The sequence below is a fragment of the Bradyrhizobium aeschynomenes genome (genome assembly GCF_013178945.1).
Lineage (GTDB): Bacteria > Pseudomonadota > Alphaproteobacteria > Rhizobiales > Xanthobacteraceae > Bradyrhizobium > Bradyrhizobium aeschynomenes.
The window spans coordinates 57,672-115,342 of record NZ_JABFDM010000008.1; the positions used below are offsets into that span (position 1 = coordinate 57,672).

At 66.8% G+C, this 57,671-nt stretch carries 46 protein-coding genes (2 of these 46 cut by a window edge); 19 read left to right on the forward strand and 27 right to left on the reverse strand.

Going from position 1 to position 57,671, the window contains the following annotated elements:
* The 3 genes from HL666_RS22685 to HL666_RS22695 all read right to left on the reverse strand — a co-directional run.
* Nucleotides 1–2,074, reverse strand: partial view of an efflux RND transporter permease subunit gene (locus HL666_RS22685; RefSeq protein WP_172115237.1) — the 5' portion only. 1,163 nt of this gene lie to the left of the window's left edge; 2,074 of the gene's 3,237 nt are visible here — the first part of the coding sequence; it begins with the start codon at nt 2,072–2,074; the stop codon falls past the left edge of the window.
* On the reverse strand, nt 2,071–3,072 hold the full coding sequence (locus HL666_RS22690; RefSeq protein ID WP_172183737.1) for an efflux RND transporter periplasmic adaptor subunit: 1,002 nt from the start codon (nt 3,070–3,072) through the stop codon (nt 2,071–2,073). The genes HL666_RS22685 and HL666_RS22690 overlap by 4 nt, the downstream gene beginning before the upstream one ends.
* A 127-nt stretch (nt 3,073–3,199) precedes the next feature.
* On the reverse strand, nt 3,200–3,508 hold the full coding sequence (locus HL666_RS22695) for an ArsR/SmtB family transcription factor (RefSeq protein WP_172115238.1): 309 nt from the start codon (nt 3,506–3,508) through the stop codon (nt 3,200–3,202).
* Between the two features lie 120 nt (nt 3,509–3,628).
* Here HL666_RS22695 and HL666_RS22700 point away from each other — a divergent pair, with 120 nt between their 5' ends.
* The 7 genes from HL666_RS22700 (at nt 3,629) to HL666_RS22730 (ending at nt 11,686) form a co-directional block, all read left to right on the forward strand.
* Nucleotides 3,629–4,915 carry an NAD(P)/FAD-dependent oxidoreductase gene (locus HL666_RS22700; RefSeq protein WP_172115240.1) on the forward strand — a complete coding sequence of 429 codons (1,287 nt, stop codon included), beginning with the start codon at nt 3,629–3,631 and terminating at the stop codon, nt 4,913–4,915.
* Entirely contained in the window at nt 4,912–5,352 is a 441-nt protein-coding gene (gene trxC, locus HL666_RS22705; protein WP_172183739.1) for a thioredoxin TrxC, read from the forward strand. The genes HL666_RS22700 and trxC overlap by 4 nt, the downstream gene beginning before the upstream one ends.
* Before the next feature lie 52 nt (nt 5,353–5,404).
* A complete protein-coding gene (locus HL666_RS22710; protein WP_172183741.1) occupies nt 5,405–5,608 on the forward strand; it encodes a YgaP family membrane protein in 204 nt (67 codons plus the stop codon).
* A gap of 47 nt (nt 5,609–5,655) precedes the next feature.
* A complete protein-coding gene (gene ccoG / locus HL666_RS22715; RefSeq protein ID WP_172183743.1) occupies nt 5,656–7,101 on the forward strand; it encodes a cytochrome c oxidase accessory protein CcoG in 1,446 nt (481 codons plus the stop codon).
* A 201-nt stretch (nt 7,102–7,302) separates the two neighbouring features.
* Nucleotides 7,303–7,509: a hypothetical protein gene (locus tag HL666_RS22720; protein ID WP_172115248.1), complete on the forward strand. Its 207-nt coding sequence runs from the start codon at nt 7,303–7,305 to the stop codon at nt 7,507–7,509.
* 1,048 nt (nt 7,510–8,557) lie between these two features.
* Nucleotides 8,558–10,027: a B12-binding domain-containing radical SAM protein gene (locus HL666_RS22725; protein ID WP_172183745.1), complete on the forward strand. Its 1,470-nt coding sequence runs from the start codon at nt 8,558–8,560 to the stop codon at nt 10,025–10,027.
* A 36-nt stretch (nt 10,028–10,063) separates the two neighbouring features.
* Nucleotides 10,064–11,686, forward strand: a complete 1,623-nt coding sequence (locus tag HL666_RS22730; protein WP_172183747.1) for a 5'-methylthioadenosine/S-adenosylhomocysteine nucleosidase family protein — start codon at nt 10,064–10,066, stop codon at nt 11,684–11,686.
* A gap of 7 nt (nt 11,687–11,693) precedes the next feature.
* Here HL666_RS22730 and HL666_RS22735 read toward each other — a convergent pair whose 3' ends face one another.
* The 22 genes from HL666_RS22735 to HL666_RS22840 all read right to left on the reverse strand — a co-directional run bounded on the left by HL666_RS22735 (nt 11,694) and on the right by HL666_RS22840 (nt 42,099).
* Nucleotides 11,694–13,403, reverse strand: a complete 1,710-nt coding sequence (locus HL666_RS22735) for a hypothetical protein (RefSeq protein ID WP_172183749.1) — start codon at nt 13,401–13,403, stop codon at nt 11,694–11,696.
* Nucleotides 13,404–13,482: 79 nt separating this feature from the next.
* Nucleotides 13,483–16,155: an eCIS core domain-containing protein gene (locus HL666_RS22740; protein WP_210262043.1), complete on the reverse strand. Its 2,673-nt coding sequence runs from the start codon at nt 16,153–16,155 to the stop codon at nt 13,483–13,485.
* Nucleotides 16,156–16,232: 77 nt separating this feature from the next.
* A complete protein-coding gene (locus HL666_RS34000) occupies nt 16,233–19,277 on the reverse strand; it encodes an eCIS core domain-containing protein (protein ID WP_210262044.1) in 3,045 nt (1,014 codons plus the stop codon).
* Nucleotides 19,274–20,659, reverse strand: a complete 1,386-nt coding sequence (locus tag HL666_RS22750; RefSeq protein ID WP_246741610.1) for an ATP-binding protein — start codon at nt 20,657–20,659, stop codon at nt 19,274–19,276. The genes HL666_RS34000 and HL666_RS22750 overlap by 4 nt, the downstream gene beginning before the upstream one ends.
* Nucleotides 20,611–22,284, reverse strand: a complete 1,674-nt coding sequence (locus tag HL666_RS22755) for a contractile injection system tape measure protein (protein ID WP_172183753.1) — start codon at nt 22,282–22,284, stop codon at nt 20,611–20,613. The genes HL666_RS22750 and HL666_RS22755 overlap by 49 nt, the downstream gene beginning before the upstream one ends.
* 18 nt (nt 22,285–22,302) lie before the next feature.
* Nucleotides 22,303–24,366, reverse strand: coding sequence for a hypothetical protein (locus tag HL666_RS22760; RefSeq protein ID WP_172113882.1), 2,064 nt, complete (start codon nt 24,364–24,366; stop codon nt 22,303–22,305).
* The gene (locus HL666_RS22765) at nt 24,363–26,432 is read right to left on the reverse strand and encodes a baseplate wedge protein (protein WP_172183755.1); all 2,070 of its coding nucleotides are present in this window, start codon (nt 26,430–26,432) and stop codon (nt 24,363–24,365) included. The genes HL666_RS22760 and HL666_RS22765 overlap by 4 nt, the downstream gene beginning before the upstream one ends.
* 5 nt (nt 26,433–26,437) lie before the next feature.
* Entirely contained in the window at nt 26,438–26,611 is a 174-nt protein-coding gene (locus HL666_RS22770) for a hypothetical protein (protein ID WP_246739323.1), read from the reverse strand.
* A 43-nt stretch (nt 26,612–26,654) separates the two neighbouring features.
* Nucleotides 26,655–28,307, reverse strand: coding sequence for a hypothetical protein (locus tag HL666_RS22775; RefSeq protein ID WP_172183757.1), 1,653 nt, complete (start codon nt 28,305–28,307; stop codon nt 26,655–26,657).
* Nucleotides 28,308–28,340: 33 nt separating this feature from the next.
* The gene (locus tag HL666_RS22780) at nt 28,341–32,708 is read right to left on the reverse strand and encodes a baseplate J/gp47 family protein (protein ID WP_172183759.1); all 4,368 of its coding nucleotides are present in this window, start codon (nt 32,706–32,708) and stop codon (nt 28,341–28,343) included.
* A 3-nt stretch (nt 32,709–32,711) separates the two neighbouring features.
* Nucleotides 32,712–33,146, reverse strand: coding sequence for a contractile injection system spike tip protein (locus HL666_RS22785; RefSeq protein WP_172183761.1), 435 nt, complete (start codon nt 33,144–33,146; stop codon nt 32,712–32,714).
* On the reverse strand, nt 33,143–33,559 hold the full coding sequence (locus tag HL666_RS22790) for a gp25 family contractile injection system sheath assembly initiator (RefSeq protein WP_172113888.1): 417 nt from the start codon (nt 33,557–33,559) through the stop codon (nt 33,143–33,145). Before HL666_RS22790 ends, HL666_RS22785 begins: the two co-directional genes overlap by 4 nt.
* Before the next feature lie 71 nt (nt 33,560–33,630).
* The gene (locus tag HL666_RS22795; RefSeq protein WP_172183763.1) at nt 33,631–35,268 is read right to left on the reverse strand and encodes a phage baseplate assembly protein V; all 1,638 of its coding nucleotides are present in this window, start codon (nt 35,266–35,268) and stop codon (nt 33,631–33,633) included.
* Nucleotides 35,269–35,277: 9 nt separating this feature from the next.
* A complete protein-coding gene (locus HL666_RS22800) occupies nt 35,278–35,985 on the reverse strand; it encodes a CIS tube protein (protein WP_172113890.1) in 708 nt (235 codons plus the stop codon).
* A 2-nt stretch (nt 35,986–35,987) separates the two neighbouring features.
* Complete coding sequence (locus HL666_RS22805; protein ID WP_172183765.1) at nt 35,988–36,152, reverse strand: DUF5908 family protein; 165 nt, start codon at nt 36,150–36,152, stop codon at nt 35,988–35,990.
* Between the two features lie 3 nt (nt 36,153–36,155).
* The gene (locus tag HL666_RS22810; RefSeq protein WP_172183767.1) at nt 36,156–36,608 is read right to left on the reverse strand and encodes a phage tail protein; all 453 of its coding nucleotides are present in this window, start codon (nt 36,606–36,608) and stop codon (nt 36,156–36,158) included.
* A 1-nt stretch (nt 36,609) separates the two neighbouring features.
* On the reverse strand, nt 36,610–37,059 hold the full coding sequence (locus HL666_RS22815) for a phage tail protein (RefSeq protein WP_172183769.1): 450 nt from the start codon (nt 37,057–37,059) through the stop codon (nt 36,610–36,612).
* An 8-nt stretch (nt 37,060–37,067) separates the two neighbouring features.
* On the reverse strand, nt 37,068–37,541 hold the full coding sequence (locus HL666_RS22820) for a phage tail protein (protein WP_172113894.1): 474 nt from the start codon (nt 37,539–37,541) through the stop codon (nt 37,068–37,070).
* A gap of 29 nt (nt 37,542–37,570) precedes the next feature.
* A complete protein-coding gene (locus HL666_RS22825; protein ID WP_172113895.1) occupies nt 37,571–39,256 on the reverse strand; it encodes a phage tail sheath family protein in 1,686 nt (561 codons plus the stop codon).
* Between the two features lie 50 nt (nt 39,257–39,306).
* A complete protein-coding gene (locus HL666_RS22830) occupies nt 39,307–40,368 on the reverse strand; it encodes a hypothetical protein (protein ID WP_172183771.1) in 1,062 nt (353 codons plus the stop codon).
* A complete protein-coding gene (locus HL666_RS22835) occupies nt 40,346–40,930 on the reverse strand; it encodes a contractile injection system cap protein (protein WP_210262045.1) in 585 nt (194 codons plus the stop codon). The genes HL666_RS22830 and HL666_RS22835 overlap by 23 nt, the downstream gene beginning before the upstream one ends.
* A 530-nt stretch (nt 40,931–41,460) precedes the next feature.
* Nucleotides 41,461–42,099 (reverse strand): TetR/AcrR family transcriptional regulator, encoded by a 639-nt coding sequence (locus tag HL666_RS22840; RefSeq protein WP_172183773.1) that lies wholly within the window; start codon nt 42,097–42,099, stop codon nt 41,461–41,463.
* A 270-nt stretch (nt 42,100–42,369) separates the two neighbouring features.
* On the opposite strand from HL666_RS22840, the gene HL666_RS22845 reads away from it, so the two are divergent.
* From HL666_RS22845 to HL666_RS22880, 8 genes are read left to right on the forward strand one after another with little or no spacing between them, the layout of a single operon-like run.
* Complete coding sequence (locus HL666_RS22845; protein WP_172113899.1) at nt 42,370–43,230, forward strand: FAD binding domain-containing protein; 861 nt, start codon at nt 42,370–42,372, stop codon at nt 43,228–43,230.
* Nucleotides 43,227–43,751, forward strand: a complete 525-nt coding sequence (locus HL666_RS22850) for a (2Fe-2S)-binding protein (RefSeq protein ID WP_172183775.1) — start codon at nt 43,227–43,229, stop codon at nt 43,749–43,751. The genes HL666_RS22845 and HL666_RS22850 overlap by 4 nt, the downstream gene beginning before the upstream one ends.
* Complete coding sequence (locus tag HL666_RS22855; RefSeq protein WP_172183777.1) at nt 43,748–46,120, forward strand: xanthine dehydrogenase family protein molybdopterin-binding subunit; 2,373 nt, start codon at nt 43,748–43,750, stop codon at nt 46,118–46,120. The genes HL666_RS22850 and HL666_RS22855 overlap by 4 nt, the downstream gene beginning before the upstream one ends.
* A gap of 24 nt (nt 46,121–46,144) precedes the next feature.
* A complete protein-coding gene (locus HL666_RS22860; protein ID WP_172183779.1) occupies nt 46,145–47,395 on the forward strand; it encodes an ABC transporter substrate-binding protein in 1,251 nt (416 codons plus the stop codon).
* Between the two features lie 10 nt (nt 47,396–47,405).
* A complete protein-coding gene (locus tag HL666_RS22865; protein WP_172132790.1) occupies nt 47,406–48,278 on the forward strand; it encodes a branched-chain amino acid ABC transporter permease in 873 nt (290 codons plus the stop codon).
* Nucleotides 48,278–49,279, forward strand: a complete 1,002-nt coding sequence (locus HL666_RS22870) for a branched-chain amino acid ABC transporter permease (protein WP_172113908.1) — start codon at nt 48,278–48,280, stop codon at nt 49,277–49,279. The genes HL666_RS22865 and HL666_RS22870 overlap by 1 nt, the downstream gene beginning before the upstream one ends.
* Nucleotides 49,276–50,031, forward strand: a complete 756-nt coding sequence (locus tag HL666_RS22875; RefSeq protein WP_172113909.1) for an ABC transporter ATP-binding protein — start codon at nt 49,276–49,278, stop codon at nt 50,029–50,031. Before HL666_RS22870 ends, HL666_RS22875 begins: the two co-directional genes overlap by 4 nt.
* On the forward strand, nt 50,024–50,743 hold the full coding sequence (locus tag HL666_RS22880; protein ID WP_210262046.1) for an ABC transporter ATP-binding protein: 720 nt from the start codon (nt 50,024–50,026) through the stop codon (nt 50,741–50,743). The genes HL666_RS22875 and HL666_RS22880 overlap by 8 nt, the downstream gene beginning before the upstream one ends.
* Nucleotides 50,744–50,757: 14 nt before the next feature.
* On the opposite strand, the gene eutC is transcribed toward HL666_RS22880, so the two are convergent.
* The gene (gene eutC / locus HL666_RS22885; protein WP_210262047.1) at nt 50,758–51,546 is read right to left on the reverse strand and encodes an ethanolamine ammonia-lyase subunit EutC; all 789 of its coding nucleotides are present in this window, start codon (nt 51,544–51,546) and stop codon (nt 50,758–50,760) included.
* A complete protein-coding gene (locus HL666_RS22890) occupies nt 51,543–52,928 on the reverse strand; it encodes an ethanolamine ammonia-lyase subunit EutB (RefSeq protein WP_172183783.1) in 1,386 nt (461 codons plus the stop codon). The genes eutC and HL666_RS22890 overlap by 4 nt, the downstream gene beginning before the upstream one ends.
* A gap of 273 nt (nt 52,929–53,201) precedes the next feature.
* On the opposite strand from HL666_RS22890, the gene HL666_RS22895 reads away from it, so the two are divergent.
* The 4 genes in view from HL666_RS22895 to HL666_RS22910 are tightly spaced (at most 12 nt apart) and all read left to right on the forward strand, a layout consistent with a single transcriptional unit that may run on beyond the window.
* Nucleotides 53,202–54,209: an ABC transporter substrate-binding protein gene (locus tag HL666_RS22895; protein WP_172183785.1), complete on the forward strand. Its 1,008-nt coding sequence runs from the start codon at nt 53,202–53,204 to the stop codon at nt 54,207–54,209.
* A 12-nt stretch (nt 54,210–54,221) separates the two neighbouring features.
* The gene (locus HL666_RS22900) at nt 54,222–55,229 is read left to right on the forward strand and encodes an ABC transporter ATP-binding protein (RefSeq protein ID WP_172113916.1); all 1,008 of its coding nucleotides are present in this window, start codon (nt 54,222–54,224) and stop codon (nt 55,227–55,229) included.
* Entirely contained in the window at nt 55,226–56,914 is a 1,689-nt protein-coding gene (locus HL666_RS22905; protein WP_172183787.1) for an ABC transporter permease subunit, read from the forward strand. Before HL666_RS22900 ends, HL666_RS22905 begins: the two co-directional genes overlap by 4 nt.
* Nucleotides 56,884–57,671: the 5' portion of a DeoR/GlpR family DNA-binding transcription regulator gene (locus HL666_RS22910; protein WP_246741611.1), read on the forward strand. It continues 13 nt past the right edge of the window; 788 of the gene's 801 nt are visible here — the first part of the coding sequence; it begins with the start codon at nt 56,884–56,886; the stop codon falls past the right edge of the window. Before HL666_RS22905 ends, HL666_RS22910 begins: the two co-directional genes overlap by 31 nt.

Consider the following 57,671-nt stretch of genomic DNA (forward strand, 5'->3'; position numbering starts at 1 on the left):
CGACGACCTTGATGCTGGTGCCCGATGGCACCGAGACCGCCTTCAGCCGCTGCCGCAGGTCGAGCGCGATGTCGTGGCTCGCGCGCTTGCGGTCGCCGCGCGCGGCCAGATTGACCTGGAGCTCGCCGAGCTCAGGCCGTTCGCGCAGGTAATAGTGCCGGACGAGACCGTTGAAGTTGAACGGTGCCGCCGTGCCGGCATAGCTCTGCACGCTCGTGATCTCCGGCAATTGATGCGCGATGTCAGCGGCCGCGAACAGCGTCCGCTCGGTATCCTCAAGGCTCGCGCCTTCCGGCAGATCGACCATCACCGCGATCTCCGACTTGTTGTCGAACGGCAGCAGCTTGACGGTCACGGACTTGGTTGCGAACAGCGTCATCGACAGCAAGGTGGCGATGCCGACGCCCAGCAGGAAGATCCAGGCGGAGCGCTTGCTGGCGACGATCGGACGCGCCACGCTGCGATAGATCCGGCCGAGCCGGCCCTCGCCATGCGCATCGTGGTTTGGATCGTGATGCGCGCCGGCCGCGGCGGCGGTCTGCTTCGGTGCGAGGCGTAGCATCAGCCAGGGCGCAACGACCATGGCGACGAAGAACGAGAACAGCATCGCCGCCGAGGCGTTGGCCGGGATCGGCGCCATGTAGGGGCCCATCAGCCCCGAGACGAACAGCATCGGGAGCAGGGCGGCGACCACGGTCAGGGTGGCGACGACCGTCGGGTTGCCGACCTCGGCCACCGCCTCGATGGTCGCTTGCAGGCGCGGACGGCCGTCACGCATGCCCCAATGGCGGGCGATGTTCTCAACCACGACGATGGCGTCGTCGACCAGGATGCCGATCGAGAAGATCAGCGCAAACAAGCTGACGCGATTGATCGTGTAGCCCATCAGGTTGGCGGCGAACATCGTCAACAGGATCGTGGTCGGAATGACCACGAACGTCACGAGCGCCTCGCGCCAGCCGATCGCGATCGCGATCAACACGACGATCGAGATCGTCGCGAGGCCGAGATGGAACAAGAGCTCATTGGCCTTTTCGTTGGCGGTCTCACCATAGTCACGCGTCACCGTGACCGCCACATCGCTCGGAATGAGGCTGGTCTTGAGCCCCTCGAGCCGCTGCGCGATGTCGTGCGACACCACGACCGCGTTGGCGCCGGCGCGCTTTGCGAGCGCAAGGCTCACCGCGGGCACGCGGTGCCAGTCGCCCTTGTCGTTACGCGCGTCGTCCCAGACGCGATGCTCGGCGAGATTGGGGCCGATGACGACGGTCGCGACATCGCGCACATAGACGGGACGACCGTCGCGCGTCGAAATCAGCAGCAAGCCGATATCCGGGATGCCCGTCAACGTCTGGCCGGCAGTCACGTTGCGGACGATGCCGCCGTCGCGGACGTCGCCGGCGAGGAAGGAACGGTTCGCATCCTTCACCTTGGCGACGAGCTGCTGCAAGGTCACGCCGAACAGCGACAGCTTCTCGGGACTGGGCTCGACGCGGATCTGCTGGGCGCCGCCGCCGGAGATGTAGGTCAGGCCGATATTGTCGACCTTGGTCAGCTCGGCCCGCAGCTTGTCGGCGAGCTCGTAGAGGTCCTTGTCGGACCAGCGTTCGGCAGCTTCCGGCTTCGGCGACAAGGTCAGAACGGTCACGGCGACATCGTTGATGCCGCGGCCGACGATCAGCGGCTCGGGGATGCCGACGGGAATGCGGTCGAGATTGGCGCGGAGCTTCTCATGGACGCGCAGGATCGCGTCCTCGAACTTGGTGCCGACCAGGAACCGCGCGGTGACCATGACGCGGTCGTCCTCGGTCTGGCTGTAGACGTGCTCGACGCCGTCGATCGCCTTGACGATCGTCTCCAGCGGCTTGGTGACGAGCTCGACGCCGTCAGGCGCACGCAGTCCGTCGGCGTTGACGCGAATGTCGACCATGGGCACGCTGATCTGCGGCTCCTCCTCGCGCGGAATCACGACCACGGCGATGAGGCCGACGACGAGCGAGGCGAGCAGGAACAGCGGCGTCAGCGGCGAGGCGATCGTCGCCTGGGTCAGCTTGCCTGAGAGTCCAAGTTTCACGGCTGCACCAATTGGTCGCCGGCGCGCAGGCCGGACAGGATTTCAAGTCCGTCGGGGAGCTCGGCGCTCGGCAGCGCGCGGCCGCGTTGCACCGGAACGCTCACCTTCTGCGTTCCCTGCTGCAGCTGGACGTAGTCGATGCCGAAGCGGGTGGTCACGTAGCGGGCGGGGATGACATAGGCCTCGCGCTGGCCCCCGGAGATCCAAACGCGCAGCCGGTCGCCGACGAAGTACTGGCCGAGGCCTGGGACGATCGCATCGGCGACCACGCGGCCTTCCTCGATCTGCGGATAGACGAGGTCGATCACGCCCCATTTGTCGCCGCTCTCGCCGAACTCGGCGCCGTCCATGCGGATCTTGTCGCCGGCCTTCAGAAACAGCGCATGGCGCTCGGGCACGCGCAGCCGCAGCTTGAAGTTCTGTTGCGCCACGGTGACGACGGGGTCGCCGGGCAGAACGACCGAGCCCACCGTCACGAGCTTCTTCAGCACGCGACCATCATCGGGGGCCAGCACCTGGCCCTCGCTCATCTGCTGATTGACCACGGCCCGCTCGGCGGTCTTGGCCCGCAGCCCGTTCTCGGCGACGTTGAGCGCGGTGCGCGTCTCGTCGAGCTTGATCCGGGGCAGGGTGCCGCGTTCGACGAGACCCTCGGTGCGGGTGAAATCGATCTGCGCCTGATTGGCCTGCGCCTGCAGCGCCTCGATCTGGGCGTCGAGCGATTTGACCTGCAGGGCCAGCTTCTCGTCGCCGATCAGGGCGATCGGCTGGCCACGTTTGACCGGATCGCCCTCGCGCACGGAAAGCTGCGCGACCGTGCCGCCGATGCGACCGCGCGCCGGGACGACGCTGACGCTTTCCACCGTCGCGAATACTGCCTTCTCATCCGCGACCTGGCGCGGCGCCACGGTGAGCGTCTGCGCCAGGGCCGGCGCCGCCTGCCAGCTCATCTGGCAGGCCATCGCGGCCGTCAAGCTCAGGAGCGATAATCTGCGCATCGGCCTCATCCTGTCTGTTTTGAGTCAAATCGGCTGGTCAGGCGAAATGTCCGCTGAAGCGGCAGCAGACATCCCACCGGAATGCGGGTTCCCACTTGATGCTGCTCAAGTCGTGGGCGGTGGATGGTCATAGTCTCGGGGCAGGTTTCGGCGGCGGTGTTGCGCAATACACCTGATAGAGCGTCTTCAGGACCTCGCGCGCCGGCTCGCTGGTGATCGAGTAGTAGATCGTCTGCCCGTCGCGTCGGGCGGTCACCAGACCATCCTTGCGCAGCAGCGCGAGGTGCTGCGAGACGGTCGAGTCGCGCAGGCCGAGGAATGCCGCCAGCTCGCCGACCGACCGTTCGTTGTCGACCAGCTGGCAGATGATCAGGAGCCGGTGCCGGTTCGACAGCGCCTTCAGGAGGTCACTGGCCTGGTCGGCCGCCACTTCCATGATGTCAGCATCAAATTTCATAGTTGCGTATATACAGATATTCGAATATATAGTCAAGGCCGGCCCGGGAGGTTGCGGCTCGAGCGAAACAAGAACGAAGCAAGGCGATGGAGGACCCAAATGGCGGACGTTGTCGTGATCGGAGCGGGGCTGAGCGGCTCCCTGATGGCTTATGAATTGCTGCCCCAGATGCGAAAGGAGGATCGTGTGACCGTCATCTCACAGGGGTCCTCGTATCATTTCGTGCCCTCCAACCCATGGGTTGCCGTGGGCTGGCGCAAGCGGGACGACATCGAGATCGACCTCGTCGACGTCATGCAGCGCAAGGGCATCCGCCTGCTGACCCAGGGCGCCAAGCGGGTGCATCCGGACGACAACCAGGTCGAGCTGACGGACGGCACCATGGTGGCCTACGACTATCTCGTCGTCGCCACCGGGCCCGAGCTCGCCTTCGACGAGATTCCAGGTCTCGGCCCGGACGGCCATACCCAGTCGGTGTGCCACGTCGATCACGCCGCGCATGCCAAGGCGGCGTTCGACAAGCTGGCCGAGAAGCCGGGGCCGGTCATCGTCGGCGCGGTGCAGGGCGCCTCGTGCTTCGGACCGGCCTACGAATTTCTCTTCATTCTCGAGACCGAACTGCGGCGGCGCAAGATGCGCGACCAGGTGCCGATGACCTTCGTGACCTCCGAGCCCTACATCGGCCATCTCGGCCTCGACGGCGTCGGCGACACCAAGGGGTTGCTCGAAAGCGAGATGCGCGAGAAGCACGTCAAGTGGATCACCAGCGCGCGCGTCACCAAGGTCGAGGACGGCCGCATGTTCGTGGAGGAGGTGGCGGACGACGGCTCGGTGCGTAAGACGCATGAGCTGCCGTTCGCGTATTCGATGATGCTGCCGGCGTTTCGCGGCGTCGGCGCCGTCAGAGGCATCGACAAGCTGACCAACCCGCGCGGCTTCGTCGTCGTCGACAAGCATCAGCGCAACCCGGCCTATCCCAACGTCTTCGCCATCGGCGTCTGCGTCGCCATTCCGCCGATCGGGCCGACGCCGGTGCCGGTCGGCGTGCCCAAGACCGGCTTCATGATCGAGTCGATGGTCACCGCGACTGCCATGAACATCGGCGCGCTGCTGCGCGGGCAGGAGCCCAAGACGCAGCCGACCTGGAATGCGATCTGCCTTGCGGACTTCGGCGATTCCGGCGTCGCCTTCCTGGCTCAGCCGCAGATTCCGCCGCGCAACGTCAACTGGTCGTCGAAGGGCGAGTGGGTGCATTACGCCAAGGTCGCCTTCGAGAAGTATTTCCTGCGCAAGATGAGGCGCGGCACGCCTGAGCCGTTCTACGAGAAATTCCTGCTCGACCGGCTCAACATCGCAAAGATCAAGGAAGTCAGGACGGGTACATGAGCGAGACCTTTCAGCTGGTGTGCGGCCAGTGCGGGCAGATCAACCGTCTGCCCGCGGGCCGGGCGCCGACCCAGGGCAAATGCGGCAAATGCCACGCGCCGCTGTTCTCGGGTCACCCGATCGAGGTCGACCAGGCTGCGTTCGAACGCCACGTTGCGTATAGCGATCTGCCGCTGCTGGTCGACGTCTGGGCGCCGTGGTGCGGACCCTGCCGCGCAATGGCGCCGATGTTTGCGCGCGCTGCCCAAGAGTTGGAGCCGCGCGTGCAGCTTCTGAAGCTGAACTCCGACGAGGCGCCGGACGTCTCGGCGAAGTTCGGCATCTCCGGAATTCCCACCCTGCTGCTGCTGCAGAAGGGACAGGAGCTGGCGCGGATCTCGGGTGCGATGGACTCGCAACGAATCGTCGCCTGGACACGATCCGGCCTGCGGCACTGACGCCGCGCGACCGGCTTGATTACGCTCAAATGCAACCATGAGGGACTATGCCATGAACGTCGACAAAGCAGTTCTCACCTTCGCAGGATTCGTCGTCCTTCTCAGCCTCGCGCTCGGCTGGTACGTCAGTCCGTATTGGTTCCTGCTTGCCGCCTTTGCGGGCGTGAACATGATCCAGGCCTCGTTCACCGGCTTCTGTCCGGCGGCCATCGTGTTCAAGAAGCTGGGGCTGCGCAGCGGCAACGCGTTCTCCTGAGCCGGTCGGACGAAGGATGGGCGAGATGAAGATGAAGCGAGGATCTCATGGCTGACTCGGACGAAACCTATATCGTCGGTCCGCTCTACAAGGCGCGCGACAAGGTCTATCCGGCAGCCGTGCACGGCCGCTTTCGCCGCATCAAATGGACGATTCTCTGCATCACGCTCGGCATCTACTATTTGCTGCCCTTCGTGCGCTGGGACCGCGGTCCCGGCATGCCGAACCAGGCGGTGCTGGTCGATTTCCCGCACCGTCGGTTCTACTTCTTCTTCATCGAGCTGTGGCCGCAGGAGGTCTACTACTTCACGGGCCTCCTGATCATTGCGGCGGTCGCCCTGTTCCTGATGAACGCGGTGGCCGGCCGGCTGTGGTGCGGCTATCTCTGTCCGCAGACGGTTTGGACCGACCTGTTCTACGCCGTCGAGCGCTGGGTCGAGGGCGACCGGCGCGAGCGCATGCTCAGCGACAAGCGCGGCTGGACCTTCACCCACATTCGCCAGGTCGCGCTCAAGCACTTCCTCTGGATCATGATCGGCTGGTGGACCGGCGGCGCCTGGGTGCTGTATTTCGACGATGCGCCGACCCTGGTGAAGGACCTCGCCACCTTCCAGGCGCCGTTCACGGCCTATCTGTGGATCGGCATCCTGACCGCGACGACCTACGTGTTCGCCGGCCACGCCCGCGAGCAGGTCTGCATCTACATGTGCCCGTGGCCACGGATTCAGGCGGCGCTGACCGACGAATGGGCGCTCAATGTCACCTACAAGGGCGATCGCGGCGAGCCGCGGATGTCGGTCAAGAAGGCCGAGGCGGCGCGGTTGCAGGGGGCACCGGCCGGCGATTGCGTCGATTGCCACCAGTGCGTCAACGTCTGCCCGACCGGCGTCGACATCCGCCACGGTATCCAGCTCGGCTGCATCCAGTGCAGCCTGTGCATCGACGCCTGCGACAGCGTCATGACGCAGATCGGCCGGCCGACCGGCCTGATCGGCTACGACACCGATATCAACGTCCAGCGCCGGAAAGAGGGAAAGCCGGAAATCTACCGGATCATCCGGCCGCGCACGATCATCTATGCGAGCTTCATCGCCATCGTCGGCGGCATCATGCTGTACTCGCTGGCGACTCGGGGCACGATGGGCATCAACGTCCTGCATGAACGCAATCCGCTGTTCGTGCAGCTGTCGGATGGCGGCGTACGCAACGACTACACGGTCCGCCTGCTCAACAAGCGTGGTGCGCGGGACTTCGTCCTCGACGTCGTCGGCCTGCCGAACGCCAAGGTGACGGTGGCCGGCGAGACGCGCGAGCAGGATGGCCGCATGATCATCGACGTCGGCCAGGACCAGACCCGTGAAATTCGCATGTCGATCGAGGCCAAGGGAGCCGATCTCCCCGCGACGCCGGTCGACATCGAGATCAAGATCACCGATCCGGCCACCGGCACGTCGGTGAGCAAGCACGATCATTTCGTACCGCCGACGCGATAGGACGGTCACTGCTCGGGTCACCGCGGCAGGGCCGTTGCGCCGGCGACGTCGGCAGCTGATGCCAAAGAGGGAGGGGCAGCCGCTCCTCCCTCTTTTCATTTGTCGAGTCCGGTTGTTTCAGATCAATGATGCGCGCGCACGGCAGGCAGAGCATCGTCATGTCAAGGGATCGATGTTGTTCCGAATGACGGAGAATGACAGATGTTCAAGGTCGCAGTTCTCATCTGGGTCATGCTGGGCACCGTGCTGGCGGGTAGTGCGGTCACGGCGTTGTTGACGGTGCAGGGGCTGGTGGCGAGCCCCATGAAGGACCTGCCGCTGGCGGCGCTGGCCGGCTTCATCGTCGCGATGCCGTTGTCCTACTTCGTTGCAGCGAAGATCAGCCGCAACGGACGCCGCACCGCCTGACAGGCGCGAGCCGGACAAATAGGCGTTCACGGGGTCAAACAGCGTATTTGCGGAATGCGCGGGAGCGGGACGTCATGAACCGTTCCCGCGGCGCGGATGCGCCCGGGTGGCTCCGGTCCGTTCCGCCCTTTGAAGAGGGCGCGGGGAATGCCGGGCGCTGGCCGCACCCATGGCCCGCCTGCAGAAAAAAAGCAGGCGGCAGTCACCACAGGTTCAGCCGAGTCATCCCGGCATTCCCCACGCGATGGTCTTCACGCTTATCTCGCGCTCTCCTCGGTGTACCGGCTCGTTAGCCACCGTCGCCCGAGGGGATCATCATCACCCCAAAGGCTTGGCGCCAGCATCGGGGCGCCAGGACCACGCGTCTTCACGTCCGCCATCAGCTGTTCGTCCGCGCGCACCAGAGCACGCTGCAGCACGATCGCGGCCACCGCATCCCACCCCGCGTCTCGTGACGATCGCGATACGCCCCTGTTGCCGGAGCGGGATAGGCGCACTGAACCACAAATTCCGAAAAAAAGAAATAGAAAAGTCGCGCATGGCGCGGTGCCGGCCGCGATCCTCCTGTAGCGGCTTGTGAAATGAGCGTTTCGGAAGGGCGGTTCCGGATGCGATTGCAGGCCTGGGTGCCGAGCGGACGTATCGTCGTCGCGAGGTGAGTCGCCCGACGAGCAGCGGGTCGCCGGGCTCAGATCGGCGGTGTGGCCGACGTTGTTCCATCATCCGGGGAGCCGGGCCGCCCTGAGTGGTGCATCTCCTGGTTGTCCGGGCCGCGCAGCCGCGTTAGGTTGCGAGTGATTATTACGGGCGGGGAGCTGCCCGGCCATTCGTATTGATAGTTGAGCCCGGAAGTCCGGGCTTCATTCGTGCAAAGCAAATGAGATCCTGCCCAAGAGATGATGTGGATTTCCCGATTGCTCCGTTTGTCAAGTGCGTCGCCATGCGCCCGGCTCGGTATGGCAAGGGCCGGGTCGCAGCGGTGGAGTCGGGCTGAACGGCGTTGCGCGTTGCCCCGGCACATGTTGCGAGCCTTGGGCGGAGCAACCCCATGAAGGTTGCCTTCGTTCACACGCCGATGCCGCGGGTGATCGTGCCGGAACGGCGGCGCTATTGGCAAGCATTCGATACCCGCTACCACGCAGCGCATCCGAACCTGCGTCCGATGCGCAAGGTGATGTGGGAACTGCCACACTGGATGCATTGGCTCGGAGGCGTGCTGCGTGCACGCGGGTACCTGGATCAGGTCGCGATCGACTTCTACACGGACGGCTGCGAGTTGTCGGGAATCGATGAGGAGGCAACGGCCCGCATGCTGCGCGAGGTGCCCGCCGATATCTTCCTGTTCTCGCCGATGGCGCCCAATCTGCGCTACGCATTGCAGATCGCAGGTCTCGCCAAGCAGCTTCATTCGCGGTGCCGCACGGTCTTCGGCGGCGTCGCAGCCACGCCGCTGGCCGAGCAGGTGGCCGCCGAGCCTGCGGTGGATTTCGTCATTGCCGGCCGCGGCGAGCAGGCGCTGCCGGCGCTGCTCGACAGCCTGAGCGGACGGTTGCCGCTCGACGAGGTCGGGCATCTGGTGCGGCGGCTGGATGACGGACGGATCGTCAGGACGGCGAGGACCTATCCCTGGCTGCCGGTCGGAGCGATCCCGATGCCGGTTGTCGAGCTGTTTCCGGCCGAGGCCGGCGAGTGCCTGCGCTACATCCGGTTGGTGAGGGCGCTGGGCTGCCCCTTCGAATGTCCGTTCTGCACGATCCAGACCATCGGCCGCAGCGCCGACAGTTTCACCATCGACCGCGTGCTCGCCGAGCTCGATGCCTATCGCGATCACTATGGCCGCCACCATCACGTCTATTTCGGCGACGAGACCTTCACCATGCATCCGAAACGGACGTTGGAATTCTGCGCGGCCTTGGAGGCGCGGGGCGACGTCATCTACGACATCCAGACCCGCCCCGACCTGTTGACCGATGCGGCCCTGCTCGACGGCCTGCGGCGCAGCGGGTGCGCCTGGATCGAGATCGGGATCGAGGCGCTGCGCGGCGCGGACCATCGCGTCCTGAAAGGTGGCCGCGGCGGCGCGGAGTTCACCGATACATTGAAGCGGGTCCGGGATGCCGGCCTCAATGCCTGCTCGTTCCTGATCAACGGACTGCCGACGCAGACCCTCGACGACATGCGCAGATCGATCGACGACGTCTGCGAGCTGATCGGGCGCCGGCTGCTGTTTGCGTCCTACATCTTCGGCATGGTGCCGTATCCCGGCAGCCAATACCATGCCGAGCCCCACCGCTTCGGCATCGAGCTGCTGCACCGCGACTACCATCTCTATCACGAGGAGCTGCCGCCGGTGTACAGGACGGCGCATGCCGGGCCGGACGCGATGCACCGCGTGCTTCAGGATGGCGTCATGGCGCTTGGAGAAGCGATGACGCTGAGCGAGGATCAGTGGCCGGACCACATGGCAGGGATGCCCCGGGATGGGTACGGAACGTTCTGGAATCTGCCTCACTCGTAGCGGGGGTGGAAACCACGTGCGATGTCGGAGGCCGTCGTGAGACTGCAGAAGATCGCCACGCTGCTGCAACGGCTCCGGCGGCCGGCTTTCGAGCCGGACAGGGTCGATGCCCACGCGGCCCGCTTCGCAGTAGCGAAAGACAGTCGCGACCTGTTCGATGTCGCTTGCGACGCCGGGCTCGACGCGCTCGATACCACGCCACCCGAAGCCTATCGGAGTTGGCTGCAGCTCGATCCCTACAGCATTCGCGTCTTTGAGGACTTCGCGCAGCACGCGCCGCATCTCCGGCGCATCCAGGGCTATTACACGCTGTTCGTTCTGCGCGCGCACGATTTCGATGCGTTCGTCAAGGGCCGGCTGCGCTACGAGGAGCTCAGCGTCGATCGCGTGGTGCGGCTGCCAACCTTCGCGATCAACCCGGAGCAGCATCCCGGCGATGCTCCTGGGGGTGACGAAGTGGGGCTCGGTGCGCTGGTGTTCGACATGGGCGCGCGCAACAGCAGCCTCGGTCCGGCCTACAGCCGCTGGATCGTCGCTGACATGCTCTGGCGCCTGGATCATCTGCTGGTGCAGAACCCGGACATCGACAAGGTCGGCATCTTCGCCACCAACAAATCCTCGATCGACCTTGCCATCTACTTCGAGATGAAGCCGGTTGCGAGCATTCTCAGCGAGCGCTTCCCGGACTGGAAGATCTATCTCGCCAGCAGGAAGACCTATTTCGATCAGGTCCGGACACGAGACGAGCTCGCGCCGCTCTATCGCAGCAATGTGTGGACCAGATCCTATGAGATTTCACCCCAGGAACGTAAGCTGCTCGGCGAGAAGATGGAGCCGATCTACCGCGCCCGCCTGCGCCGGCGGCAGCGGGATGTCATCCGGAGGACGCCCATGAACGGGCCACTGGAATGCGATGTGCTCATCGTCGTGGCGACCAAGCTCGAGCGCGACACCGTGCTGGGTCATATCAAGAGCCTTCCGGGACCCCGGGGGTATGATCGCCGCTTCGGACAGAGACGGACCTATTACGACTTCGGCGAGCTCGGCGGCGCACGGGTGGCGATGGTCCAGTGCGAGATGGGGGCTGGCGCGCCCGGAGCCTCGCAGGCCACCGCCAGCGATGCGATCGACGAACTGCGGCCGCACAGCGTCGTGCTTGCGGGCATCGCCTTTGGCGTATCGCCCGACAAACATCAGATCGGCAGCATTCTGATCAGCCAACAGCTCAGGCCGTACGAATTGCAGCGGGTCGGCGTCGATGCGCAGGGCCAGCTGCGGCTGATTGCCCGCGGCGACCGCGTGACCGCCTCGACGCGGCTGCTTGGGCGCCTCCGGGCGGCCGAGGCCGACTGGGACGGGGCGGCGGTCAGCGCGGGGCTGCTGCTGTCCGGAGAGAAGCTGGTCGACAATCTCGACTTCCGCAACCAGCTCACATCGTTCGAGCCGGAGGCGATCGGCGGGGAAATGGAAGGCGCCGGGCTCTATGCAGCCTGCGCCGACCGCAACACCGACTGGATCATCGTCAAGGCGGTCTGCGACTGGGCCGACGGCAACAAGCACGAGAACAAGCGCGAGCGGCAGCAACTCGCTGCGCGCGAGGCATTCGGCTTCGTCTTTCACGCCATCGCGCAGGGCGGCTTCGCCCGACACCGGAGCTGAGCCGTCCTCACCCCTCGCGCTTGGCCGGCACCATCTTGTCGTAGACCTTGCTGCCGAGCAGGGCGGCGTGGCTGACGAACAGCAGCGAGGTGAAGGTGCCGTCGATCTGCGGCATCGAGGTCAGCACCGAAGCGTTCTGGGCGGCGGCGAACACGATGCGCACGGCATCGATGTTCGAGACCACGTCGAACAGCACCAGCAGATAGCTGATGCTCAGGATGCCGGTGATGGCGACGTGCTGGACCCGATTGATATCGACCATGTCGCTGCGTCCCTTCACCTCCTGCAGCACCATGTCGGCCAGCGCGGCCCTCTCCGGGCCGGCCTTGTCGGCCAGATATTTCGGTGCCTGCGTCGGCGAGGCGGCGTCCGGCGCGGTCTGGTCTTGCGTGCCGACGATGGTCGAGTTCGAGATCAGGCGCGACAGGAACGGCGTCGCGACGGCGAAGCCGCCGACCAGGGCGAGATAGAACGGGATGCTCGGGAACAGATTGTAGGCGTCGAGCGCGATCTTTGCGTTGTTGGGCGTTTCCTTGGCGGCCGTGGCCGCCGCCGCCTGCTGCTGCAGCTCGGTGATCAGCAGTCCGCCGAAGCCGTAGTTGAAGAGCCCGCACACCAGCAGTCCCGACAGCAGGATGATCGACCAGATCGCGAGCTGGGCCAGCGTCAGGCTCATGCGGTTGCGCTCGTCGATGATCGGTCCGAGCGCGCGCCCGGTGACGCCGAAGCCGCAGGAAATGAACAGCATCAGCAGCGACAGCAGGGCCAGCCAGAACGGGATCACGAGCGATATCGTGCCGTTGACGACGCTCGACCATGCCAGCGCCTGGCTGGCGAACCATTCCGGCCAGGTGGTCTGGCGGCTGGCTTTGCTGCCGGGCTTGGCATCGGGATCGGGATATTGCGCCGACGCGACGATGGATTGCGCGGCCATGAACTGCGTGCGGCAATCCTGGTCCTTGTTGGCATTTGGCCGCCATTTGACGCTGTCGAGCACGGTCGGCTTCTCGGCGGTCGCCACCGTGCAATCCAGCCCTGCGCCGGTGCTGCCGGTCGCGATGCGGGCGTTCTGCACGAACTGGCCGAGCGACAGGCGTGCCCCGACGCCCATGCCGTAGGATCCGAGGGCCGACACCACGAACAGCGCCAGCGCGACGACGAACAGGAGCAGACCGGTCTTCGGCATCGCTTTCGACGTCGCCCGCGGCTCGGCCATCGGGGCCACGCCGCCCGGCATTCCGGTGCCGGTGATGGCGTTGATGAAGACCGCAGCGCCGCTGGAGCCCGCATCGGTTGCGGCGTCGCGCGTGAAGACGTCCACAGTCTGGCCGTTGACGAGCGTCTGATGCAGCTGATGCGTGATCTTGTCGGCCGCGAGATCGGCCCATGGCGCCGGCGGCGGCGGGCTCGTCCTGGTGTTAAGCTGCAAGGTGTTGCTGTCGGCCTCCCAGATGATCATCCGGCTCTGTGGCGCGGTGGCGCTGCGCGCGTCCTCCGCAATCGACAGGATCGCGCGCACGGTGCCGCCGAGCTCGCGGTCCTGGACCGACGGCAGCTGATCGCGCCGCTCGAAGCCGGTGCCGTCCATCGCTGCGGCCAGCTGGGCAACCAGCCGCCTGACGCCGTTGACGCTGCCGCTGCCGTCGGCGGGCGCGGTGCCCAGCGTCTTGGTCTCCGCCCAGACGATCTGAGCCAGTTCACCTGATGAGAGCGTCATGATGTCCTCCGGGCAATCTTCTTTGCGCATCAATCGGTCGTTGCACGCTTATGATAGTGAGATCGGCCGGCTGGCCGCGTCATTTCGACAGCCAGTCCTGCAGGAATTTGCGCGTCGCCTCGTCGTTCTTCGGGTCCTTGCCGAAGCCGAAATCCTTCCACATCTCCTTGCCGGAGCCGTAGTCCTTCCACATCTCCTTGCCGCGGCTCGGCGCATGACAGTTCGGGCACACCGTGCCGAGCTGCTCCTGCACCGTCGGGAATGCATTGCGGTTGGGATCGGGCGGCGTGTAGCCGGGCGGGCTGGCATGGGCGTTCGGATCGCGTTGCTGAACCGGTTGCGGCTGCGCCCTTGCCGGCAGGCTCAGCGGCTTCTGCGGCAGGTTCTTGACCGCAGACCGCAGCGCGGTGAGCGCCTGTGCGGTGACGCTGGAGCAGGTCGGGATCCGGTTGAGGGCGTCGATTTCGGCCGGCGTCATCTTCGGTCCGGGCACATCCTTCGGCTGCCGCCCGTGACACGATGGGCAGACGTCATCCATGCCGTATGTCGCCGGGGGCGCCGCACGGCGTGCGCCAGGGGGGAGGCCCTGGATCTCGGCGTCGGCGAGCTGCGCCGCGATCAGCACCGTCTCGGCGTCGGTGGCGCCTTCGGGGAAGATCCGCATGAACTCGGTGACAAAGGCTGCGTTGACACAGCCGTCCGACCGCATCCGGCCGATCAGGATATTGTAGACGGCGATCTCGTTCGGCCGCTTGCCGTCGAGCCGCTTGTAGGCGCGGTCGAGCTCGGTCTCGGTGGCAGCGTCGTAGGCAGCCTCGCCCCCCTTGCTACCCAGATAGCCGCCAGCGCCGCCGGCGGCGAGACCGCAGAACAGGAGGCTCCATCCCAACGTCTCGATGCCGAATATGAGATTGCAGACGACGTAGCCTCCGACTGCGCTGCCCGCGAAGCCGCCGACCGCGCCGGCCAGCACACGGGGGCGCTGCTTCGGCGTTGCCGTATAGAGCTGATAGCCGGTGATGATGGTGAAGGCGGCGATGCCGCCGATCTTGAGGCCCTTGAACAGCAACGCCATCCGGCGCCCGGCGTTGGCGGCGGCTGCCGTGCCCTCGGCGGCGCCTTCCAGGGCGCCGGCTTCGCCGCTCGCGCCGGCGAGCGTCTTCTGCGCCAGCGCCTCGACCAGCGCCTGCGGCTCACCCGACAAGGCCTCGACGGCGGCGACGCTGCCATCGGCGTTCTGCGTGATCCTGATCGTGATCTGCGCGGGCACCTTGGCGCCGGCCGGCGCCGAACCGTTGACCTGTTCGAGGTTGTTGCCGAAGCTGTAGCGGACCTCCGACACCGTGGTCCCATTCGGATTGCGGACGGAGTTGACGACCTCGACCTTAGTCTCGACCTGCACCGAGGTCGTCTGGTTGCCTGCCGACGCACCGGGCAGGGCCTGTGCGCCTTCCGCGGCGGCGACAGCCGTCTCGGAGCCCTTCAGAACGGTCAGGCTGCTGCTCTGCAGGTTCTTGATCTCGAAGGTCAGCTCCGGATATTTCAGGCTGAGCTTCTTCAAGACGCCCGCGGCGGTCTCGGCGTTGGTGGCGCCCTGGCCGCAGGTCGCACACACCTCCTGCTCGATCAGCATCCAGACGCGGCGGCCCTTGAGCTGGTCGCGTGGAATCTTCGCGAGCGCCTCCTCGAGTTGATCGGCGATATGCTGCTCGGCATGGCCATGCGTGTGCGGCAGCGTCTCGGGGCTGGTGTGCGGCGGGAAGTTGGATTGCGGATTGTAGCCCGGGCCGCCCGCCAGCTTGGACTGGCCGACGAAGCTGCGGTTCTCCAGGCCGGGAATGTCGGTGCGGGCCGCGCCGACGGTGCCGCCCTGAACCTCGATGTCCGGTGCGACGGCGTGGGGCTCGACACGCGTGATGCCGCTGGCGGCGCGATTGGCCTTGATGTCCTTCGTCAGCACGTCCTGCATGCCGTTCTGCGAGAAGCGGCCTTGCCCGGCTGCGTCGACCGGCTTGATCACGCGGCGGGCATATTCGTGGGCAGCCAGTTCGTCAGTGCCCTTGGCATATTGCGCGAGCTGGCCGTCGCTCATCGCCGCATAGCGATTCTGTAGCACCTCGACCGCGGTCTTGTCGCCGCTGCTGACCAGCTTGCGCAGCTGGTCGATCGACATCTTGTCGTAGTCCGGCGCACGCCGCAGCACGGTGTGTTCGCCGCGCTGCTGCACCACATGGGTCAGCTCGTGGGCGAGCAGGCGCTGTCCCGCGCTGGAGTGCGGCGCGTAGCGGCCGGCGCCGAACACGACGTTGTGGCCAACCGTGTAGGCCTGCGCGCCGACTGCGCGCGCCGAGGCTGCGGCGCGGGCATCGGTGTGAATGCGCACGGCGGCAAAGCTCCGGCCGAAGCGGCCTTCCATGGCCGTGCGTGCCGGGCGGTCGAGCGGCTGGCCGGGCGCGCGCAGCACCTCGTGCACGATCGGCGGCGCAACGCCCGCCTGCGCATCGTTGCCGCCTTGCGTGGCCTGGCGCCGCAGCTTGTCCTCCTTGCAAGAAGAGCAGGTGCTGCCGCATTCGCATTGGCGCTGCAGCGCAGGCGCCCGTGTCGATGTGCCGATCTGTGCCGAAGAAGCAGGCCCGCCGCCGATGGCGCGCGCAACCGCCTCGGCCTCGCGCTCCGCGGGATCGTCGACCGCGCCGATCTCGAGTCGCGCCTGGAGGGGCTGCAGCAGCGGGGAGGGCGGCTGGAGCGCCAAGCCGGCGCCCGCCCGCTGCGTTGATGCGGACGTGGGAGCGGTGGCGGTTCTCGCTGCGGCCGTCTTCATCGCTGCTCTCAGTTGGTGAAGATGCGGTAGGTGGCAGAGCGGCCGGGGCTGATCAGGAACGGCTCCTGTCCGTCCGGCGCGATGTTGATGAGGTCGGCATTGGTCGTCTTCAGGGCAAATCGCAGCAGCGTCTTGCCCTTGTATTTCGCATCGGTCTCCGTCGTCGGCGATCCCACGACCTCGTAGGTCAGCTGATGATAGTAGTTCTTGCCGTCGTCGCCGATCCAGGTCAGCGTCATCAGCACGCGATCGCCGGCCTTGGTCGCAGTCGTGATCGGCGCGTTGGTCACGAAGCTGTAGTCGCGCTCGCTCGTCTTGCTGCGATCGCCGGTGAAGGCGCGCGCCAGCGTGTAGCCGCCGGATTTGCCGAATGACGGCTCGGTCTGCTTGCCCCTGGGGGCCGGCGGCGCCTTGTCGCCCGATGCCGATCCCTTATCACCCTTGCCTCCCTTGCCACCGGTCGTGCCCGACTTGCCGCCGTCCTTCTGTGCCGCGTTCGACGGCGCGGGCGCGGCCGTGGCGCCGCTCGAACTCTGGTGACGCTTCTTCAGGGCCTCGACGATCTGCTTGCGCAGCTCGTCGGGCGAGAGATGGCCCGGCTTCCAGTTGAGCGTCTTGAGCAACGCCAGATCGTCCGGGGTGATATCGGCGGTGACCTGCATCATCGTCTCCACCCATTGCGCGGTTGGCACGCGGAACTGCTTGTCCGATGAGGAGTCGATCAAATGCTGCATCAGCGCGATCTGACCGGACGAGGCCTTGCTCAGCATCAGCGCGACCTTGGTGGCTTCCTGCTGCGCCAGGCGCTGCTCGGCCTCGGTCGCATTCGGCGAGGTCAGGGGAATGACCATGCCGCCCGGCGTCGGCGTCGCGCCGGTCGCCGCATTGCCCGGCGTTGCGGTCGAGGAGGTGCCGGGCACCGCTCCCGCAGTCGGCCCGGCCGTGCCCTTGCCGGCGTCGCCGGTGGTTTGCGGTGTGCCGGTCTGCTGCGCGCCGCCGGGCTTTCCGCCCGGTGTTTGCGCGCCGGTGCTCTGGCCCGTCGGAGCATCGCCGGTCTTGGTGCCCGGGGTCTGGGTGCCGGAGCCGCTCACCCCCGGCCCCGGAGTCTTGCCGCTGCCGCTTCCGGTCGCTCCGGGCCTGTCGGCACTGCCCGTACCGGTGCCTTTGCCTTGCGTGGTCGCTTGTCCCTGCGGCGCGCTCGGGCCGGCGGTCGTCTGGCCCGGCGTGCCTGACGTAGTTGCGCCCGGCGTGGTCGTCCCGGTCGAGGTCTGCCCTTGCGGCGAACCCGGCACGGGCGCGGCCGGTGCGCCCTTCTGCGGCGAGCCGACGCCGGCGCCGATCGCGTTCTCGGCCTTGCCGCTTCCTGTGCTCTTGGCGACGGCAACGACGTTGTTCTTTGCTTCGCCCTTGCCGGCGGTGGCCGCCGACGCCGACAGATTGCCTTCGCTCTTGCCCGCACCTGCGGTGGCAGCGGCCACGCTGGTGTTGTCGGAGGACTTGCCCGCGCCCGCAGTCGCCACCGAACCGCCGAGCGAATCCGAGCTCATGCCGGCGCCGGCCGAGAGCGCGGTCGCACCAGTGTCGTTGGCGGAGACGCCGGCGCCGGCGGCACCGGCCGCTGCGCTGTCGGAGAACCAGCTGAAGCCTGCACCCGCGGTGCCGACCGAGGCGCTGTTGGAGCCGACCGAGACGCCGACGCCGGCATTGCCGCCACCGACGCTCGAGCCGAACAGGGAGATGCCGAAGCCGACATTGGCGGCGCCGGCCTTCTCGCCGCCTTTCTCCTTGTCCTTCTCTTTGTCTTTCTCCTTTTCCTTCTCCTTCTCCTTTTCTTTTCCCTTGTCCTTTTTCTTGTCGGACTTGGGGATCTGATCGCAGGCGCATTCCGGGCGCAGCTGCTGGAGCGTGGCTCGCGGCTCGCAATGATAGAGATAGAGGCCGTGGCTCGCCGGATTGACGAAGATCAGTTGTCCGCAGTTTTTCGGCAGGCCCTTGGTGACGAGCCAGCCGACCGGAGCGCCGGACGGATTCCACTGCTTCGCCGTGAGATGATAGTGGTTGAACGATTGGTACCATTTGTCGGCCGCGACGATGGCGCGGTAGAACAGCTGATCGCGGACGCCGGCGGCGCGGCCGCCCGCGCTGTCCGGCTTGACCTCGCCGGTATAGATCGCGTGCCGTTTCAGATCGATCATTGCGAGATCGAGGCGGCCGCTATTGCCCTTGCCCCAGCCGCGGAAGACGCGCACTTCCTTCCTGCCAAGCCCGCTGGCGACGAAATGCCCGCCGATCCAGTTGTGCGCGGCGGTGCCGGCATGCATCGGCAGCTGACACACGCCGCAGCCGCCGGCGGGCTGGCCGATCCCGCTCGTCAGCGCCGTCCCGGGGCCTCCCGGCTTGCGCGCCAGCCGCAGCGGCGCGCCGCGGCCCTGCTGCACGACGTGTGTCAGCTCATGCGCCAGCAGCCGGCGGCCGGCCGGAGATTGAGGCGCGTAGTGGCCGTTGCCGAATACGACGTTGTGTCCGACCGTGTAGGCCTGCGCGCCGACCGCGCGCGCCGAGGCGGCGGCATTTGCATCGGTGTGGATGCGGACCGCTGCGAAGCTCCGGCCGAAGCGCGGCTCCAGATCGGCGCGCGTCGCCGCATCGAGCGGCTGGCCAGGCGAGCGCAGCACGTCGTGCACGACCGGCGGCGCGATGGCGGCGCTCGACGCCGCGGTGCTGCCGGAGGCGTCCTTGCGCTGCATGAGGTCCTTGCGGCAGTCGGAGCAGGTGCCGCCGCAGGCGCATTGCCGTTGCATGCGCGGCGGGCCCGCGGAGACAGCGTTCAGGGACGCGGGCATGGCACGGCTTGCAGGACCGTCGACGACGCGGCTGGCCATCGCATCGGCCTCGCGCTCCAGCGGATCATCGACCGGACCGATCTCGAGCCGCGGCTGCAGCATCGCGACCGAAGGAAAGGTGAGGGGCGGGGACAGCGCGACACCGCGGTTCGATCGCGCGCTCTGGCTCTGCGCCGCCTGGGGTGCGGCGCGCGTGGCCGTCTGCTTCATGCCGCCCTCCCTTCCTTGATCATCTCGCTCTTGATCGCGGCGACGAGATCGTCGCGGCCGATCGGGCGGCCGTTGTCCTTCAGCGATTGCAGCGAGGCGAGGCGGATCACGTTCATGATCGAGCCGCCAGACAGCGTGTAGTCGCGCGCGATCTTCGAAAGGTCGAGATCGCCGGCGAACTGCGCCTTGGGCGAGAAGCCCTGCCGCCACAGCTGCTCGCGCTCCTCGGGACGCGGCACCGGGAAGTAGATCACGGACTCGAAGCGGCGTGCGAAGGCGTCGTCGATGTTGTCGCGCAGGTTGGAGGCGAGGATGGCGATGCCGTCGAAGCTTTCGATCCGCTGCAGCAGGAAGGCGATCTCCTGGTTGGCGTAGCGGTCATGCGCATCGCGTGTCTCGCTGCGCTTGCCGAACAGCGCATCGGCCTCGTCGAACAGCAGGATCCAGTTGCGGCCCTCCGCCTGGTTGAACACGGCGGCAAGGTTCTTCTCGGTCTCGCCGATGAATTTCGACACGACCATCGACAGGTCGACGCGGTAGACGTGGCGTCCCGTGGACTTGCCGAGCAGGCAGGCGGTCATGGTCTTGCCGGTGCCGGGCGGGCCGTAGAACAGGCTGCGATAGCCGGGACGCAGCTTGGCGGCCATGCGCCAGTCGTGCATCAAGGTGTGGCCATGTGCGATCCAGGATTCGATTTGGCCGAGACCCTGGCGCGTTGCCGGATGCAGCACGAGGTCGCTCCAGTCCAGCGTCGTCTCGATCAGCTGCGCGGGGAAGTGCGCGCCGAAGCTCGGCCGGCGCTGCTCGCCGCGCGTGAACAGCGCCAGCGCATCCTCGGACAGAACGAGCCGCGCCTTCATCACCGGCTCGTCGTTGCCGGACGCGGCCCGCAACAGCCCGCGGCGGGCGAACGGATGATCCGGCTCGAACAGCGCCTGCAGGCGGAAGCGGGTGGCGAGGTCGGTGCCGCCGATGATGAAGGCGAGCGTCTCGCCGGTCGGCCAGAAGTCGCCGTCGGGCTCCTTGCGCACGCCGCCGAACTCGGCGAAGCGGCGGTCGAAGGTCTGGTTGCGGGTGAAGAAGACGTCGAGCAGCTGCGGCCGCAGATGCGGCGCCAGGGCCAGGACCAGCGCGACCCGCTCGGCGAAATCGCAAGCGTGCTCGCGCAGGAAGCTCGCATAGGGCGACGGCGACTGCGACAGGTCCGGCGGCCCGGAGGGGGCCGCCGGCTCGGCGCGGTCGAGGTTGAAATACAGCTTGAAGCGTGCGTCAATCAGCTGCGCGAGCCAGCCAAGCTCGGCGTCCAGATCGACCGCGTTCTGCTCCAGCGCGCTCACCATTCCACCCGCATCGCCGCCTGCATCCATGGCAATCGCAGCCATTGCAGGGTCCAGGGAAGCCGTTCCAACAGCACGTCGGCGCCGCGGCGCTCCAGCCGCAGCAGCCAGGCGCCGTCGCGCGTGCCGAGCAGGCCCGGCCGCATCAGGAAGGTCTCGCGCAGGCCGGCCTGCGAGATCGCGCCGAGGCAGCTCGCATGCGCGATCGCGGCATCGATCAGCTGTCCGGCTTCGGCCTGCTCGGTGTCGGTGACGGGCTCGGCGATCTCGCACGGATCGAACGGCGGCAGGCCGCACAGCGCCTTCGGCAGCAGCAGCGCGAATTCCGGCGCGTCAGGCTCGCCGGTCGCCAGATGATGCAGCAGCAGCACGGCGCGCTGCTGCGCGGCCAGGCTGACGAAGCCCGTTTCGTCGCCGTCGAGCAGACCGCGGCGGGCGAAGAAGCGCGGCAGGAAGGGCCACAGCAGGCAGACGCCCGCGGCCATGACGGAATGAACGTCGTCGGGCGCACTGCGCTCACGATCATCCTGACGAACAGGCGCGGGCCGACGCGAGAGCCGCGCCTCCAGGCGCTCGGCATCGGCTGGCGTGATCAATCCGGCCTGACGCAACGGCCGGAGCACGGCTGCCAGCGCAGTGTCGAAGGACGGGCCGGCCGGAGCCTCGGCGAGCCGCGCGAAGGTCTCCGCCCATGCCGGCTGTTCTCGTTCAGCCAATCGGGCTGCCAATGGCGCCAGCTCCGCATGCAAGCCTGCGAGCATCGGGCTTGGCGGCCAGCTGCGCGGCGTCCGCGGCGGCTCTGAGGCAAGCGCCGAATGAATGCGTTCCAGCTCGGCGACGCGGGCGACGAGATCGGCCGGTGATGGCCGCATTGCCAGGGCGGCCGCGCAGGCCTCCAGGAGCGCCGTGAGGGTCATGCCGGCGGCGATGGCGATGCTCGTGAGCGCGGTCTCGACGGGGTCGGTGTGGGGGACGGCACAGGCTGCCTGCAGCAGGCCGCGCCAGATTGCGAGGCGCTTGCGTCGAGGCGTCAGGTCGGCGATCGAAGAGGTTTCCAAGAGCTCTGCCAGCTGGCGCAGAATGGCGGTGCCTTCGGGCGCGAGCGCCGCGACGATGCGCTCCAGCGTGGTGTCGGCGAGGTGACCGATGAGGCGGTTCATGGCCGCCGGATCGGCGAGGAGGCCGCGCAGGCTGTGCGCGAGGCTGGCGGGTGATTGTCGCAGCGCCGAGTCCGCAGCGCGGTTCAAGAGGTCGCGATCGTGGCCGTCGCACCACCACGGCAGGGTGCCGGTCGTCACGAAGTGATTGATGACGAGCAGCGCCGCCGCGTCGGCCGCAGGCTTCGCCCGGCCGGCTGGCGCGGGGCTTGTCGATTGAGGATGGTGGCTCAGTGCAACCGATGACCTCAGTGCGCCCGGAAGTCTGGCGGCGATCCGCGCGGGCAGCTCCCGTGACAGCGAATCCATATCGAGCCGTCCGAGATCGAGCTCGAGCCGGTCGATCCGGATCAGCTCGGCATGCGGCGTGAGCTCATCGAAGATGCGCTCCAACAGCGGCGTCAGCGCCTCGCGGACCACGTCCGAGACGGCCGTGCTGACGCGCTCGGCGGTCGCCGCATGGGCGACGGTCAGCTCGACGATCTCGCGATGAATGGTGTGACGCTGGGACATGGCGCGCGACGAACGGTCCTAGTTCTGTTTGAGCGTGACGGTTGCGGTCGCAGCCAGCGTGGCGGTTGCGACCGGCGGATTGAGCCGGGTTGCGGTGATCGAGAACGTGGTGTTTGCGCTGATCGGATCGGTGAGCAAAGCGAGGGTGTCGCCATTGCCCGGCTGCGCTGCGCCGACCGGCGCGCCCGCAGCGACGAGCTGATAGCTCATCTCCGTCTGGGTCTTGTCGACGAGGATCTTGGCGCGATTGCCCGCGGGCACGGCGGCATCGCCGGCGCGGACGGGGCATGTCGGATCGGGCCGGACGGCAACCGGAAAGCGGATCCGGCGTCGCACCGGGATCGCTGCCTTGCTGGTGGCCGACAGCACCAGCACCATGTCGTTGGCGATGGCAGCGGAGGCGAAATCGAGCGCCTGGCCATTGCCGTCGCGCGCCGCGCCGATGGCGATGTCGTCCGCTGAGGTCTCCTGGAACAGCGCGTAGCTGTCAGCGGCTGCGCTCGCCGGCACCATGACATGGGCGATGCTGCCGCGATCGATCAGCGCGGCGGTCAGCTGCGCGGCCGGCACCGCGGTGATGACGGCCGGATTCGGCAGATCGATGCCGACCCGGCTCTGCGCCTTCATCGCGCCGATCGTCCATGACGTCCCGACCGCGCTCGCGCCGGTCTCCACCACCGGCGGCAGCGGCGGCTGGCCGTCGCGCGTCACGGCGAAGTCGACCTCCAGCTCGAGCTGGCCGATGCCCTTGTTGACGTTGGCGTCCTCCGGACTGCCCTGGTGCACATAAGCCGGAAGAACGGCCGGCACAGGTTGCGCCGTCCGCGGTGTGTAGTAGACGCCGGCCTGACCGCCCGCGATCGTCATCGCGCCGTCGGTTGCGGCGCCCGCGAGCGTGACGGTGACGCTGAGGCCCGGCTTGGGATTGGGGCGCACCAGCACCGCCAGCATCTGGCGCAGCCAGATCCAGGACGAGAACGATGTCGTCCCCGTCGCATGGGTCTTGCGCGCGGCGATCGCGACGACGCTGTCGGCGGTGGCTTGCGGCAGGATCAGCCGCAGGTCGGCATTGGCGCCGGGCTGCCAGTCTGCGCCGAGCGCAAAACCCTGCGGCACGGCGCTCGGATCTGCCGCCGCGAGCGACGGCAGGCGGATCATTACGTCGGGCTGGCCCGGCACCGGCACGGCAAGCAGACCGGGGCCCGGCGGTGCGCCTTGCGCGAAGGCCGTATCAGGCAGGCGCAGCAGCACGGCGCGGTAGTCGACGCCGCCCTGGGCGGCGGCGAGCCTGATCTTGGGAACGGATAGGAAGTCGACGATGGCGCCGGGCTCGGGCGCGAGAGACAGATCCGGATTGGCCCTGACGTAGATGCGTAGGCGGATGGCCAGAAGGTTGGTCTGCGTTGGACGCGCCAGGGCGGCGTCAAATGTCTTGGTGGCGCGGATCCTGATCTCGGTGTCGGCCTGCAGCGGCTTGCTCGCCAGCTCGATCGGCCCACCGGTACCTCGGACGGCTTGGCCGACCGAGACGACGTCGTCCTGCGCGGCCGCGGCGACGTCGTCCGGATGCGCCGGGTCACCGTTGACGAAACGGACCAGCCGGTAGTCGACGCCGTCCTGGCTGGAGGGCAGGCGCACCGTGATCGCCGTGTTGTAGCTCAGGATGCGCGGAGATGGGCCATCCTCGGGCAACACGATTGCCGCCAGCGAGAGGTCGAGTCCGACCTTGACTCCCGCCGTTGTCAAAAGGTCCGCCTCGCGGCCATTCGGCGCCCGCGCATGGATGGTGAAGGTCACGTCGTCGCGAATGGGCGGCGTGGTCAGCGCCACCGATTTGCCGGTGCCCTTGACGGTGGCCCCGACCGCGTCGCCGGTCTTGTTGCGCAGCCCGTAGTCGACGCCCGTCTCGCTGATCTCGATCTTGATCGTCGCAATGTCGTTGAAGGCAACCGTGAGCCGCTCGTTGGGCACTGGCAGGTCACGCACCGGATAGGTCTCGCCGAGCCCGAGCGCCTCGAGCATGCGGTTGCGTGCCTCGCGCAGGCGCAACACCGTGGCCGTGCTCGAGGTTGCGCCGCTCATGTGAGTGGCCCCGATAGGACGGAATCGGCCTTCACGCCGAGACGGTCGGCAAGCCGATGGTGGCGCAGAGCCAGCAGCAGATCGTCGTAGGTCGCAGCAAAGGCGGCGAAGGGAGCGGGATCCAGCCACAGCAGATAGGCGGTGAGATGCGCCGGCGTTTCCTCGCGCATGATGCGCTGGATCATGCTTTCGAGCGTCTTGAAGCGCGATGGAAATATGAAGGTGAGCTGCGCCGTCCATGGATCGTTGCGCGAGGCCGCCGCGAGCAGCGGCAGCGCGTTGATCTCGTCCTCCGGAAGCGCGCGCAGCAGGATGTGCTCGACCAGCAGGAACCTGGTCTCGCCCGCGGCCGGCCAGCCGAGCCGGAGGCGTACGCGGTCGATCAGGGCGGGCGATGATCCCGGCGAGAGCAGGTCGACGCCCGTGCCGCGCCCTGCACCGAGCTCGGGCATGCGGCGGAGGAATTCGCGCTTGGCCTGCAAGAGCCGCGCGGTCGCGGCATCCGCATCGAGTGGCGCCGCGGTCGCTGACAGTTGCGGATCGTCGGTCACGGTTTCGGCGAACCGCCCGAGCAGGTGGTTGAGCAGCCGGTTGCGCCGCTTCATCGCCCCCGGCGGCTGCTCGGGCTCGACCAGCTCGGCCAGCTCATCGGGGCCGAAGGTCGGATCGAGGATCGGATCGCGATCCGGATCGTCGCCGACATACTGTGCGGCATAGGTGCGCGGCGACGTCTCGTCGATGCCGAGCAGCGAGGCGACGTGGGCGAGCTGGGCGAATTCGTTCGCCAGCAGCTGGTCGAGCACGGCCAGATAGCCGCGGAGCTGGTTGGCCGCGGCCTTGCGGGCGTCGTCGGCCGAATCGGGCAGGGCGCCCGCACCGACGCCATAGAGCCGTGGCAGGTCGGACTCCAAAGGCAGATAGTGCGCGACGTCCCGCCTTTGTCCCGGGCGCGGGATCAGATCGCGCTCGGCCGTGTCGAGTTCCGGAAACAGCCGCGCGCTGCGCGCACGCGCGCCGTACGCGCTGATCACGCCGGCAGTGTCGACGATGACCGGCTGGCGATCCTTGACCAGCTCGATGCTGCTGGCGGTGAGATCGAGACGGGCAGCGCCGGTCTCGTCGAGCGTCAGCGACCACGGCTCGGCCGACGGGCTGCCGGCGCGCGCGAGCAGGATCCAGCGGACCGCGCGGACCCCCGGCACGCTCATGATCGCGCGGATCACGTCCGACGTATGCAGCGCAACGCGGCGCTCGGCTGCCGGCAAGGTCGCTGGATCGACGAAGCCGCGCAGCAGCGGCGGGCCTTCGAAGATCTCGTCGCTGCGCGCGCCCTGCGCGAGAGCCTGGTCGAGTCTGAGGAATCCCACCGACGGCGAGATCAGCGCGCTGACCCGCTCGAAGATGCCGAGCAGCACGTCGGCGCCGTTCTCGGTTTCGCCGATCTCGACGGAGGCGCGCACGGCCACCGGCATCGGATCGAGCATGACGATGTCGTCGAAATCCTCGCACAGCGGCCGGTTGGCGGAGAGGCGTTGTGCGACCGCGAGCCGGACGACAGCGGCATCGATGTCCTGAAGATCGGACTTTTCCACCAGCACGCGCCACAGGCCGCGCGGCGCGACGGCCTCGGAGCTCGCCGGCGGCGTCGGATCGCGGTCGATCGCGATCGTCTTGGCGTCCGGATCATGGCGAAGCGGGAGCGACGCGCCGTCCGCCGTGACGATCCAGGCATTCTTGACGCCGGGCACGTCGAGCACGATGCGCCTCAGATCATCCGGCGTGACCGCCCGGGAGGTGAGCGCCTGCGCCGGCGTGAACAGGCAGGCCTCGGTGGTCTTGCCGGCTTCCGCCAGCAGATCCGGGATCGGGTGAAAGGTGCGATAGCCGAGATCGCTGAGGGCGTAGCACATCGCCTCGAGCAGCGTGATGCCGGGATCATGGGCGTTGAAGTCGGTCCACTGCTCGCCGGCGAGGCGCTCGAGCTCGGTCAGGCCCTGACGCAGCAGGGCCGTGAAGTCGAGCAGCGGATGCTCTGGCGGTCCGGTGGAGATCGATAGCGCGTCCACGGGTCCTAACCTTCCTTGCTTTCGCCGAGCTCCTCGGACAGCACCTGGATGGCGCCGCTGATGCGCAGCAGCGTTTCGCGCAGGTCGCGCACGCGCGCTTCGGCCTGCACCAGCTGGGTCTGGCCGCTGGCGAACTCCTCGCGCAACTGGCTCAGCCGTTCCTTGAGACGGTCTTCCATCGTCGAACTCTCGATCATTGTCATTGTCGTATGGTCGCTCCTGTCAGTGCAGCATGACGAAGATCTCGATCACCCCTTCGCCGGCCGCATGCGCGCAGAGCGCCTTGCCGATGATGGTTCCGGCGCGATAGGCGCCGTCGGTCGTTGCCGGAGCAGCCCGCATGGCGTAGCCGGGGCGTGAGGCCGCGGTCAGGAGATCGCCACGGCGGATGGGACCGCCTTCGTCGGTGACCTTGCAGGGGACGCATCCCGAGAGCGCCACGGGAAATCCCTTGCTGCCGTCGGCCGGAAGATCCTCGCGGTTGATCAGCGAATTGAGCAGCATCCCGGGCTCGGTCGAGATGACCCCGATCACCCGGCTGCAATTCGCTTCTGGAGCAAGGACGATATGTTCGGAATCGGGATCGAGGCTGACGACGTCTCCAGGGGCGAGCGAGGCCCGTGCGAAATAGATCTCGGCGAGATCGCGCGGTCCGGTCTGCACGGGGCCGCGTGACCAGACCGTTCCTTCGGCTTCCAGATCCCACGTGCGCATGCCGCCGCCCCAGCCCGGCGTGAGCGGATTGGGGCCCTTGCCCATGCTGCCGATGCGGCCGGTCACCAGCAGGTCGCCGTTCACCTCGAGATAGTCCCAGACCTTGACGACGCGTCGGAGCGGAGAGGTGTTGACGGTTCTGCCCAGGATCATCAGGCCGCCGTAATTGGCGCCGTTCTCGATGGCCGCGTAGCCGAGCTTGTTGCCGATGCCCGTATGATTGTGGTCGGTCTTGGTGAAGTAGAGATCCGAGCCGCCGATCGACAGGCTTCGCTTGACGTTGAAGTCGCCGTCCTTCTGGAGCTCTGCATAGCTGACATTCTTGATCCTGAACTGGATCGTCTCGGGCGAATTCAAATACGTCGTTCCGAAGTCGTCGCCCGCTGCGCTCTGCAGCAGCGCATAGTTGTCCGCGGCGGCCTGGTTCAGCGTGGTGACGCCGAAATGGACGTAATTGCCGTTGGCCGGCCAGGGGCCGATGGACAACGAGCCGAACCTCGCCACCCCGGCGACGTCGAGCATGGCAGCGGGGGACGGCGTTCCGATGCCGAGATGGCCGTTGGCCGCCAAGGTCGCGCGCTGGACGTTGTTGACCCGGAACGAGATGTCCTTGCCGTTCAGCGCCGTTCGCCCGAGCTGCGCGCCGGAGATGCCGACCGCCAGCGCATAGGTCGTCGTGAGATCGCCGGCAGCGCTGCCGCCGACATAGGAATAGTCCACATTGACGTCCGGCGCGCCGATCGTGAGCAGCCCGGCCCGGATGCGCCCGCCGACCTCGAGCCGCTCGGCGGGCGCGACCACGCCGATGCCGACGCGGCCGTTCGCGGCATCGACGGCAAGGCGGCTGTTGCCGGCTCCATCGTTGATGGAGAGGCCCGGCCGCCCCGTCTGCGGATCGTTGGGGTTCGATCGCGGGCGCAGCGACAGCGTCCAGGCGGGGCTGGCATCGGAGATCTGCATGTAGAAGTTGATGGCCTTCTCGAAGTCGCCGACGGCTTCGATCGAGAGCGGCTCGCCGCCGCCGGGCTTGATGACGCCATCGTCGCGCTGGTTGATCAGGCTGTCGATGAGCTGGGAGAACTGCTGCTCGGTCGGGATCGCATTCTTGACGAAGTAGGACTTCAGCGTTGCCCGCGACTTCTTGTTGTCATCGATGTTCATGGCAGCCTCGTACCCGCGATCATGTGTGAGTGTCTAACCGATGATGAAATCAAGCTCGATCTTCATGTAGTTGATGCCTTTGAACTGATCGGCCGGGAAGATCTCGTCGGCGATCAGATCGATCTCGTGCCGCCGCGCGGCGACCAGCACCGCGTCCGGCCGCTCGGACCCGACGCTGTCGCCGTCCGGGCCGCCCGGAGGAGCCAGGGTGAAGACCTCGCCGTCCTCGCTGGAGAACAGCTTGATGCCGGCGACGTAGTCGACATAGGACCGCTGGTCGATGAAGTTGACGATGCTGCTGGCATAGATGCGGCGCCCGATCATGATGTCGGCGCCGTCGTCGAACGCCCATGGCGAGAGGAAGCGGTTGAGGTCCTCGTTCAGCCGCTCCTTCCACAGCGCCGGATTGCTCTGATCGACGAAGCGGACACCGACGCGGATCCGGACTTGGACGTATCTGGCGTTCTCGACGCTCAGCCGCGCCGATCCCGGCAGCAGCGGCGTCAGGTAGGCCGCGACGTCGGCGAGCAGCGCCGATGCGGCCTTGGGCTCGAACGGATCGAACAGGCTCTTGCCGCGAATGTCCGGAATGACGATCAGCCTGACGAGGCCGAGCGCGTCGCGCCTGTCGATCGCGGCCTCGTTGGAGGTCGCCGGCAGGCACTTCACCTTGTAGATCTCCGGGAAACGGCGCAGCACGAGCCGCTCATAGTCCCAGGCCGTCACCGCACGCTGCTTGTGCCGCAGCCGCTCGCTCGACGACGCATGGAAGCCCACGGGATCTTCCGCCGCACGTCCGCCGAACGAGGCGTAGGGCTGATGCACGGCGGCGACGCCGGGCAGCGGCGCGAACAGCGACTTGATGGTCTTGGGCGGCAGCGGCGTGAGGTCGACGGCCGAGGCGTTCAGCTCACGGGTCGCGAGCGCCGCCTGCGGATGGATCGCGATGGTGTCGCAAACCGCGGCGGCGCCGATGGCCGCGCTGGCGCGCAGCCAATACGGCCCTGCGGGAAGCCGTGCATCCGGCACTGCCTGCGGGAGAGCGAAGGTGATGATCCCCGAATTGATCAGCCCGCGCGTGCCGTCCTGCAGCATGGCTTCGCCGGGCAGATCGACCCAGCCGTTCCGGTCGAGCACGCTCCAGCGGATGGCAGGCGGGTCGACATCGGCATTGGCGCTGCCTTCGGCCATCTGAAACAACAGCGACAAAGTCTCCGGCGGACGCAGACCTTCGAGGCCGATCAGCAGCTCGCCCTCATTGCCGTAGTCGGGGAGCAGGGGAGAGCCGTTCGCGGCGGCGCTGAGCTCGGCGATCCCGAACGGATGCAGGTGGAACACCATGTCCGATGCCGGCCCCTGCTGATAGGCCTCCATGCGGATCTCGTGCCCCGCCAGCAGATCGAGCGTGAGCGATTTCAGCTTCGGTGCATAGGGCAGGCCGACCGTGTAGCTCGCTGCATTGATGGTGCCGCCGCTCTTGGCGAACACGGCCGTGTCGACCGCGAGCGCGATCGCCTTGGTGGCGGCCAGCCCGGCATACTCGCGATGGCCGAAGCCGATGGCGAGCTCCAGCCGCAGTGCGTGCGGAAGGTTGCGCGCGGTCGCCGCCGCTGTTTCCGGCGGCGGTAAGGTGTAAGCTTGCACGGCATCGCTGACGCTCGTGATCTCGAGTGTCTGCGGCTTGCTGGCGTCCTGCGTGCGCCGCGCCCTGTCGGTCACGAACAGGGCGCCGGCCCCGCCTTGCGCCGTGACCAGCGGGCCGTCGACCAGGCTGACCTTGGCCGTGAACGGGCCGGCGAGCTGATAGGCCGCGTAGGTCGCGTTCAGATCGGGTGGGCCGCCCATCCAGTCGAGCCGCAGCTTGACGGCCCGCAACCGCTTGTTCTGCAGATCGGGATGTCCGATCCAGAAGGTGGCGCCGGCATCCGGCTGCGGCCCGAAGGGCTCGAACGGCCGCTTGCCGTCGAGCGGACCGAGATCGTTCTCCAGCACCAGGGGGCCGAGCGGCTCGCCGCTCTGCGCCGGCTGCACGTAGGATCCGATCGCCGCGCGCATGTGGATGCGCGCGATCCGCAGCGAGCGCAGCCGGGCATAGCGGATCACCCAGCGGCCGAGCGTGCCGTCCCAGATCTGGCGCAGCATCAGCCGGACGGCGGGCCATGGACATGAGGCGAGTGCCTGATCGCCCGGCAGCGGTGCGATGGCTGGCATGGTCGTGGGTAGCGTCAGGCGAACGCGCAGGCCGATCAGGGTGGTCGTGCCGGGGATCGGCGCGATGTCGTCGAGCTTGCTGTAGTCGACGGCGCCGTCGCCTGTCATCTCCACCTTGTCGGCGCCGAGGGTGACCCAGCCGTCGGCGGTGCTGACCTGCACCGAGAAGGGCTGCTCGGGCGCGGCAACGATCGGGCCGCCGCCATCATCGTAGAAGCCGAAAGTCAGGATGATCTGCCGCGTTCCTGCGCTGAGCGCGAACAGCGGCGAGCCGATCACGAGGCCGATCGTTTCCGGCGGCGGCTGCTCGGGGGATTGTGCCGGTGCGGCGCCGAACGTTTTCCAGCGCTGCTCCAGCGCGGCGCTCGGATGCACCGTCGTCGCGTCTGCCTGGGGATACAGATTGAGCCAGTCCTGTCGCTGCGGCCGCGCCGTGGGCAGCTGCGTGCGCTTGCGCGAGGCGCGTTCGAGGATGTCGTAGACTTGCACCCATTGCTCGGTGCTTGCGGTCTTCGGCGCATCCGCGACCCTCCTCAGGGTCTGCATGTCGGCAGCGGAGGCCCAGTCCTTCAGCTCCTCCAGCAATTGCGGCGTGGTGGCGCTGGGCGACGCCCCGGCAGCATCGGCCAGGATCGACTGCAGGCCCGCGGCGGGATCGGCAGCCGCCTCGCGCCGCTTGCGTATCGCATCGCGCCGTGCAGCAACCACCTTGTTCTGCAACGCATCTTCGAGGGTGCCGTAGACCTGCTGCCATGCACGCTCGGAGACGTTCGCCTCCGGCTGATCGGCCGTCGCCATCATGGCCGCGAAGGCCTCGGCCGACATGAAGGCATAGGCTTCCAGGTTGCGCACCGCCGCTGCATAGCCGTCGATCGAGGTTGCGCCCGTCGGCGTGTAGTCGATGGTGCCGATCGCCTCCTTCATGTTGGTCGCGAAGTCGGCGGGATCGATCACCTTGAGCCGGTAGTTCGAATCCTTGCGCTTGTCCTGGCCGGCATGTTCGAGCAGCCCGTTGATGACACGCCAATCGGCATCGGAGGCCCGTTTGAGGTCCATCATCGTGACGAAGGTCGCAACCGGCATGTGCAGCTTTTGCGTGATCGCATCCTGCACGTCCTGCCGATAGCGCTGCACGTAGAGATCGTCGACGGTCGTGATCTCGGGCAGGCCCGCGAGGTTCGGCGTGCCGTTCAGCGCGGTCGCGAGATTGGCGTTGAAGTCGCGCGGATTGGCCGGGTTGAGAACGAAGTTAGGGTCGTGCCGCGCATCGCGGCCCGCCGCCTGCAGGATCGCATTGATCCTGGCCCAGTCGGCGCCGGCATTGTCGCGGGTGCGCTTGCGATCGATCAGCTCGCGCAGCTCATAGTGCTGCAGGTGCAGCGCCGTGGGGGCGAACGCGACCAGGGCGGCGAGCGACTGCAGCAGCGGATAGGTGACCGGCTTGCCGCCATAGAGCGGCAGCGGCCCGCCCGGCGAGGGCTCGCCGAGCGCGAGCCGCAGCATGGCGAGGAACCGATCCTCCTTGGTGCCGAGCGCGCCCTTTCTCGGATCGCGCGCCTCCGGCAGCCCGATGACGAGCTTGTCGGTGAACACCGTGGCGAGCCTGCTGACTTTCGCGCGGTTGACGACGACATCGGCGTCCGTGCGGAAGAAGCGCTCGCGCTTGGCGGAGTCGCGCCCGGCCGGAAGCCTGGTGCCGGCGGGGATCTGCACGGCATGCGCACCATTGGCGAGATCGAACAGCACGAATGCGCGATCGGGCACCGGCAGCTTCGGGGCGAGCCGCAGCACGTCGCGATAGTAGTAGTCGAGATGGCGGGGGACGATCCCATTGAGCGCGTTCCGGGCGGTGTCGAGCAGCTTGAACAAGGCAAGCAGCAGCACCAGATGCGGCCGTCGCAGCTGGTCGTCGGAAACCGTGCCCGGATTGTCGATGAAGGCGAGGATCTGATCGTCGCTGAGCTCGCCGAGCAGGCCCGACCAGTCGCCGACGGGATCGTTGTCGGCGTCATAGTAGGTCACCTTCTCGACGTAGCCGCGCAGGAATGTCAGCAGGTCACGCGTCGTCCGCTCGTCGATGCCGACGCCGTCCGGATAGCGGTCGGAGACGATCCTGGTGGCTAGCAGCCGCGCGAGCTGGCTGGTGCCGTCACGCCGGGGCGAAGGAATCTCGGCGGGCGGCTGCACCATCGCTTACCCCGCCTTCACGCTGGTTTCGGCCGCAACGAAGCTGCCCTTGCCGGTGTAGCTCGTCGTCGCGTCCGGAATGGGCGAGCCGGGCCCCGGCGGCGGCTGCATCGCCGGCGCCGCGACGGTGAAGCGTGCGGTGAACGAGCTTCCCTTGAGCAGCAGCTTCTTGGCTCCTGACTGGCAGGTTGCCGCCTTCTGGTCTCCGGCCAGCGCGGCGATCGAGAGTGTTCCGGTGCCCGGGATCGAATAGGGACCGGCCGTGTACATGCAGCCGGCGACGGACACGCTGCTCTCGTCGCCGGCGACGCAGGCGAGCTTGCCGGCGACCCGGGCCTTGCCGCTCGCGGTGATCGGACCGGGGCGCACGACGACGGTCGCCGCACCGAAACCCGGCTCGAAACTCGCCATGTCGCCATCGATCACGATCACGTCGCTCACGGCACCGCTCTCGTCGCTTCGTTGAGGTAATAGGGATAGACCATGTTGAAACGGGAGTTGTTGGTGCGAACCGTGAAGCGGATCGCGATCAGCACGAGGCCGGGGGTCTGGCCGTCGGTGCTGACATCGACGCCGTCGAGCCGGATGCGCGTCTCGTGATAGAGGATCGCATCCGACACCGCCTCGCGGATCGAGGTCAGCAGCGTCTGGTCGATCTCCTCGAACATGTAACGCGAGACGTCGCAGCCGAAATCCTGCCGCATCACGCGCTCGCCCAGCGCCGTGCCGAACAGGATCGTCAGGCTCTGAACGATGTCGTCGTCGCCGGCGACCATGGCGACGTCGGAGCCGTTCGGTCCGAACTGCGGCGGAAACGCCCAGCCGCGCCCGAGATAACCGGCCGATGCCGTCATGTCCGATCCGTTCGGTGTGAGTTGAAGCTCCGCATGCAGTTCCTCCCGCGAGCCCTTTGAATCGGTTCAAATCAGTTCAGGTCGATCGTGCTGCCCTTGATCTTGATCGCGCCCTTGGCCTGGATCACGAGATCCTTGCCCGAGTCGATGGTGATGCCGCTGGCGTCGAGAACGAGCTTGTTGTTGTTCTTGTCGGACAGCGTGATGGTGCCGCCGTCGTCGTCGAGGATGACGGTTCGTCCGCCCGGCGTGCTGATCGTGATCGACGGCTTGTCGGCCTCCGACAGGACGATGCGCGTGTTCTGCTTGCCGACGAGACCCTTCTGCTTGGCATCGGTGAACCCCTCCGGCAGCTTGTTCTTGCTGCCCCAGAGGCGGCCGAGCACGACCGGATGCCTGGGATCGCCGCCGAGAAAGCCGACCAGCACTTCGTCCCCCGGTTCCGGCCGCACGCAGAAGCCGCGCTTGTCGCCGGCATCGGGACTGGCGATGCGCGCCCAGAGCGGTTTGGGCGGATCGGTGAGGACGGAGGAGACGCTGACCTGGATTCGGCTCTCGCCATCCGGATCTTCGTCCGAGGAGTCGGCAATGGTGCCGAGATGCAGTCCCGAGATCGGCGGCAGCAGGCCCCCGGCGGCCATGTCCGAAAGCTCGGGCAACCGGCCCGCGGGCTCGGCGGCGAGACCGAATTGCAGGTCGGTCGAGAAACCGTGCGTATCGATGCGATGGCGTACGCCCGTGACCAGCGCCTTGCCGTCGAACAGGTCGCCGAGCCCGTTCAGCTGGGCAATGTCCATCGGCTTTGCAGCGGGAAGCCCTGCCACCGACATGCGGCCGCGGATCAGCGCGAGCCGCGCACGGGCCGCGCGCGCATTCGTCCACGCTTTCACTTCGTCGGGCTGAAGAGGCACCATATGGGTGAGGCGAACGGGCCCCATCCCGAGTTCATCGCCGATCGATGCCGTTCCGATCTCCCCCTGCGGCAGGCTCAACGTCTCCGCCGCGGCAGGTTCAGCCGCCGCGAGCGCCTTCGGGTCCCACGCAACGCCGTCGATGCTCGGCGCCTGGCTCGCCGCGTCGAGCTCGAAATGCAGGTCGGTGATCGGGTCGAGCCCGAGCGAGAAGCTGTGCGCCGGCTCGCCGTCGACGGCGAGTTTCTTCAGCGACACGGCCCCGTCGAAGGCGACGACGCCGAGCCCCTGCGCATCGGCGCGAGTCAGGATGAAGTCCCAGTCGGTGCAGTCATGCTGCACCAGGGCTTTGTGCGTTGGGGTCGTATCGGGCGCGTCATCGACGGTCAGCTGCGCGTCGCCGACGATGGCGCGGATCGCGTCGCTATCGGGAGTGTCGGTCCAGATCCGGTTGTGGCGCGCGCCGGTGAGCTTGACCGTCTTGTCCTTGACGACCACGTCGAGCGTCGGCAGGCCCTCGCGCGTATGGACGAACAGAGCGGTGACGAGGCCCTTGAATACGCTGACGTCGTCCTCGCCGGCGCGGCGCAGCTTGATCTCGACCTCGGCCGCCGGCTTGAACGGACCGCCCGCCATCAGCGGCGCCTCGTCGGCCACGGGGCCCTTGGCGTGAATCGACAGCATCGCGGTGGGAATGCGGTTCACCGCCCGCATCAAGTCGATCGACAGCGGCGCCAGGTTCGGCGGCAGCGCAGCTCCCGCGACGAGGATGGTGGGAATGGTGAAGCCGTCGGGCACCTCGAGCTCCTAGCGCGACAGCGGCGGAAAGATCAGCGTGCGGCCCGGCTCCAGGCCGCGCAGATGATTGAGCCCGTTGGCACGTGCGACCCGCGGCGTATGCACCGCGCTGCCGTAGACGGCGTGGACCAGCAGCGGCAGCGTATCGCCGCCGCGCACCAGCCGGGCATGGGACACGTCGGGCGAGGTGAAGGCAAGCTGCGACTGCTGCTTGGCGACGTCATCGTCCGCCGCCAGGCTCAGCACCAGCTCGGCCCGCAGCGGCGAGCCGTCGCGCTCGAAGCTCGTGTAGTTGATGGTGACGGTGGTGAGGCGGCAGTTGAAGCTGAACTTGCCCCATTTCAGGTTCAGGTAGCTCGGCTCGTGCGTCTCGCTCTGCGGCTGGTAGGCGATGGCAAGGAAGCTGTCGATGCGGTCCTTGACCGTCTTGGTGTCCGAGAACAGGTTGACGAGTCCCATCTCTTCGACGCCAGTGCCATCGAGCAGCAAAGTGAGCTCGATCGCGCTCGGCTGTGTCCGGATGAAGGTCGCGACCTGCTCGGCGCCGCCGGCCGCCTTGCCGGGCTCGAACAGGTTGCTGTTGGTCTGGCTCAGGGTTTGCGGATTGAACATCGCCACGAAGGGTGAGCCGTCGATCTCCTTGCTCTTCGAGCGCTTGGCATCGGCGAAGGCGGAGATCTGCAGCTTCTCGAGCTTGAAGAGGTCGGGAAAACCCATGATCAGCGCTCCTTCTCGCGGCGCAGGATGCGCAGCGTCTCGTCGACGCAGGCCTGCACCAGTGCGTCGCGGTCGAACGACGGGGCGTTCGCGGCGGGACTGCGCGCGTCGACCTTGTGCGGATCGACCACGGCGCGGATGATCAGCTCGCGGATCTCGACAGGCATGGCTCAGAGCCTCATGATCTGCATGCGGGTGTAGGCCAGCTCCATCGTGTCGATCACGACGCCGTTCTGCCCGGCATCGAGATCCGACGTCGCCCATCGCACCGGATAGGTGTTGAGGAACATCCATCCCGCCGTCGGCGCGCCGCTGTCGTCGAACAGTGTCACCAGCACGTTGGAGGCGGAGAATTTGAACAGCGACAGCGACACGTTGAACTCGATGTCGAGCGGCGAGATCAGCGGTGCGCTACGCTCCAGCACCAGGTTCTGGTAGCCGATGGTCTCGGGAAAGCGGTGCGTGTAGAGGTTCTGCCCGCCCTCGGCGTGCGTCTTCAGCGACACCGTCGCGCCCAGCCCCGACACCTTCTGGAAACGAATGTCGATCGGGTTGGGCACGAGTCCGCCGACGAAGAAGAACACGCCGAAGCGGAAGCTTAAGGGGAGGTCCTTGACCGGCATGTCACAGATACTCGACGGAGATTCCACTGGCGAGCAGGTCGATCGTCTCGATGGCGATCTGCGTGCTGTTGACGTCGAAGCTCGGCGCTGAGAGCTTGACCGGGATCGCCTCCTTGACGTGCCAGACGACGACCGGCGTTCCCGCCTCGTCGCACAGGCTGATGGCGAGCGCCCGCGCGGTTGGCGGATCCGCCGTCAGCCATTGCGACAGGAAGTTGCCGCCGGGCATCACGCCCTTCTTCAGCGTCACCGTGCTGTGGCTTCGCTTGGGGACGCGCGTCACGTCCTCGCCCTCCCAGCGGCTGAAGCCGTGCCGGTAGGTCACGGTCTCGTACTCGCTGACGAGCCCGGACACCTCGACGAAGCTCGCCGAGTCCGAATCCACCGCGACCTGGAAATTGTAGCCGGGCAGCGGATAGAGCAGTTTCTGCGTCGTCTTGTCGTCGGGCATCGGCGTGATCAGCCTTCAGTCATGGTGATGGCGTCGGCGCGCAGCTCGAGCGATTCGACGGCGACCTCGTTCGACTTGGCATCGAAGGCGGGTCCGTCGAGCTTGGTCGGGAAGGCGTTGATCACGGTCCAGCTGATGACCGGCTTGCCCTGCTCGTCGCACAGCCGGATGACGACGTCCTTCTTCTCGACCTGGTTCAGCGAGACGGTCTTGATCCAGCTGTAGAGCGCCGAGACGCTCGCCGTGCGCGCCACCCCCTTTTTGAGCGTGATGTTCACCGGCTGCGGCTGCGATGGCATGTGGATGATCCGCGGACCGGCGCTGCCGCCGCCGGTCGGGCTTTCCTTGAAGGTCGTGACCTCATAATGGATCGACAGGCCGGACACCTCCGAGAACGCTACGGCGTTCGGACCGATCTCGACGCGGAAGTTGTAGACCGGCAAGGGATAGGTGGCCTTGATTTCGCTGGCGCTGACAGCCATCGGTGCGCTCCTCTATCGGTTCTGGTCGATCAGGCTTGCTGTAGCTTGTGCATGAAGCGCAGCACGATGAACTCGGCCGGCCTGACGGCGGCGATTCCGATCTCGACGATCAGCCGGCCCTCCAGCACGTCCTGCGGCGTCATGGTCTTGCCGAGGCCGACATTGACGTAATAGGCCGCCTCCGGCGTCGAGCCGGCGAGCGCGCCGCGTTCCCATAGCGAATAGAGATAGCTCTCGATCATGCCCCTGACCTTGAGCCAGGTGGTGGCATCGTTCGGCTCGAACACGGCGAAGCCAGAGGCCTTGCGGGTGTTCTCCTCGATGGTGATGAAGAGGCGGCGGACCGGGACGTAGCGCCATTCATTGTCGTTGCCGGCGAGCGTGCGAGCGCCCCAGACGATGGTGCCCTTGCCGGTGAAGTCGCGGATGGCATTGATCGATTTGCCGGCGGTCGGGTCGACGTTGAGGGATTCCTGATCGGCATCCGTCATCTTCTTGTCGACACCGATCATGGCCATGACGCCGACATTGGCCGGTGCCTTCCACACGCCGCGGTCGCGATCGACGCGTGCATAGATGCCGGCGATGGCGGCGCTCGGCGGCAAGGTCACCCGCTGGCGGCTGAGCGCGTCCTTGATCTGGTTGTAGCGCGCGGTATCGTTGAGCTTGATATCGCCCAGGGCAGGCGTCGGCGGTGCGCCGCCGCCGACCTTCACGAGATCGGCGCCGTCGCCGGCCGGTGTCGGCTGCAGCGCTGCCGAGCCGTTACCCTGCTGACGGATGTCGAACCCGGCCGTCGCCAGCCCCGCCTTGACGGTCGCCCAGCGATCGACCACCTGCTTGGCGGTCTTGCCGCCGGCGATGTTGGTGATCACCAGCGTCGGCTTGCCATTGCTGATGGTGATGTCGATTGCCTGCGCATTGTCCCCGCCGACGAGCTGGACCTTGGGCGTCGCCGCCTCCAAGCCCTGGAAGGAGACCACCATGCCGTTCGGATCATTGGCAGGAAATGCCACCTCCTTGATCGTCGGCGGCACCTGTGCGTCGGTGATCTTGACCTGGATCTTGCTCTCGTCGATGGCAAAGTTCAGCGACGTGCGCAAATAGGGATGATAGGCGGCGCCGTAGGACAGGTAGTCGATGCCAATCTGGTTCCGGAATGCGGCGACGTCGCCCTTGGGAACGTCGAGAATGGTGAAGCGGTCCTTGAGCCGCGCGCATTGGCTCAGCGCGGCCTGGGCGATCTCGAAATAGTCGCCCGCGGCGAGCAGCACGGCGTCGGTCAGAACGATCAGCGTCGGCTCATCCTCCAGGGCGAGCAGGTTGAGGGCCTTGAGGAAGTCGGCCTTGGCGAGGGCACTCGCATAGTCGCCGAGCGAGAAAATGTAGCAGGGGCCGCCGCCATTGGCGAAGTAGTGGCTGACGGCGTAGTAGAGCAGCCGGTCCGGGCTCGGCCCGTTCGCTGCTCCGGGATCGACAAGATCCACCGTGGGCAGGCCGGATGCCGGATCAGTCTTGGTCGAGGCGACGAAAGCGGTCGGCTTGGCGCCGCCGAACGTGGCCATGTATTCCAGCAGCGAGCTGATCCGCGCCATCGCCGGACCCTTCTCGGTGTATCCCAGGAAGGCCGGGATCGCGGTCGACACTTCGGCCACGGACGGCGGCAATCGGGAGATCTCTTCGACGTAGACGCCCGGAGTCTTGTAGATCGGCATGACAATGCACCTTCGGAACGTGGTGAGGAGAGGCGGAAGCGGTCAGTTCGTCAGAGCGATAAGACCTGGTAGCGGACCATCTGGCGCGGTGCCGCCGCGTCGGTTTGCAGCAGCACGAGGCGATCAGGCGGAGGATTGGGCAGACGCGTCAGCAGCGCCGTGTTGTTGAGCCGCAGCTCGAGCGCCGCGAGTGGCGCATCGCGCGCAGGGATCGGCGCATCCGATATCAGGCGCATGACGCGCCGACCCGGATAACGTCGGAGCAGGTCCGTGCCGGCCGGATCGAGGCTGGCCGTCGCCGCGGTCAATTCGGTCCGGCCGGCATCTGATACGCTGATTGCGCGCGGTCCGTTGCCGGGAGAGGCATCGACGACGCCCAGCGTCGAGAGGTCGCCGGAGAAATCCGTCACCACGTAATAGGCCCAGCGCGAGTCGGCAGAATTCAGCGAGATGAGGAAGGCCCGCGGCGCCGGCATCGGCTTCAGCAGCGGCGCATTCAGCGTCAGCGCGATCTCTGCGAGTGCGCCCCGCGGCATCGCTGCACGGACGGGGTAGGTGACCTGGAATGCGGTGCCGCGCGGCACGGCGGACGTGTCGATCGTAAGGCGCTTGGAAGCAGGGATGACGCTTTTGGCAGGACCTGCGCCGGCCACCGTCACGTCCGCCGGCGTGGTGCCGTCAAGCGGCGTGCCGGCGAGCACGAAGGGCTCCACAGTAGCCGGGGTCGAGACGAGGAGGCTCTCGCGCGCCGTGGCGCGGCGCGTGGTCAGGCGAAGCGGCAAGGGATCGGCCGGGGCGACGCCATCATTGGTGAACAGCGGCGCAGGCTGCTGCGCGAGATCGCTGAGCCTGGTGATCGCCGCATAGCCGGATCCGCGCGGCTGAAGCGCAAAGTCCAGCGACACTGGCGCAGCCGCTGCGGCGATCGCAGCGCCCTTGGCGTCAAGCTCGGCAAACACGCGAATGCGGTCGGCGAAGCTCTTATGTGTGAGCCGCAGCCGCGCCATGGCGGCCTCGGTCGGCGCGGACGGCACGATCGCGAAATCGCTGCAGCGCAGATCGGCGTAGTAGTCGTGTGTCACACGCAGGTCAAAGAGGGGGGCTGACGGCATGTTCCAGCCTCCGTTCGGGCGGCCCGGACACCGGCCGCGTCATCTCTTCCTGACGATCCTCGAAGACGAGCATGCGCACGCGATAGAGCAGGGACGGTTGGAATGCGGCGCGAAGCGCGTTCCAGAGATCGTTCTGCTCGTTGAGTGGAAGCGTCACGAGCTCCAGCGCCAACTGCGGGATGCCGGCCGGCATGTTCGGCATCGTCTGGCGGTCGAGCACCGGGTGCGACTGAAAGAAGGTGATGATCTGCGACAGCCGCGCCAGCGCCTGCTCATATTGCTTGAAGCGCGCCACGAACAGCACGCGCATGTTGAGACGGACATCGGGCTGGATACGGTAGGCCGTACCGTCGGCGCCCAACCGCTGATAGGGATTTGCCGCGCGCAGGATCGGCTCCTGCTCGACATTGATGAGCATGGTGGTGACGGCGCCCATGCGGAACGAGATCGGGTCGGTCTTGTCACCGTCGAGAAAAATCACGGCATCCTCGGCCGGCGCCGCGTGACCCGGAACAGCAGGCCCCGTCAAATGCGCATTGAGCAGGTCGCGAAGGAAAATCATCGCTTGATCAATCACGTCCCGCTCCGCAACTAACAGCTGGAAACGACGTAGCGAAGGCTACCGCGACCAAGCGGTCGCGATATAACGCTCAGGGCCGCCGACTTGGCGGCTCGATCAGGCCGTGAGTCTCGCACCACATGATCATTAAGCGTGTGTGTGCGGACCAGTCGATGTGGTTCAGGTCGTCAATGAGGTTTGCGTCGAAAACAACAAATAGAAAGCATCGAAATATTCAACCACGATAACTTCAGTCGCCGAACGCGTCAAGTTGCAGCGATACCACCTGAGGTGATCGACGTCGAGCGATCATGCGAGCGAACGGAGATCGACGGCCGGTCAGAGAGTGCGACACGCGCGTGACAGACGCCGCATGACGGTGTCATGCAACCTGTGTCGGATCCGCGCAGCGGGCGGGTTCGTTGCGATGCATGATGGAGCGAAACGTCGCACTCTCGACAGATCGGGAATGCTCATGAGTTGAGGATGCAGCGACTGATGATCGATCGCGCAAACGGGAAAGGGCAGGCCGATCATCGGGCGGGACCAGGCTCGCCGTCCTGCAGGATCTTCGGAAGCGAGAGGCGTGCGCCGTCCAGGAAAAGCTCGATGGCATCGCGCACGGTCTGCTCGAGATCGGATGGCACCGGTGTTTCATAGATGAACTTGCGTATTGCCAGATAGAAGATGCGGCCGTGCAGGCCCCAGAACATCTCCGTCTCGCGGCTGCCGAGCGGGCGTGACAGGGTGTCCGGCAATGCCAACTCGTGGCGCAGCTCGATCGCCGCCGGTTCGATGATCTCGCGGCGGACGAGGTCGAGATAACGTCCGGCGATTCCGAACGACTTCATCCCGGAGAAGACGAAGATCCGCACCCAATTGTATTCGAACACGCGGGCGACGTAGTCGAGATAGAAGCTCGTGAGCCGCACCTGCAGCGGCTGGCGGCGGTCGCGGATCAGTGGGGCCCAGTCCTGAGACCAGCGGCTCAGATAGACCTCCTGATAGACCCGCTCGATCAGCGCTTCCTTGCTCGGAAAGTGCCGGTAGATCACCGAATGGGCAATGCCCATGCGCTTGGCGAGCTCTCTCGTCTGGCCCTCGAAGCCGCGCTCGGCGAAGAAGCGGATCGCTTCATCGACGATCAGCCGCTCGCGGTCGGCGGCGCGCATGTTGCGGCGCCGGGTCTGTGAGTGAGCTTCAGGTTGCCGCGTGCGTCCTCCACGCACACGGCCGGCCGCCTTATTGGCGCTCGTCGTCTTCGGAGTTCTGACCATGTCCTGAATCGTTGCCGCAGGGAGACTGCTTGATAGCCGAAAGCAGATTTGTGACCAATCGTTCGTTTCCGGTTGACCGCGAAGGTATGGCCGTGCAACTGTTTTGAGACCAGATGGTCACAAATCTGGAGTTCGGGCTGGCGAGCCCAGGCAGCGAGGAAATGGATGAAAGCGAGGGCTTTCAGCTATCACCGTGCACATTCGGTCGACGACGCGCGCGAGGCTCACGCGCGGAGCGGCGACGATGCGCGCTACATCGCCGGCGGGCAGAGCCTCGTCCCCGCCTTGGCGTTGCGCCTTCAGGCGCCACGAATTCTAATCGATATCAACCACATCGAAGAGCTGCGCGGCGTCCGTTGCGACGGCGAATGGCTGCGCATCGGCGCCCTGACGCGGCACTGCGAGATGTTGACCGATCCGCTCATCGCCGAGTTTGCGCCGCTGCTGCGTGCCGCGGCTCCGTTCGTCGCCCATCCTGCCATCCGCAATCGCGGCACGCTGGGCGGCAGCGTCGCGCTGGCGGACCCGGCGTCCGAGTTTCCCGCCATGATGCTGGCGCTCGATGCCGAGATCGAGATCGCGGGCACCTCGGGCCGGCGCCGCGTCAGGGCCGATGACTTCTTCATTGATCTGTTCGAGACGGCCGTGGGGCCGGGCGAGATCGTGACGGCGATCTTGGTGCCGCGCTTCCGCTGCAACCAGCGCATCTGCTTCGACGAACTGGCGCGGCGCCGTGGCGATTATGCGCTGGTCGGCTGCGGCATGTTGGCGACCTGCAAGGATGGCCTGGTCGAAACCATCCGCATCGCCTTCTTTTCGGTCGGCAACGTGCCGACCCGCGCCAGGTCGGCCGAAGCTGTGGTGAGTGGTGCTCGTATCGATGCCGATCGGATAGTTGCGGCGCAGGCCGCGCTCGATCGCGATCTCGCGCCTCCGGAGAGCGACGAGGTGCCACCGGCCATGCGCCTGCATCTGGCGCGGGTGCTGCTCGGCCGGCTGCTGGCGCGGATGAGCGAGGCGGCATGAGCAGCGAGATCGACGATGCGGAAGAGGCGGTGCGGGTTCGCTTCACGGTCAATGGCCGTAAGGTCGCCTGCGAGGTCGCGCCGCGGGACACGCTGGTCGACTGCCTGCGCAATGCTCTCGAATTGACCGGAACGCATGCCGGCTGCGAGATGGGGGCCTGCGGCGCCTGCTTGGTGCAGCTCGACGGCCGTGCTGTCCACGGCTGCCTGATGTTCGCCGTGCAGGCCGATGGCGCCCGGATCGATACCATCGAGGGGCTCTCCGAAAGCGGCGCGATCGCCGATCTGCAGGCGGAATTTCATCGACGCAATGCGCTTCAGTGCGGGTTCTGCACGCCGGGCATGCTGATCAATGCCCACGAACTGCTGTCCCGGCTCACGGAGCCGAGCCGCGCCGCGATCCGCGATGCGCTCTCCGGAAATTTCTGCCGTTGCACCGGCTATGAGGCGATCGTCGACGCGATCGCTGCGGTGGCCGACGCTCGCGCCGCGAAGGCGTCGCAAGAGGGCTCGCCGGGATGAACGCGCTCACCTCGCTCGACCGTCCGAACTCCTATATCGGCCGCTCGGTGCCGCGGCCGAATGCGAAGCGCCTGCTGGCCGGGCGCGGCCGCTATGTCACCGACATTCGCCTGCCGCGCATGCTGCATGCAGCATTCCTGCGCAGCCCATATGCGCATGCACGGATCATCAGCATCGACGTCGATGCCGCCCGTGCGCTCGCGGGCGTTCATCTGGTCGCCACCGGCGCGGATATCGCGAGGATCTGCGCGCCCTGGACCGGCACGCTCGATCATTTCAAGGGCATGACCTCGGAGCCGCAGCTGCCGCTGCCGCTCGATCGCGTGGTCTGGGCTGGGCAGGCCGTCGTCGCCGTCGTCGCCGAGAGCAGGGCGCTTGCCGAGGATGCGCTGGAGCTGATCTCGATCGGCTACGAGGAACTGCCCGCCGTGGTCGATCTCGACGCGGCGCGCCAGCCTGGAACGCCGCGGGTCAATCCGTCCGGAACCTCCAACATCTGCTTCCGCACCCAGCTCGACAGCGGCGGGGTCGACGAGGCTTTCGCCTCGGCAGCGCATGTCGTCGAGGAGGAGTTCAGTTTCGGCCGTCACACGCCGGTCACGCTGGAGCCGCGCGCCATCGTCGCGGACTACGATGCCGAGAGTGGCTCGCTCACCGTGCACCACGCCACGCAGACGCCGTATCAGTTCCAGGATCTCTACGCGCGTCACTACGGCATCCCGGAAGCCCGCGTGCGGGTCATCGCACCTGATATCGGCGGCTCGTTTGGCATGAAGCTGCATGTCTACCACGAGGACATGGCGGTGGTCGGACTGTCGATCCTGCTCGCACGTCCAGTGAAATATGTCGCCGACCGCATCGAGTCGTTCGTGTCCGACATCCATGCCCGTGATCATCACGTCCGGGCGCGGATGGCCGTCGATGTGGAGGGCAAGATCCTCGCCATGGACATCCACGATGCCACCGCGATCGGCGCGTTCTCGACCTATCCGCGCACCAGCGTGGTCGAGGGCAACCAGGTGGTCCGCCTGATCGGCGCGCCCTATGACTTCAAATCCTATCGCGCCGTGCTGGAGGTCGTGTTTCAGAACAAGGTGCAGACCAGCCAGTACCGCGCCGTCGGACACCCGATCGCTTGCGCGGTGACTGAGCGCATGGTCGATCTGGCGGCCAGCCAAGTCGGGATCGACCCGTTCACGATGCGGGCCAGGAACGTGATTGCCGACAATGCCTATCCGACGGCATCGCCGACGGGTTACAAATTCGAGGCGCTGTCGCACGAGATATGCTTGCAGCGGCTGCGCGGGATCATGGACTACGACGCGCTGCGCACCGAGCAGGCCGAGCTGCGTCAGCGCGGCATTCATCGCGGCATCGGGATCGCCACCTTCGTCGAGATCACCAATCCGAGCCCTGCCTTCTACGGCGTTGGCGGCGCGCGCATCTCCTCGCAGGATGGCGCGACCCTCAGCCTGACGCCGTCGGGCGAGGTACGCTGCGCGATCTCCGTCACCGAGCAGGGCCAGGGCACAGAGGCGATCATCGGCCAGATCGTCGCCGACCAGCTCGGCGTCGCTCAGGACCACGTCAAGGTCATCACCGGTGATACCGAGGTCACGCCGCATGGCGGCGCGACCTGGGCCTGCCGGGGCGCCGGCATCGGCGGCGAGACCGCTCTGCAGGCCGCGCGCCGGCTCAAGGCCAACATTCTGGAGATCGCGGGCCTGATCCTGCAGGAGCAGCCGTCGGCGCTGGACATCATCGATGGGCAGGTGGTCGGTGTCGCCACGGGACAGCTGCGCCTGCCGGTCGCCGAGATCGCGCGCATCGCCTATTTCCGGTCCGACACATTGCCGCCGGGCACCCAGGCGCAGCTCACCGTCAGCCATCACTTCGCGCCGCAGGGCTATCCGTTCGCCTTCACCAATGGCATCCAGGGCTGCTATCTCGAGGTCGACGTCCACACCGGCTTCATCAAGCTCTTGAAGCATTACGTCGTCGAGGATTGCGGCCGCATCATCAATCCGATGCTGGTCGACGAGCAGCTGCGCGGCGGCGTCGTGCAGGGGCTCGGCGCTGCATTGTTCGAGGAATGCCGCTACGGTGAGACCGGTCAGCTGCTCAACGGCTCGCTCGCCGATTACCTCGTGCCGATGGCGATGGAGATGCCCGACATCATCATCGACCATGTCGAGACGCCGACGGCCGACACCATTCTCGGCGCCAAGGGCTGCGGCGAGGCCGGCACGGCGGCGGCGTCCGCCTGCGTGCTCAATGCGGTCAACGACGCATTGGCGCCGCTTGCCGCGTCCATCAATGCCATTCCGATCACGCCCGCGCGTGTGCTCAAGGCACTCGGTCGATACTAAAACAACAAGTTGAGGGAGGACATCATGCCAAGCTACGAGACGAAGTCGCGACGAGCAGGACTATCCCGCCGTACGGCGCTCATGGGACTGTCGGCGGGCGTCGCCACGCTCGCGATGCCGCGGCTGGGCCGCGCCGCCGACGACACCATCCGCATCGGCTTCCCGACGCCGCTGACCGGCCCGTTCGCGGCCGAGGCTCGGGACCAGGTGAAGTGCGCGGAGCTTGCGGTCAAGCTGGTCAACGACAAGGGCGGCATCGGTGGCCGCAAGGTCGAGCTGCTGGTGCGCGACGACAAGCTCAACGCCGGAGAGGCCGCGACGCGGACGCTCGAGCTGATCGAGAAGGACAAGGTGCACGCCATCGTCGGCGCACTATCCAGCGCTGTCCAGCTCGCCGTCAACGAGGTGACGCGCGCACGTGGCGTGATCTATGTTTCGATCAGCCAGTCCGACACCATCAACGAGGCCAAGGATTTCAGCAAATACACCTTCCACGAGGCGCTCAATCCGCACATGACCACGGCGGCGGTTGCGCGTCAGACCATCAAGAAGGGCATGAAGGTTGCGCACCTCGTCGCGGACTATGCCTATGGTCATGAGATGCTGCGCGGCTTCAAGCGTGCGCAGGCCGCGATCGGTGCCGAGAGCGTCGGCGAGATCCTGCATCCGTTCGGTGCGGCCGACTACTCGACCTTCATGCCGCGCCTGATGTCGCTGCGCCCGGACGTGCTGTGTATCAGCAATTTCGGCCGCGACCAGGCCAATGCGATCAAGCAGGCGGTCGATTTCGGCATCAAGCAGCAGATGAAGATCGTGGTGCCCGTGATCCTGCACAACCAGCGCCTCGCCGTCGGTCCCGACGTGTTCGAGGGCGTCGTCGGCGGCGCCAACTACTATTGGGGGCTGGAGACGCAGAACAAGACCGCGGCCGAGTTCAACAAGGCGTTCCGCGCAGCCAATGGCGGCGCGATCCCGACCGACTACGGTGCCTACGGCTATTCCGGCGTCGGCTCCCTGCTGCAGGCGATGCAGGCGGCCGGCGGCACCGACACCGATAAGGTCGTTACCGCCCTGGAGGGCCTGCAATACGACCTGACCAAGGGGACGCAGCGCTACCGCAAATGCGACCACCAGTCGGTGCAGTCGGTGTTGGTGCTGGAGTCGAAGAAGAAGTCGGCCATGGCCAATGATAACGATCTGTTTGCCATCGTGGCCAGCGATCCCGGTGCGGACGAGATGCTGCGCAGCTGTGGCGAGCTCGGCCACGCGACCTGATGCCGGGCGCATGGACCTGTCTCTGATCATCATGCAGTTGTTCTCCGGCATCGCCCTCGGGGCGGTGCTGGTGATCACGGCGCTCGGCCTGACCATCGTGTTCGGCATGCTGGGCGTCGTCAACTTCGCCCATGGCGCGCTGTTCATGATCGGCGCCTATGCGGGTCTGTATCTGGCGTCGCTGACCGGCAGCTTCTGGTGGGGGCTGCTGCTTGCCCCCGTGCTGGTCGGCGCCTTCGGCATGCTGATCGAGTTCGTGTTGGTACGGCGCCTGTATGGTCGATCAATCGATGATCCCCTGCTGCTCACCTTCGGTCTCAGCTACATCCTGGTCGAGGGCGTACGCATCGTATTCGGCAGCGACGGCATTCCGTTTCCGACGCCGTCACAGCTGATCGGCGTCGTCGATCTCGGCGTCGGTTTCTTTCCGAAATATCGTCTGTTCGTGATTGCGCTGGTGGCGGTCGTGCTGCTGCTGCTTTGGCTGATGCTGGAGAAGACGCGCGTCGGCCTGATCGTCCGGGCCGGGGCGCGTGACCCGCAGATCATGCGCGTGCTCGGCGTCGACATCGGCAAGGTGTGGCTCGCGATCTTCGGCCTCGGCGTCGGACTTGCCGCCCTTGGCGGCGTGCTGGCTGGGCCGATGCGCAGCGTCAATCCCGAAATGGGAACGCTGGTGCTCGCAGAAGCCTTCGTCGTGACCGTGATTGGCGGCCTTGGGTCCATCGTCGGCGCCGTCGTCGCCGGGCTGATGGTCGGCATCTGCATCAGCATGGTGGCGCTGTTCGCGCCCGAAATGGCGACGATCGTGATGTTCGCGCTGATGGCGGCCGTGCTGCTCGTCCGGCCGCAGGGCCTGTTCGGCCTCAAGGGGAGGGCGTGATGACCGTGCAGTCGACCGGCGAAGCACCGTCGCTGTCCCAAAGCCGGCGCCTGTTTGCGGTCCTGTCGGATCACCGCGTGCTGGTCTCGCTCGTTGCGCTCGCATTGCTGCCCTGGCTGCTGCCTTCGAAGGCGCTCGCCGTCAATGTCCTTATCTACGGCGTCGTGGTGATGGGCTACAATCTGCTGTTCGGCTACACCGGGCTGCTGTCGTTCGGCCATGCCGCCTTCTTCGGCACCGGGGCGTATCTGACCGGCATCGCCATCAGCCGCTGGGGCCTGCCATGGTTCGCTGCGGTGCCGCTGGCGATCGTCGCAAGCACCGTGCTGGCGGCGCTGATCGGGACGATCTCGACGCGGACCCGCGGCATCTATTTCTCGATGGTCACGCTCGCCTTGGCGCAGCTCGTCTATTACCTCGCGTTGCAGGCGTCGTCCTTCACGGGCGGCGAGAACGGGCTGCGCGGCTTCACCGTCGATCGCATCAATCTGCTGGGTTGGCAGGTCAACTTTCTTGATCCCGTCAATAAATACTACGTCCTGATGGCCTTCGCGGCGCTGGCGCTCTGGGTGCAGTCGCGCATTCTCAATTCGCCGTTCGGCGCCGTCATCGAGGCAATCCGTGAGAACGAGCAGCGGGCGCGCGCCTGCGGCTATGACGTCGAGCGCTGCAAGCTGATCGTGTTCATGCTGTCGGGCGCAATTTCGGCGATCGGCGGCAGCATGTCGGCACTGCATCTGTCGATCGTGCCGCTCGATTCCCTGCACTACCAGACCTCGGGCATGATCGTGATGATGGTGCTGCTCGGCGGCGCCCGCAGCTTCTTCGGGCCGTTCATCGGCGCGGCGACCTTCCTGATCCTGGAGGATGTCGTGTCGCTGTGGACGCCGCATTGGCAGATCGTGGTCGGCGCGATCTTCGTCGTATTCGTGCTGTTCCTGCCGAAGGGCATCTGGGGCACGCTGCTGGATCTTCTGCCGTTTGCGAGGGAGCGGCGATGAGCACGGCGCTGTTGCAGGCCGAGGGCATCGGCCGCCGCTTCGGCGGCTTCACCGCCCTCGAGGGTATCTCGGTGTCGTTCGCGGCCGGCGAGCTGACCTCGATCATCGGGCCGAACGGCGCGGGCAAGAGCACGTTCTTCAACATCCTGTCCGGCACCCTGTCGCCGAGCCTGGGCACCTTGCGCTTCAAAGGCCGCGAGCTCAACGGCCTGCCGCAGCATCGTTTCGTCCACCAGGGCATCTCGCGCTCGTACCAGATCACCAACATCTTTCCCGATCTGTCGGTGCACGAGAACGTGCGGGTCGCGGCGCAGGCGATGCATGTGAGCTACGACATCTGGCGCAGGCGCGCCGATCTCGTTGAGCTGAGCGAGCGCGCCGACGCGGCGCTGACAGCGGTGGGGCTGATCGGCAAGCGCGGCGAGCTGGCCAAGTTCCTTGCCCATGGCCAGCAGCGCGCGTTGGAGATCGCGATCGCGCTGGTGTCGGAGCCCGAGCTGTTGCTGCTCGACGAGCCCACGGCCGGGATGGGGCCGGAAGAGACCAAGGACATGGTTGCGCTGCTGGAGAGGCTGGCTGAGAAGCGGACGGTGCTGCTGGTCGAGCACAAGATGAAGATGGTGTTGGGCCTGAGCCAGCGGGTGCTGGTGCTGCATCATGGGCGGCTGCTCGCCGATGGCAAGCCGGAGGACATCCGTGCCAACGCCGAAGTGCGCCGCGTTTACCTGGGACAGAGTGAAGGCTATGGCTGAGACTGCATTGCTCGAGCTCGATCGGGTCCAGGCCTGGTACGGCGCCAGCCACGTTCTGCACGGCATCACGCTGCGCGTGAACGAGGGCGAGGTGGTCGCGCTGGTCGGGCGCAATGGCGCCGGCAAGACCACGACCCTGCGCGCCGTGATGGGACTGATACCCAAGGCCGAGGGCCGCGTGCGCTTCGCCGGCCGGGACCTGCTGCCGTTGCCGGCGCATCGGCGCTTTCATCTCGGGCTCGCTTACGTGCCGGAGGAGCGGCGCATCGTGCCGGGCTTGTCGGTGCGGGAGAATCTGCGGCTCGGGCTCGTCGCGGCCAAGGCCGAGATCGACGAGCGCGCGGCGTTCGCTGAGATCGCTGAGACCTTTCCGCGCCTGCGCGAGCGGCTCGATCAGGAGGGCGTCACCTTGTCCGGCGGCGAGCAGCAGATGCTGGCGATCGCGCGCGCCCTGATCGCGCGGCCGCGCATGGTGCTGCTCGACGAGCCCTCGGAAGGCATCATGCCCGTGCTGGTCGAGGAGATGGGCGTGCTGTTCCGGCGGCTGCGCGACCAGGGCAAGACCTTGCTGCTGGTCGAGCAGAACGTCGAATGGGCGCTGCGGCTCGCCGATCGCGCCGTCATCATCGACCAGGGCGAGGTCGTACACGAGAGCAGCGCGGCGGCGTTGCTCGCCGACAAGGACATCCAGGATCGCTATTGCGCGGTGTGAGGGTCCTGGCATCGTCAAGAGCCGCCGTGCTCCGGTGCCGGCAACTGCGGCAGGCGCGCGAGGCTGACGCCGGCGGCCTGATGCTGGAACATGCGCGCGGTCAGATCGGCGGCCTGCTTTGCAGCGTCCTCAGGCGCGAGCCCACCTTGGCGGACGTTGGAGATGCAGTTGCGCTCGGAATCGACGCGGCCGCGGCGCGGCATCCAGGTGAGATAGAGGCCGAGCGAGTCCGCGGCGCTGAGGCCGGGGCGTTCGCCGATCAGGATGATCGAGGCGGACGCGCCGAGCAGTTCGCCGACATGATCGGCAAGTGCGACGCGGCCTTGGGTGGCCACGATCACCGGCGACAGCCGACGGCCGCTCGCCGCGATCAGCGGCATCAATGCATCGAGCACGGGCAGGGCGTTGACCTGCACCGCGCGGCTGCTCAGTCCATCCGCCACCACCAGCGCAATGTCGGCCAGCGCGCGCGGCTCCGACAGCAGCGCCTCCGATTCGGGCGAGAGCAGGCGGCCTGCATCGGGGCGCTGCAGATACGTCGCACGGTCGACGGCGCGGCTGTGCACGGCAAGCGCGTGCCAGCCGCGCGCGATGACGTCAGCCGCAAATTGCTCGGCATCGAATGGCTTGAGCACGGCATCGCGGGCTTCGGCATGGGCAGCCTGAAAGCCAAGATGCGCGGACGTCGGCACGCCCGGTCCGCAGCGGCCGAGCGCGATGCGCGCCTCCGTGTAGCGCGACAGCCAGGTCCAGTCGTCGATGGGATTCGTCGCGAGCTTGGTCGGGTCCGCGCCGCTCATCATTCGGCTCCCAGCAGCGGCAGCGCCGGCATCAGCCGCGCCGGCTCGAAGCGCAGCTCGCCCTGTGCATCGCTGATGCCGGTCGCCGCGAGCCACGCCTCGAACTCCGGTGCCGCGCGCTTGCCCAACACCTTGCGGACGTACAGCGCATCGTGGAACGAGGTGCTCTGATAGTTCAGCATGATGTCGTCGGCGCCGGGCACGCCCATGATGTAGGTGCAGCCGGCGACGCCGAGCAACGTCAGCAACGCGTCCATGTCGTCCTGATCGGCCTCCGCGTGGTTGGTGTAGCAGACGTCGCAGCCCATCGGCAGGCCAAGCAGCTTGCCGCAGAAATGATCTTCGAGCCCGGCGCGCATGATCTGCTTGCCGTCGTAAAGATATTCGGGGCCGATGAAGCCGACGACGGTGTTGACCAGCAGCGGCCGGTATCGCCGCGCCACCGCGTAGCAGCGAGCCTCCAGGGTCTGCTGATCGACGCCGCAATGGCCGGATGACGACAGCTCGCTGCCTTGACCCGTCTCGAAATACATCACATTGCCTCCGGCCGGACAGCGTTGCAGGCTCTCGGCGGCGGTGAGGGCTTCATCAAGCAGCGCCAGCGTGATGCCGAAGCCGCGATTGGCCTCCTCGGTGCCGGCCAGCGACTGGAAGACGAGGTCGACCGGCGCGCGCCGCTCGATCGCCTTCAACGCGGTCGTGACATGCGCCAGCACGCAGGACTGAATCGGCGCGTTCGAGGCCAGCCGCAGCGTCTCGATCATGTCGAGCAGGCGCATCATGGTGTCGACGTCGTCGCTCGCGGGGTTGATGCCGATGGTGGCATCGCCGACGCCATACATAAGCCCGTCAAGGATCGAGGCGGCGACGCCCTTGGGATCGTCCAGGGGATGATTGGGTTGGAGGCGCGTGGACATCCGGCCGGGCAGACCGATGGTGCAGCGGAAGCGCGTGACCACCTCGCACTTCGCCGCGACCGTCACGAGATCCTGCAGCCGCATGATCTTGCAGACGGCCGCGACCATTTCCGGGGTGAGGCCCGGCGACACGGCCGCGAGCTTCGTTGCGTCCGTCGTATCCGACAGGAGCCATTCGCGGAAAGCACCGACGGTGAGACTCGCGATCGGCGCGAACGCGGCGCCGTCGTGCTGATCGACGATCAGTCGCGTGACCTCATCGCTTTCATAGGGAATGACCGCCTCGTTGAGGAAATGCCGCAGCGGCAGATCGGCAAGCGCCATGCGGGCCGCGACGCGCTCGGCCGCGTCCTGCGCGGCAAGCCCGGCAAGCACGTCGCCCGAGCGCATCTGCGTCGCCTTGGCGAGCAGGGTGCGGAGGTCGTCGAAGCGATAGGTGGTGCCGCCCAGCGTATGTGAAAAACCCATTGGCTTTCTGTCCTGTCTCGTCACGGCGCCCGGTGATTTTCAGCAGCAAATGTCGACATCACCAACAAGCCCCGATGCTCGTTCTGCAAACTGCGGGCGTGAAGGTGGCCAAAGGCCCTTCGGGTGCGGTGCCACTTTCGTGAGCATCTGCTGAATTGCGCGACGTCTGTGCAATCAAGGTAGACTCGGTTCCACAATTTTGCAAATAATCACTCAAATCCACAAACGCGCGGTCGCGATGCGGCTGGCGCGGCAGCGCCTGGGGTCGCGACGATGTTGCAGTTGCTGAAAGGTCTCTCCGCAAGTCTCGCTCTGGTCATGCTCGGCGCGGTCGCGCAGGCGGGAACGGTGACGGTCTACACCGCGCTGGAAGAGGACGAGATCGCCGAGTACGTGAAGGCGGCCAAGACCGCGCTGCCCGACGTCGATCTCAAGGTGCTCCGGCTGTCGACCGGCGATCTCGGCGCCCGCATCATCGCCGAGGCCGGCAATCCGCAGCATGACGTGATCTGGGGCTGGGCCGTCACCAACATGCTCGACCCGCGCATCACCGCGCTGCTCGAGCCCTATGAGGTGAAGGGCGCCGACAAGCTGCCGGCCTCCGCCAAGGGCGCCGACGCCAGCTGGTTCGCCGCGACCGGCTATGTCACCGCGTTCTGCGTCAACACCGATGTGCTGAAGGCAAAGAATCTGCCGATGCCGACCTCTTGGAAGGATCTCACCAACCCCGTCTACAAGGGCGAGGTGGTGCTGCCGAACCCGGTCTCGTCCGGCACCGGTTACATGCAGATCGCCGGCATCCTGCAGTCGCAGGGCGAGGAGAAGGGCTGGCAGTTCCTGAAAGCGCTCGACGGCAACGTTGCCCAATACATCAAGTCTGGCTCGCGGCCGTGCAAGGCGGCGCGCGGCGGCGAGTTCGCCATCGGCGGCTCGCTCGCCTTCGCCGCGATCAAGTCGATCGAGGAGGGCTTTCCGATCAAGATGGTGATCCCGAGCGACGGCGCGGGCTATGAGCTCGAGGCGTCCGGCTTGATGAAGGCCGCCAAGAACAAGGCCGACGCCAAGCGCTTCCTCGACTGGACCTTGTCGCCGCAAGCCGCCGCGCTCTACACCAGCTACAAGGAGCTCGTCACTATCTCCGGTACGCCGCCGTCGAAGGCCGCGCAGACCGCGGGCTTCCCCGCCGATGTCGCCAAGGCGGTCTATCCGATCGACTTCGCCCGGTCCGCCAAGGAGCGCGACGGCATCCTGAAAAACTGGCAGACCAGCATCGGCCGCTGAGCGGAACCGGCCATGACCCTCGAGCTCGACCGGCTGCACAAGACGTTCGACGATTTCATTGCGCTCGACCGCGTCTCGCTGAAGGTCGAGGGTAGCGAGTTCGTCTGCCTGCTCGGCCCGAGCGGCTGCGGCAAGACCACGCTGCTGCGGATCATCGCCGGGCTGCTCACGCAGGATAGCGGCCGGCTGCTGCTCGACGGCCAGGATCTCAGCGCAGTGCCGGCGCGCGAGCGCGGCTTCGGCATCGTGTTCCAGTCGTATTCGCTGTTTCCCAACATGACCGTGGCCGAGAACATCGGCTATGGCATGCGCATCCGGAAAGTGGAGCACGGCAGGATCGCCGCGCGCGTCGCCGAGCTGCTGGAGCTGATCAAGCTGCCGCATCTGGCCGACCGCCTGCCGTATCAGTTGTCCGGCGGACAGCAGCAGCGCGTCGCGCTGGCGCGGGCGGTGGCGGTCGATCCGCGGCTGATCCTGCTCGACGAGCCGCTGTCGGCGCTCGACGCCAAGGTGCGGGCCGACCTGCGGGTCGAGATTCGCGAGCTGCAGCGCCGGCTCGGCATCCCCACCATCATGGTCACGCACGACCAGGAGGAGGCGATGGTGCTGTCCGACCGGATCGTCTGCATGAATGCCGGCCGCATCGAGCAGGTCGGAAAGCCCCAGGAGCTCTATCTCAGGCCAGCGACGAAGTTCGTCGCCGACTTCATGGGCAGCAGCAACCTGCTGCCGACCGACTGGGTGCGCGACGCCATGCCGGCGCTGCTCGCCTCGCGTCCCGACGGCGCGGATGCGGATTACCTTGCCTGCCTGCGCCCCGAGCATGTGCGGCTTCAACCTCTCGCGTCGGGTGAGGCGAAGGTGGTCGACGTCACCTTCCTCGGCAACATCAGCCGCACCCGCGTCGCCTGGAAGGGGCGCGAGCTGATGGTGCAGACCGGCCCGATCGACGGCGTTGCGCCTGGGGCCGCGGTGGCCGTTTCCGCCGATGCCGCCGGCTGCGGCTGGGTGCGCGCGTGAGCATCGTCGCCGTCGAGGTCGCCGAGCGCACCGGCTTTCGCCTGCGGCGGGCCGGCAATGATCGGCTGTTGATCACCGCCGCGATCGTGCTGCCATGCCTTGCGCTGCTCATCTTCTTCGTCTTCCCGCTGGCGATGATGCTGTGGCGCAGCCTGGTCGCCGATGACGGCAGCATCGGCTTTGCCAACTACATCGCGCTCGCGCGCACGCCCGGAATCATCAAGGCGACGCTCAACAGCCTGACTCTCGGGCTCGCCACGACCGCGATATGCCTCGTCCTCGGCTTCGTGCTCGCCTATACGATGACCCGAACCCGCGTGCCGGGGGCGCGCATCATCTCCGGGGTGCTGGCGCTGCCGATGCTGGCACCGTCGCTGGTGCTCGGCCTCGGGCTGATCTTCCTGCTCGGGCGCAACGGCCTGATCAGCGGAATGTTGGGCAAGCGCATCGACATCTACGGCTTCCCGGGGCTCCTGATCGCCGACGTGCTCTACGCGCTGCCGCAGGCGGTGCTGATCCTGAAAGCCGCGCTCGCCCACGCCGACGCCCGCTATTACGACGCCGCCGAGGTGATGGGGGCGGGGCGCTGGCGGCAGTTTTTCGACATTACCCTCCCGCACGTGAAGTTCGGCCTGCTCAGCGCCGGCTTCGTCGTGTTCACCGTCACCATCACCGATTTCGGCAATGCCGCCGTCATCGGCGGCGATTATGCTGTCCTGGCGACCGAGATCTACAACCAGGTCACCGGCCAGATGAAGTTCGGCATCGGTGCAGTCGTCGGCCTCTTGTTGCTCGCGCCCACCGGACTCGCGGTCTACATCGAGCGCGTCGCCGCGCAGCGCCAGTTCGGCGGCGGGTCCGAGGGGGCCTTGCCGCCGCAGCTGAGCTTCGTGCCGGCGCGCGACGTGCCGCTCGCCATCGTCACGGGTCTGGCGACCTTCTCGGTGCTCGCCGTCATCGGCGTCGTCATCTATGCGAGCTTCATGCGTCTGTGGCCGTATCGGCTGACCTTCACGCTCAAGCACTACGACATCACGCTGAGCGGCGGCTATGCGCCGCTGTGGACCTCGCTGCTGGTCTCCGTCGTGGCCGCGGGCCTCGGCACCTTCCTGCTGTTCGCGCTGGTGTATGGCATCCGCCGGCTGCCGTCGTGGCCGGCCAAGATCGTCTATCTCGTCGCGACGATGCCGGTCGGCGTGCCCGGCCTCGTGCTCGGCCTGTCCTACATCTTCGCCTTCAACATCGCGGGCTCGCCGCTGTCGGTGCTGTACGGCTCGTTGCTGCTGCTCGCGCTGTGCAACTTCTATCACTACCACACCCAGGGTTTTCTCACGATGGTGACCGGCATGCGCGCCGTGCCGCCGGCGCTGGAGGAGGCGGCCACGTGTCTCGGCAGCGGGGCAGGGCAGGTGCTCGCCAATGTCATCATTCCAGTGATGACACCCACTCTGGTCTCCGTGTTCTTCTTCCTGTTCATGCGCTCGATGGTGACCTTGTCGGCCGTCATCTTCCTGGTGACGCCGTCGCTCGGCATCGCCGCCGTCTCGGTGATGCGGCTCGACGAGGCCGGCTTCGTGTCGCAGGCCGCGGCGTTCTCGACGTGCATCATGGCGGTGGTCTGCGCGGCGGCGCTGGTGATGCAGCTGGCGCTGAAATGGCTGGCCGTGCGCGGCGGGCGCCGATGATGCTGCAGGAGGATCGCCACCAGCGCATCCGCGCGCTGCTTGCCACTGTCGGCCGCGCCACAACGGACCGTATCGCCACCGATCTCGGCGTCTCCCGCGAGACCGTGCGACGCGACGTGCTCGCGCTCGAGGCCCGCGGCGAGCTGCGCCGCGTCCATGGCGGCGTCGCTGCGATCGCGCCGGAGGCCGAGCCGCCGATCACCGTCCGCGCCCGCGTGCGTCTGGCCGAGAAGACACGCATCGCGCAGGCTGCGGCGCGCATGGTCAGCCCCGGCCAGACGCTGTTCCTCGACGTCGGCTCGACCGTCTCGATCCTCGCCCGCGAGCTCGCGACGTTGTCGGGGCTCACCATCGTCACCAACTCGTTCGAGGTCGCGACCATCATCGGCGGCTCCTCCGGCGAGCGCGGCAACCGCGTCATCGTGCTCGGCGGCGAGCTCGGCAGCACCTTGCCGGCGACGTTCGGCTCGACCACGGTCGCCGAGATCCAGCGCTGGCAGGCCGATGTCGCGCTGCTGTCGCCGGTCGGCGTCGATCATCGCTATGGGGCGACCAGCTTCGACATCGAGGAAGCCAATGTCGCGCGCGCGATGGCGGCGGCCGCCAGGCGCGTGCTGATCCTCGCCGACCACAGCAAGATCGGCCAAACCAGCCGCGTCGCGTATCGCGCGCCGGACGGCATCGACAGCCTGATCACCGACGCGCGCGCCGCCGATGCGCCTGCGCTCGGCGCGCTGCGCGGCGTCGTCGGCGAGGT

Coding starts and splice junctions, on each gene's coding strand:
- HL666_RS22810 (WP_172183767.1), bottom strand. CDS start 36,608: ATGCCGGTCAAGGACCTCCCCTTAAGCTTCCGCTTCGGCGTGTTCTTC.
- HL666_RS22875 (WP_172113909.1), top strand. CDS start 49,276: ATGAGCACGGCGCTGTTGCAGGCCGAGGGCATCGGCCGCCGCTTCGGC.
- HL666_RS22750 (WP_246741610.1), bottom strand. CDS start 20,659: ATGGCTGCGATTGCCATGGATGCAGGCGGCGATGCGGGTGGAATGGTG.
- HL666_RS22835 (WP_210262045.1), bottom strand. CDS start 40,930: ATGATTTTCCTTCGCGACCTGCTCAATGCGCATTTGACGGGGCCTGCT.
- HL666_RS22720 (WP_172115248.1), top strand. CDS start 7,303: ATGTTCAAGGTCGCAGTTCTCATCTGGGTCATGCTGGGCACCGTGCTG.
- HL666_RS22695 (WP_172115238.1), bottom strand. CDS start 3,508: ATGGAAGTGGCGGCCGACCAGGCCAGTGACCTCCTGAAGGCGCTGTCG.
- HL666_RS22735 (WP_172183749.1), bottom strand. CDS start 13,403: ATGACGCTCTCATCAGGTGAACTGGCTCAGATCGTCTGGGCGGAGACC.
- HL666_RS22790 (WP_172113888.1), bottom strand. CDS start 33,559: ATGACGGCATCGGCCGGTTATCTCGGGCGCGGCTGGGCGTTTCCGCCG.
- HL666_RS22870 (WP_172113908.1), top strand. CDS start 48,278: ATGACCGTGCAGTCGACCGGCGAAGCACCGTCGCTGTCCCAAAGCCGG.
- HL666_RS22820 (WP_172113894.1), bottom strand. CDS start 37,541: ATGGCTGTCAGCGCCAGCGAAATCAAGGCCACCTATCCCTTGCCGGTC.
- HL666_RS22845 (WP_172113899.1), top strand. CDS start 42,370: ATGAAAGCGAGGGCTTTCAGCTATCACCGTGCACATTCGGTCGACGAC.
- HL666_RS22830 (WP_172183771.1), bottom strand. CDS start 40,368: ATGCCGTCAGCCCCCCTCTTTGACCTGCGTGTGACACACGACTACTAC.
- HL666_RS22840 (WP_172183773.1), bottom strand. CDS start 42,099: ATGCGCGCCGCCGACCGCGAGCGGCTGATCGTCGATGAAGCGATCCGC.
- HL666_RS22755 (WP_172183753.1), bottom strand. CDS start 22,284: ATGTCCCAGCGTCACACCATTCATCGCGAGATCGTCGAGCTGACCGTC.
- HL666_RS22770 (WP_246739323.1), bottom strand. CDS start 26,611: ATGGAAGACCGTCTCAAGGAACGGCTGAGCCAGTTGCGCGAGGAGTTC.
- ccoG (WP_172183743.1), top strand. CDS start 5,656: ATGGCTGACTCGGACGAAACCTATATCGTCGGTCCGCTCTACAAGGCG.
- HL666_RS22725 (WP_172183745.1), top strand. CDS start 8,558: ATGAAGGTTGCCTTCGTTCACACGCCGATGCCGCGGGTGATCGTGCCG.
- HL666_RS22700 (WP_172115240.1), top strand. CDS start 3,629: ATGGCGGACGTTGTCGTGATCGGAGCGGGGCTGAGCGGCTCCCTGATG.
- HL666_RS22815 (WP_172183769.1), bottom strand. CDS start 37,059: ATGCCCGACGACAAGACGACGCAGAAACTGCTCTATCCGCTGCCCGGC.
- HL666_RS22805 (WP_172183765.1), bottom strand. CDS start 36,152: ATGCCTGTCGAGATCCGCGAGCTGATCATCCGCGCCGTGGTCGATCCG.
- HL666_RS22895 (WP_172183785.1), top strand. CDS start 53,202: ATGTTGCAGTTGCTGAAAGGTCTCTCCGCAAGTCTCGCTCTGGTCATG.
- HL666_RS22860 (WP_172183779.1), top strand. CDS start 46,145: ATGCCAAGCTACGAGACGAAGTCGCGACGAGCAGGACTATCCCGCCGT.
- HL666_RS22800 (WP_172113890.1), bottom strand. CDS start 35,985: ATGGGTTTTCCCGACCTCTTCAAGCTCGAGAAGCTGCAGATCTCCGCC.
- eutC (WP_210262047.1), bottom strand. CDS start 51,546: ATGATGAGCGGCGCGGACCCGACCAAGCTCGCGACGAATCCCATCGAC.
- HL666_RS22880 (WP_210262046.1), top strand. CDS start 50,024: ATGGCTGAGACTGCATTGCTCGAGCTCGATCGGGTCCAGGCCTGGTAC.
- HL666_RS22890 (WP_172183783.1), bottom strand. CDS start 52,928: ATGGGTTTTTCACATACGCTGGGCGGCACCACCTATCGCTTCGACGAC.
- HL666_RS22855 (WP_172183777.1), top strand. CDS start 43,748: ATGAACGCGCTCACCTCGCTCGACCGTCCGAACTCCTATATCGGCCGC.
- HL666_RS22690 (WP_172183737.1), bottom strand. CDS start 3,072: ATGCGCAGATTATCGCTCCTGAGCTTGACGGCCGCGATGGCCTGCCAG.
- HL666_RS22850 (WP_172183775.1), top strand. CDS start 43,227: ATGAGCAGCGAGATCGACGATGCGGAAGAGGCGGTGCGGGTTCGCTTC.
- HL666_RS22775 (WP_172183757.1), bottom strand. CDS start 28,307: ATGAACATCGATGACAACAAGAAGTCGCGGGCAACGCTGAAGTCCTAC.
- HL666_RS22865 (WP_172132790.1), top strand. CDS start 47,406: ATGGACCTGTCTCTGATCATCATGCAGTTGTTCTCCGGCATCGCCCTC.
- HL666_RS22825 (WP_172113895.1), bottom strand. CDS start 39,256: ATGCCGATCTACAAGACTCCGGGCGTCTACGTCGAAGAGATCTCCCGA.
- HL666_RS22900 (WP_172113916.1), top strand. CDS start 54,222: ATGACCCTCGAGCTCGACCGGCTGCACAAGACGTTCGACGATTTCATT.
- HL666_RS22780 (WP_172183759.1), bottom strand. CDS start 32,708: ATGGTGCAGCCGCCCGCCGAGATTCCTTCGCCCCGGCGTGACGGCACC.
- HL666_RS34000 (WP_210262044.1), bottom strand. CDS start 19,277: ATGAAGCAGACGGCCACGCGCGCCGCACCCCAGGCGGCGCAGAGCCAG.
- HL666_RS22710 (WP_172183741.1), top strand. CDS start 5,405: ATGAACGTCGACAAAGCAGTTCTCACCTTCGCAGGATTCGTCGTCCTT.
- HL666_RS22760 (WP_172113882.1), bottom strand. CDS start 24,366: ATGAGCGGCGCAACCTCGAGCACGGCCACGGTGTTGCGCCTGCGCGAG.
- trxC (WP_172183739.1), top strand. CDS start 4,912: ATGAGCGAGACCTTTCAGCTGGTGTGCGGCCAGTGCGGGCAGATCAAC.